At 65.5% G+C, this 56,497-nt stretch carries 55 protein-coding genes and 1 tRNA gene (1 of these 56 cut by a window edge); 45 read left to right on the forward strand and 11 right to left on the reverse strand.

The window, feature by feature from the left end; translation table 11 throughout:
- Positions 1–29: 29 nt before the first annotated feature.
- Complete coding sequence (locus tag WKW79_RS14410) at positions 30–1,349, reverse strand: NAD(P)/FAD-dependent oxidoreductase (protein ID WP_340335850.1); 1,320 nt, start codon at positions 1,347–1,349, stop codon at positions 30–32.
- A gap of 212 nt (positions 1,350–1,561) precedes the next feature.
- On the opposite strand from WKW79_RS14410, the gene WKW79_RS14415 reads away from it, so the two are divergent.
- The gene (locus tag WKW79_RS14415; protein ID WP_340335851.1) at positions 1,562–4,177 is read left to right on the forward strand and encodes a flavin-containing monooxygenase; all 2,616 of its coding nucleotides are present in this window, start codon (positions 1,562–1,564) and stop codon (positions 4,175–4,177) included.
- Positions 4,178–4,332: 155 nt separating this feature from the next.
- Positions 4,333–4,728 (forward strand): nuclear transport factor 2 family protein, encoded by a 396-nt coding sequence (locus WKW79_RS14420; protein ID WP_340335852.1) that lies wholly within the window; start codon positions 4,333–4,335, stop codon positions 4,726–4,728.
- Positions 4,729–4,827: 99 nt separating this feature from the next.
- On the opposite strand, the gene WKW79_RS14425 is transcribed toward WKW79_RS14420, so the two are convergent.
- Complete coding sequence (locus WKW79_RS14425; RefSeq protein ID WP_340335853.1) at positions 4,828–5,844, reverse strand: LysR substrate-binding domain-containing protein; 1,017 nt, start codon at positions 5,842–5,844, stop codon at positions 4,828–4,830.
- 103 nt (positions 5,845–5,947) lie between these two features.
- Between WKW79_RS14425 and pcaH the strand changes: the two genes are divergently transcribed.
- Entirely contained in the window at positions 5,948–6,673 is a 726-nt protein-coding gene (gene pcaH / locus WKW79_RS14430; RefSeq protein WP_340335854.1) for a protocatechuate 3,4-dioxygenase subunit beta, read from the forward strand.
- 24 nt (positions 6,674–6,697) lie between these two features.
- Positions 6,698–7,303 carry a protocatechuate 3,4-dioxygenase subunit alpha gene (gene pcaG / locus WKW79_RS14435; protein ID WP_340335855.1) on the forward strand — a complete coding sequence of 202 codons (606 nt, stop codon included), beginning with the start codon at positions 6,698–6,700 and terminating at the stop codon, positions 7,301–7,303.
- Positions 7,304–7,485: 182 nt separating this feature from the next.
- On the opposite strand, the gene WKW79_RS14440 is transcribed toward pcaG, so the two are convergent.
- On the reverse strand, positions 7,486–8,163 hold the full coding sequence (locus WKW79_RS14440; protein WP_340335856.1) for a c-type cytochrome: 678 nt from the start codon (positions 8,161–8,163) through the stop codon (positions 7,486–7,488).
- A 147-nt stretch (positions 8,164–8,310) separates the two neighbouring features.
- Between WKW79_RS14440 and WKW79_RS14445 the strand changes: the two genes are divergently transcribed.
- The 9 genes from WKW79_RS14445 to WKW79_RS14485 all read left to right on the forward strand — a co-directional run bounded on the left by WKW79_RS14445 (position 8,311) and on the right by WKW79_RS14485 (position 21,377).
- Complete coding sequence (locus WKW79_RS14445; RefSeq protein ID WP_340336055.1) at positions 8,311–9,153, forward strand: AAA family ATPase; 843 nt, start codon at positions 8,311–8,313, stop codon at positions 9,151–9,153.
- Positions 9,154–9,193: 40 nt separating this feature from the next.
- Positions 9,194–9,403, forward strand: coding sequence for a hypothetical protein (locus WKW79_RS14450; RefSeq protein WP_340335857.1), 210 nt, complete (start codon positions 9,194–9,196; stop codon positions 9,401–9,403).
- A 13-nt stretch (positions 9,404–9,416) separates the two neighbouring features.
- Positions 9,417–10,016 carry a GNAT family N-acetyltransferase gene (locus WKW79_RS14455; protein ID WP_340335858.1) on the forward strand — a complete coding sequence of 200 codons (600 nt, stop codon included), beginning with the start codon at positions 9,417–9,419 and terminating at the stop codon, positions 10,014–10,016.
- Between the two features lie 6 nt (positions 10,017–10,022).
- Positions 10,023–11,210, forward strand: coding sequence for a vWA domain-containing protein (locus WKW79_RS14460; protein ID WP_340335859.1), 1,188 nt, complete (start codon positions 10,023–10,025; stop codon positions 11,208–11,210).
- A 158-nt stretch (positions 11,211–11,368) separates the two neighbouring features.
- Positions 11,369–12,280 (forward strand): 2OG-Fe(II) oxygenase, encoded by a 912-nt coding sequence (locus WKW79_RS14465; RefSeq protein WP_340335860.1) that lies wholly within the window; start codon positions 11,369–11,371, stop codon positions 12,278–12,280.
- Between the two features lie 60 nt (positions 12,281–12,340).
- Positions 12,341–14,245 carry an autotransporter assembly complex protein TamA gene (locus tag WKW79_RS14470; protein WP_340335861.1) on the forward strand — a complete coding sequence of 635 codons (1,905 nt, stop codon included), beginning with the start codon at positions 12,341–12,343 and terminating at the stop codon, positions 14,243–14,245.
- A 7-nt stretch (positions 14,246–14,252) separates the two neighbouring features.
- Positions 14,253–18,482 carry a translocation/assembly module TamB domain-containing protein gene (locus WKW79_RS14475; RefSeq protein WP_340335862.1) on the forward strand — a complete coding sequence of 1,410 codons (4,230 nt, stop codon included), beginning with the start codon at positions 14,253–14,255 and terminating at the stop codon, positions 18,480–18,482.
- 198 nt (positions 18,483–18,680) lie between these two features.
- A complete protein-coding gene (locus tag WKW79_RS14480) occupies positions 18,681–19,661 on the forward strand; it encodes a Bug family tripartite tricarboxylate transporter substrate binding protein (protein ID WP_340335863.1) in 981 nt (326 codons plus the stop codon).
- Positions 19,662–19,781: 120 nt separating this feature from the next.
- On the forward strand, positions 19,782–21,377 hold the full coding sequence (locus tag WKW79_RS14485) for an arylsulfatase (RefSeq protein WP_340335864.1): 1,596 nt from the start codon (positions 19,782–19,784) through the stop codon (positions 21,375–21,377).
- Positions 21,378–21,395: 18 nt separating this feature from the next.
- On the opposite strand, the gene WKW79_RS14490 is transcribed toward WKW79_RS14485, so the two are convergent.
- The 7 genes from WKW79_RS14490 to WKW79_RS14520 form a co-directional block, all read right to left on the reverse strand.
- Positions 21,396–22,310, reverse strand: a complete 915-nt coding sequence (locus WKW79_RS14490; protein WP_340335865.1) for a LysR family transcriptional regulator — start codon at positions 22,308–22,310, stop codon at positions 21,396–21,398.
- 42 nt (positions 22,311–22,352) lie between these two features.
- Positions 22,353–23,300, reverse strand: a complete 948-nt coding sequence (locus WKW79_RS14495) for a tripartite tricarboxylate transporter substrate binding protein (protein WP_340335866.1) — start codon at positions 23,298–23,300, stop codon at positions 22,353–22,355.
- Positions 23,301–23,339: 39 nt separating this feature from the next.
- Positions 23,340–24,854: a sulfatase-like hydrolase/transferase gene (locus WKW79_RS14500; protein ID WP_340335867.1), complete on the reverse strand. Its 1,515-nt coding sequence runs from the start codon at positions 24,852–24,854 to the stop codon at positions 23,340–23,342.
- 345 nt (positions 24,855–25,199) lie between these two features.
- On the reverse strand, positions 25,200–26,864 hold the full coding sequence (locus tag WKW79_RS14505; protein WP_340335868.1) for an arylsulfatase: 1,665 nt from the start codon (positions 26,862–26,864) through the stop codon (positions 25,200–25,202).
- An 18-nt stretch (positions 26,865–26,882) separates the two neighbouring features.
- On the reverse strand, positions 26,883–27,824 hold the full coding sequence (locus WKW79_RS14510) for a Bug family tripartite tricarboxylate transporter substrate binding protein (RefSeq protein WP_340335869.1): 942 nt from the start codon (positions 27,822–27,824) through the stop codon (positions 26,883–26,885).
- Between the two features lie 187 nt (positions 27,825–28,011).
- Positions 28,012–29,154, reverse strand: a complete 1,143-nt coding sequence (locus WKW79_RS14515; RefSeq protein WP_340335870.1) for a BMP family ABC transporter substrate-binding protein — start codon at positions 29,152–29,154, stop codon at positions 28,012–28,014.
- Positions 29,155–29,221: 67 nt separating this feature from the next.
- The gene (locus tag WKW79_RS14520; RefSeq protein ID WP_340335871.1) at positions 29,222–29,941 is read right to left on the reverse strand and encodes a GntR family transcriptional regulator; all 720 of its coding nucleotides are present in this window, start codon (positions 29,939–29,941) and stop codon (positions 29,222–29,224) included.
- Between the two features lie 218 nt (positions 29,942–30,159).
- On the opposite strand from WKW79_RS14520, the gene WKW79_RS14525 reads away from it, so the two are divergent.
- The 25 genes from WKW79_RS14525 (at position 30,160) to WKW79_RS14650 (ending at position 48,597) form a co-directional block, all read left to right on the forward strand.
- A complete protein-coding gene (locus WKW79_RS14525) occupies positions 30,160–31,242 on the forward strand; it encodes a DUF1989 domain-containing protein (RefSeq protein ID WP_340335872.1) in 1,083 nt (360 codons plus the stop codon).
- 48 nt (positions 31,243–31,290) lie between these two features.
- Positions 31,291–32,031, forward strand: coding sequence for a dienelactone hydrolase family protein (locus tag WKW79_RS14530; protein ID WP_340335873.1), 741 nt, complete (start codon positions 31,291–31,293; stop codon positions 32,029–32,031).
- A gap of 132 nt (positions 32,032–32,163) precedes the next feature.
- Positions 32,164–32,238 (forward strand) — tRNA-Arg (locus WKW79_RS14535).
- A gap of 174 nt (positions 32,239–32,412) precedes the next feature.
- The gene (locus WKW79_RS14540; protein ID WP_340335874.1) at positions 32,413–33,636 is read left to right on the forward strand and encodes a tyrosine-type recombinase/integrase; all 1,224 of its coding nucleotides are present in this window, start codon (positions 32,413–32,415) and stop codon (positions 33,634–33,636) included.
- A 29-nt stretch (positions 33,637–33,665) separates the two neighbouring features.
- Positions 33,666–33,935, forward strand: a complete 270-nt coding sequence (locus WKW79_RS14545; protein WP_340335875.1) for a hypothetical protein — start codon at positions 33,666–33,668, stop codon at positions 33,933–33,935.
- 299 nt (positions 33,936–34,234) lie between these two features.
- A complete protein-coding gene (locus tag WKW79_RS14550) occupies positions 34,235–34,453 on the forward strand; it encodes a hypothetical protein (RefSeq protein WP_340335876.1) in 219 nt (72 codons plus the stop codon).
- 108 nt (positions 34,454–34,561) lie between these two features.
- Positions 34,562–35,113 carry a hypothetical protein gene (locus tag WKW79_RS14555; protein ID WP_340335877.1) on the forward strand — a complete coding sequence of 184 codons (552 nt, stop codon included), beginning with the start codon at positions 34,562–34,564 and terminating at the stop codon, positions 35,111–35,113.
- A complete protein-coding gene (locus WKW79_RS14560) occupies positions 35,106–35,363 on the forward strand; it encodes a hypothetical protein (protein ID WP_340335878.1) in 258 nt (85 codons plus the stop codon). Before WKW79_RS14555 ends, WKW79_RS14560 begins: the two co-directional genes overlap by 8 nt.
- A 92-nt stretch (positions 35,364–35,455) precedes the next feature.
- Complete coding sequence (locus WKW79_RS14565) at positions 35,456–36,094, forward strand: hypothetical protein (protein WP_340335879.1); 639 nt, start codon at positions 35,456–35,458, stop codon at positions 36,092–36,094.
- A 3-nt stretch (positions 36,095–36,097) separates the two neighbouring features.
- The gene (locus tag WKW79_RS14570; protein WP_340335880.1) at positions 36,098–36,916 is read left to right on the forward strand and encodes a hypothetical protein; all 819 of its coding nucleotides are present in this window, start codon (positions 36,098–36,100) and stop codon (positions 36,914–36,916) included.
- A 139-nt stretch (positions 36,917–37,055) separates the two neighbouring features.
- Complete coding sequence (locus tag WKW79_RS14575; protein WP_340335881.1) at positions 37,056–37,229, forward strand: helix-turn-helix transcriptional regulator; 174 nt, start codon at positions 37,056–37,058, stop codon at positions 37,227–37,229.
- Positions 37,226–37,549 carry a helix-turn-helix domain-containing protein gene (locus WKW79_RS14580; RefSeq protein WP_340335882.1) on the forward strand — a complete coding sequence of 108 codons (324 nt, stop codon included), beginning with the start codon at positions 37,226–37,228 and terminating at the stop codon, positions 37,547–37,549. The genes WKW79_RS14575 and WKW79_RS14580 overlap by 4 nt, the downstream gene beginning before the upstream one ends.
- Positions 37,546–37,737 carry a hypothetical protein gene (locus WKW79_RS14585; protein ID WP_340335883.1) on the forward strand — a complete coding sequence of 64 codons (192 nt, stop codon included), beginning with the start codon at positions 37,546–37,548 and terminating at the stop codon, positions 37,735–37,737. Before WKW79_RS14580 ends, WKW79_RS14585 begins: the two co-directional genes overlap by 4 nt.
- Positions 37,734–38,621, forward strand: a complete 888-nt coding sequence (locus WKW79_RS14590; RefSeq protein ID WP_340335884.1) for a toprim domain-containing protein — start codon at positions 37,734–37,736, stop codon at positions 38,619–38,621. Before WKW79_RS14585 ends, WKW79_RS14590 begins: the two co-directional genes overlap by 4 nt.
- The gene (locus tag WKW79_RS14595) at positions 38,618–40,153 is read left to right on the forward strand and encodes a YfjI family protein (RefSeq protein WP_340335885.1); all 1,536 of its coding nucleotides are present in this window, start codon (positions 38,618–38,620) and stop codon (positions 40,151–40,153) included. The genes WKW79_RS14590 and WKW79_RS14595 overlap by 4 nt, the downstream gene beginning before the upstream one ends.
- The gene (locus WKW79_RS14600) at positions 40,150–40,647 is read left to right on the forward strand and encodes a hypothetical protein (protein WP_340335886.1); all 498 of its coding nucleotides are present in this window, start codon (positions 40,150–40,152) and stop codon (positions 40,645–40,647) included. The genes WKW79_RS14595 and WKW79_RS14600 overlap by 4 nt, the downstream gene beginning before the upstream one ends.
- A complete protein-coding gene (locus WKW79_RS14605; RefSeq protein WP_340335887.1) occupies positions 40,644–41,240 on the forward strand; it encodes an SET domain-containing protein in 597 nt (198 codons plus the stop codon). The genes WKW79_RS14600 and WKW79_RS14605 overlap by 4 nt, the downstream gene beginning before the upstream one ends.
- A 12-nt stretch (positions 41,241–41,252) precedes the next feature.
- Complete coding sequence (locus WKW79_RS14610) at positions 41,253–41,897, forward strand: aspartyl/asparaginyl beta-hydroxylase domain-containing protein (RefSeq protein WP_340335888.1); 645 nt, start codon at positions 41,253–41,255, stop codon at positions 41,895–41,897.
- A gap of 13 nt (positions 41,898–41,910) precedes the next feature.
- Entirely contained in the window at positions 41,911–42,591 is a 681-nt protein-coding gene (locus tag WKW79_RS14615; protein WP_340335889.1) for a hypothetical protein, read from the forward strand.
- A gap of 183 nt (positions 42,592–42,774) precedes the next feature.
- Positions 42,775–43,095: a hypothetical protein gene (locus WKW79_RS14620; protein ID WP_340335890.1), complete on the forward strand. Its 321-nt coding sequence runs from the start codon at positions 42,775–42,777 to the stop codon at positions 43,093–43,095.
- Positions 43,086–43,349 carry a hypothetical protein gene (locus WKW79_RS14625; RefSeq protein ID WP_340335891.1) on the forward strand — a complete coding sequence of 88 codons (264 nt, stop codon included), beginning with the start codon at positions 43,086–43,088 and terminating at the stop codon, positions 43,347–43,349. Before WKW79_RS14620 ends, WKW79_RS14625 begins: the two co-directional genes overlap by 10 nt.
- Positions 43,346–43,756 carry a hypothetical protein gene (locus WKW79_RS14630; protein WP_340335892.1) on the forward strand — a complete coding sequence of 137 codons (411 nt, stop codon included), beginning with the start codon at positions 43,346–43,348 and terminating at the stop codon, positions 43,754–43,756. Before WKW79_RS14625 ends, WKW79_RS14630 begins: the two co-directional genes overlap by 4 nt.
- 928 nt (positions 43,757–44,684) lie before the next feature.
- Complete coding sequence (locus WKW79_RS14640; protein ID WP_340335894.1) at positions 44,685–45,476, forward strand: SDR family NAD(P)-dependent oxidoreductase; 792 nt, start codon at positions 44,685–44,687, stop codon at positions 45,474–45,476.
- Between the two features lie 366 nt (positions 45,477–45,842).
- Positions 45,843–47,969, forward strand: a complete 2,127-nt coding sequence (locus tag WKW79_RS14645; protein ID WP_340335895.1) for a sensor histidine kinase — start codon at positions 45,843–45,845, stop codon at positions 47,967–47,969.
- 10 nt (positions 47,970–47,979) lie between these two features.
- A complete protein-coding gene (locus tag WKW79_RS14650) occupies positions 47,980–48,597 on the forward strand; it encodes a response regulator transcription factor (RefSeq protein ID WP_340335896.1) in 618 nt (205 codons plus the stop codon).
- Between the two features lie 6 nt (positions 48,598–48,603).
- On the opposite strand, the gene WKW79_RS14655 is transcribed toward WKW79_RS14650, so the two are convergent.
- Positions 48,604–49,668, reverse strand: a complete 1,065-nt coding sequence (locus WKW79_RS14655) for an AraC family transcriptional regulator (protein ID WP_340335897.1) — start codon at positions 49,666–49,668, stop codon at positions 48,604–48,606.
- Positions 49,669–49,902: 234 nt separating this feature from the next.
- Between WKW79_RS14655 and WKW79_RS14660 the strand changes: the two genes are divergently transcribed.
- The 7 genes from WKW79_RS14660 to WKW79_RS14690 form a co-directional block, all read left to right on the forward strand.
- Positions 49,903–51,567 carry a GMC family oxidoreductase gene (locus WKW79_RS14660; RefSeq protein WP_340335898.1) on the forward strand — a complete coding sequence of 555 codons (1,665 nt, stop codon included), beginning with the start codon at positions 49,903–49,905 and terminating at the stop codon, positions 51,565–51,567.
- 220 nt (positions 51,568–51,787) lie between these two features.
- A complete protein-coding gene (locus tag WKW79_RS14665) occupies positions 51,788–52,759 on the forward strand; it encodes a formylglycine-generating enzyme family protein (RefSeq protein WP_340335899.1) in 972 nt (323 codons plus the stop codon).
- A gap of 10 nt (positions 52,760–52,769) precedes the next feature.
- Positions 52,770–53,252, forward strand: a complete 483-nt coding sequence (locus tag WKW79_RS14670) for a YidH family protein (protein ID WP_340335900.1) — start codon at positions 52,770–52,772, stop codon at positions 53,250–53,252.
- 27 nt (positions 53,253–53,279) lie between these two features.
- A complete protein-coding gene (locus tag WKW79_RS14675; RefSeq protein WP_340335901.1) occupies positions 53,280–53,663 on the forward strand; it encodes a DUF1622 domain-containing protein in 384 nt (127 codons plus the stop codon).
- Between the two features lie 319 nt (positions 53,664–53,982).
- Entirely contained in the window at positions 53,983–55,446 is a 1,464-nt protein-coding gene (locus WKW79_RS14680) for a TolC family protein (protein WP_340335902.1), read from the forward strand.
- Positions 55,447–55,457: 11 nt separating this feature from the next.
- Complete coding sequence (locus WKW79_RS14685) at positions 55,458–56,297, forward strand: efflux RND transporter periplasmic adaptor subunit (protein ID WP_340335903.1); 840 nt, start codon at positions 55,458–55,460, stop codon at positions 56,295–56,297.
- 7 nt (positions 56,298–56,304) lie between these two features.
- A protein-coding gene (locus WKW79_RS14690) for an efflux RND transporter periplasmic adaptor subunit (protein ID WP_340335904.1) crosses the window boundary here: on the forward strand, positions 56,305–56,497 show its start. The gene runs 1,307 nt beyond the window's last position; 193 of the gene's 1,500 nt are visible here — the first part of the coding sequence; its start codon is at positions 56,305–56,307; the stop codon falls past the right edge of the window.

A 56,497-nucleotide genomic window follows, 5' to 3' on the forward strand; every position in this document is an offset into this window, starting at 1 on the left:
CGGGCGCCGAAGACGTTGCGGCGGTGCGCCTACTTCTGTATGGTCTCGCCCCGCAACATCCCCATGTCCCGGATGTTGAAGCGATGCCGCTTCCACCCCTCATAGGTACGGCGCCAGTTGAGCATCGAGACGAAGTAGTACACCACCTTGAACATCCACAGCGAGCGGCGGTAGTACCAGCCCTGGTGGATGTCCGCCGCCAGCAGCGACATCAGCCCCTGCTTCACGTTGAAGATGTTCTGCGGGTGCATGAACATGTCGCGGATCGTCGGGTTCGTGACGCGGTAGATGAACCATGAATAGTCGCGCGGCCCCACGCGCATGCGCGTCTCCAGGGCCTCGCGTGCCGCCGGCAGTTCGGCCGGCCGGTCCAGCGCGGTCTGCACCAGCTTCGCGCCATCGAAGGCGCTCTGCATCGCCAGGAACACGCCGGACGAGAACATCGGGTCGATGAAGGTGTACGCATCGCCCAGCATCAGGTAGCGCTCGCCGGTGGCATGCGTGCTGGAGTAGGCGAAGTTGCCGGTGGCATGGACCTTGTCGTCGACCAGCGTCGCATCCTTCAGGCGGTCGTGGAGTTCCGGGCACATCGCGATGGTGTCGAAGAAGTACTCCTTCAACGGCTTGTCGCGCGCCTTCAGGTAGTAGGCCCAGCACACGGCGCCGACGCTGGTCGTGCCGTCCGCCAGCGGGATGAACCAGAACCAACCGTGCTCGAACCAGCAGATGCTGATGTTGCCTTCGCGCTTGCCCTCCAGCCGCCGCGCGTTGCGGAAGTGCCCGAACAAGGCGGTGCTGTTGTGCTTCGGGTTCTTCTGCTTGCACTTGAACTTGTTGGCCAGCACCGTGTCGCGGCCGCTGGCATCGACGACGAAGCGAGCGCGCCAGGTGCGGCGCGCACCGTCATCGAGGTCCGCCTGCACGGTGGCGCCGGTGCTGTCGAAATCAATCTCGCGCACCCGCGCGCCTTCCATGGCCACCGCACCGACCTTTGCGGCATTGCGGAACAGCAACTCGTCCAGCTCGGAGCGGCGCACCTGCCAGGCCGAGTCCTTGGTCGGGTCCCAGCCCTCGGAGAAATCGACGTAGCTGCAGTAGTCGAGGTCCGGCGGTACGAACTCGATGCCGAACTTCGGCATGCCGATCTTCTCGACCTGGTCGCGCACGCCCAGCTTGTCGAACAGTTCCACGTTGCCGGGCAGCAGCGATTCACCGATGTGGAAGCGGGGGTGGTGTTCCTTCTCGAGCAGGACCACGCTGCGCCCTTCGCGCGCGAGAAGTGCGGCAATCGTCGAACCGGCAGGGCCTCCGCCGACAACGAGCACATCGCATTCCTGAACTGCATCCATGGGCTGACTTCTCCTGGGATTGAGCAAATTTGTATTGATTGTGCCGCCGAGGGACCGGCCATTCCAACCGGGTGCTTCCCGCGCAGGTCCTGACCCGCAACCCCAATGGCGCTGGAAAGCAAGTGACGAACGCACATGGCGCGCGGCGCCCGCAGGCTGTAAGCTGAAAAATTCACCCCTGACCGCAAGCACCCCAATCTGGAGGTATCGCCATGGTGGAGACAAGGACCTACGACACGACGACCGGCGCCGGCAGCGCCCGCCTCGATGTCGACGTGGTGGTGGTGGGTGCCGGATTCTCCGGCCTCTACATGCTGCACAAGTTGCGGCAAATGGGCTTCTCCGCGCGCGTGCTCGAGGCGGCCGGCGACGTCGGCGGCACCTGGTACTGGAACCGCTACCCCGGCGCACGCTGCGACATCCCGACCACCGACTACACCTACAGCTTCGACCCCGAACTGGAAAAGGCCTGGACCTGGTCGGAGAAGTACGCCACCCAGCCTGAGATCCTGCGCTATGCCCAGTTCGTGGCCGAGCGCTACGACCTGCGGCGCGACATCGACTTCAACACCCGCGTGGTCGCCGCCCGCTGGGACGAGGCCGCCGCCCGCTGGCGCCTGCGCGTCGACACCGGCCAGGACATCAGCTGCCAGTTCTATGTGATGGCGAGCGGCTGCCTGTCCTCGCCCAAGACGCCCGACATCCCGGGCGCAGGACGGTTCAAGGGACCGGCCTACTTCACCGGCCGCTGGCCACACGAAGGCGTGGACTTCACAGGCCAGCGGGTCGCCGTGATCGGCACAGGCTCCTCGGGCATCCAGTCGATCCCGCACATCGCCAAGCAGGCGAGCCAGTTGACCGTGTTCCAGCGCACGCCCAACTTCTCGATCCCGGCCGGCAACGGCCCCGTTCGGCCCGAGCGGCTCGCACCGCTGCAGGCCGACCGCGAGGCCTATCGCCATGAAGCCAAGTGGTCGCGCGCCGGCGTGCCCAACGAGCCCACCCAGATCTACGGCCGCTACAGCCCGCCCGAGGTGCACCGCGAACGCTTCGAGGCCGCCTGGCAATCGGGCGAGTTGATCCCGATCCTGAGCGTGTTCGCCGACCAGATCCTGTTCCGCGATGCCAATGCCATCGTGGCCGGCCTGGTGCACGAGAAGATCCGCGCCGTCGTCGAGGACCCGAAGATCGCCGACCTGCTGTGCCCCAGCGACCATCCCTTCGGCACCAAGCGCCCGTGCCTCGACACCGGCTATTACGCCACCTTCAACCTGCCCCATGTACGGTTGGTCGACCTGCGCCGCAACCCCATCCAGTCCATCACCGAGACCGGCATCGACCTCGCCGACGAATCGATGAAATTCGACGCGATCGTCTATGCCACCGGCTTCGACGCCATGACCGGTGCCATCGTCTCGGTGGACATCGAGGGCCGCGACGGCCTCACGCTCAAGCGCAAATGGGCGAACGGCCCGCGGACCTACCTCGGCCTGATGACCGCGGGCTTTCCCAACCTGTTCACCATCACCGGGCCGGGCAGCCCGTCGGTGCTGTCGAACATGATGGTCTCGATCGAGCAGCACGTCGACTGGATCGGCGACTGCCTGGCCCGCCTGCGCGCGGACGGCATGACCACCATCGAGCCCACCGAGGCCGCCGAGGCCGGCTGGGTCCAGCACGTCGAAGACTGCGCCAACATCACGCTCTACCCGACCGCCGATTCCTGGTACATGGGTGCCAACGTGCCGGGCAAGCCGCGCGGCTTCCTGCCCTATGTGGGCGGCGTCGATGCGTACCGCGGAGCCTGCGACGAGGCGGTGGCGCGCGATTACCTGGGCTTCAAGCGCAGTGGCCCGCAGGTCACGCGCTGCACGGACGGCGTGGTCCGACGCCTGCAACCCGACGTGGCGATGGTGCTGCAGATGATGGCGGACCTGAAGCTGCCCACTTTCGACTCCATGCCTGCCGAGCACGCGCGCGCCTTGCTGGAGCAGTTGTCGGCGGCGCGCCCGCCCGGCCCTTCGATCGGCGAGATCGCCGATGGCACCTTGCCAGGAGCGGCCGGCCCGCTGCAGTACCGCCTGTACCGTCCGAACACGCCGGGCCCGCATCCGGTGGTCGTCTACTTCCATGGCGGCGGCTGGGTGCTCGGCACCCACGATTCCGACGACCCCTTGTGCCGCGACCTGTGCCAGCGCTCCGACACGCTGATCGTCTCGGTGAACTACCGCCATGCGCCAGAGGCGCGCTTCCCCGCCGCGGCCGACGATGGCTTGGCCGCCGTGCGCTGGGTTGCCGAGCACGCCGCCGAGTTGGGCGGCATCCCCGGCCCGTTGGCGATCGCAGGATGGAGCGCCGGCGCCAACGTCGCGGCGGTGACCTGCCAGCAGGTGCGCGACCACGGTGGCCCGGAGATCCTGGGCCAACTGCTGCTGACGCCGGTGACCGACTGCGACATGACCACGCCGTCCTACGTCGAGAACGCGGAAGGCTACGTGCTGACCGCTTCCGTGATGAAGTGGTTCTGGGACTATTACGCCGACCCAGCCGATCGCCCGAACCCCAAGGCATCGCCGCTGCGTGCCACCGACCTGTCGAACCTGCCGCCCGCGCTGGTCGTCGCCTGCGAGTTCGATCCGCTGCGCGACGAGGGCATTGCCTATGCCAAGGCGCTGGCCGCCGCCGGCACGCCAGCCCGCTGGATCACTGCGCGCGGCCATACCCACACTTCGCTGACGATGGTCGACGTGGTGGTCTCGGGCGAGCAGGTGCGCGGGGAGATGGCGCAGGCGCTGCGAGGCTTCTTCAAGGTCGCGGTGCCGGCCTGAGGCCTGCGCTGCGCGCCACGGTGTTCGCGCGGCCGGCCTGCCGCGCCGGGCGCCAGCGCCGTGTAGGCGCGGTTCTACCGAGCGTAAGCACTTCGTCCGATCGCCAGTCGCCCATGCGGCGGAATCATTGGGCATTTGCGAATGGAGCATCTGCAATGCCGACACTCGACAAGACCCTCATCGACCTGGAGACGAAGTTCTGGCAGTCGATGGTTGACAAGGACACCGACGCCGCGCTGGCGCTGCTCGACGACCACGCACTCATGGTCAGTCCGCACGGCACCATCCAGTTCGACCATGCCGGCTATCGGAAGATGGCGGAGCAAGGCACGATGGTGGTGACCGCCTTCGAACTCACCGATGTCGAAGTCTTCCATCCGAACGACACGACCGCCATCCTGAGCTACCGGGTGAAGCAGGCCGTCTCCAGCCGCGACAAGCCGGCAAAGAGCACCACGACGGACATGATCGACACGTCGACCTGGGTCAAGGCCAAGGACGGCTGGCGCTGCGTGGCGCACACGGAAGCGCCCCCCGCGACCAAGCATTGATCGGCGACGGCGCGCTCGGCGGTTGATCGCCAACGACTCACTGCCGCTCGAGATCGCCTTGCCGAGGTGAGGGCCCGCGGACGTGCACGTCGCGCAGAATCAGCTTGCTGATTGCTTGCGTGCAGCACCCGCCTTCACGGGGCGGGCTGGCCGAGCGGTCTTCGGCTGGCCTTGCCGCGCGGCCTCGCGCAGCAGGCCCACCATGGCGGAACAGGCCGCCGAACTCGATGCCTCGCTGCGCATCAGCAGCCCGACCGGCTCCTCCGTTCCCGGCGTGTCGATGCGAAGCTTCATCAGCGTGCCGGCCTGGAAGTCATCCCGCGCCGCGCCCAGCGGCGTGACCCATACGGCATCGGAAGCCGCGACCAATGCGCGGGCCACCATCAGGTCCAAGGTCTGCAGCGCATCGGGCGGCACGGCGAGGCCGCGTGAACTGAAGAAACTCTCCGTGTTGTGGCGCGGAATCGTGCCCTGGCCGTAGATCACGAGCGGAAAACCCAGCACCGCCTGCACCGAACCCACCCGCCGCGCCAGCGGGTGGCCCTTGCGCACCGCGAACACCAGCGGCTCCGTGTAAAGCAACTCGAAGCTCAACCCCGTCATGAGATGCGGATCGCTGATGCGCCCCGCAACGAGGTCGAGTTCACCCGCACGCAGTTCGTCGAGCAGCACCGCATTGGTCGCGCTCTTGACCATCACCTGCAATGCGGGCCAGTGCGCGCGTAGCTTTGCCAGCGCCTGCGGCAGCAGTGCCGGGGCGACGCTTGGCAGCGCACCAATGCGCAGGCGTTCCAACCGCGCGCCCGCCGCTGGCGCGATGGCCTGGGCGCCGGCATCCACGGCCTCCAGCACCCGGAGCGCATGCGCCAGAAGTTGCTCGCCGATGGGCGTCAGGCCTTGCACGCCACGCCGACCCGCGCTGCTGCGCTCGACCAGTCGTGCGCCAGCCAGTTCTTCCAGTTCGGTCAGCGTCTTGGAAATGGCCGGCTGGCTCACGGCCAGGCGTTCCGCCGCCCGCGCCAGGTGCCGCTCCTGCGCGATCGCGACGAAGCAGCGCAGGTGCCGCAACTGCACGTTGCGCGAAAACGCCAGGGCGGGCAGTGCCTTCTGTTTCATAACCAATGCTTATTGAAAAACCTCGATTGTTCAATTTACATCAACCATACCGCCCTCTAAAGTCAGGGCTCCTCACGAGACCCTTCCCCCGGAGACACACCCCATGCTGGACCGCACCAAGACGCCCGCCAAGACCATCGCACCGCGCGACTTCGAAAGCCATCCCTCCTACATCTACCCCGGCTACAAGTCGACCGTGAAGCGCGGCCCGACGCAGCCGCTGATCCCGCTCAAGGCCTCCATCGGCGAATTGCAGCAACCGGTCTACGGCCACAGCAGCATCGGCGAATTCGACAACGACCTCACCCGCAACGCCCGCCGCAACGGCGAGCCGCTCGGTGAACGCATGATCCTCACCGGCCAGGTGATGGACGAGCGCAAGCGCCCCATCCGCAACACGCTGGTCGAGATCTGGCAGGCCAATGCCGCCGGCCGCTACGTGCACAAGGTCGACCAGCACGACGCGCCGCTGGACCCCAACTTCCTCGGCGCCGGCCGCTGCATGACCGATGACGAAGGCCGCTACCGCTTCCTCACCATCAAGCCCGGCGCCTATCCCTGGGGCAACCATCCCAACGCCTGGCGCCCGCAGCACATCCACCTGTCGCTGTTCGGCGAGCACTTCGCGAGCCGCCTGGTCACGCAGATGTACTTCCCCGGTGATCCGCTGATGCAGTACGACCCGATGGTCACCGGCACACCGGCCAAGTACCGCAACCGCCTCGTGGCCGACTTCAGCCTCGACATCACCGAACCCGACTACGCCCTCGGCTACATCTTCGACATCGTGCTGCGCGGCGCCGACGAGACGCCCTTCGAGAACCGTTGAACTGAATACAAGGAGACCCACGCCATGATGAGCGCACTCGAAACCAACTTCGGCCAGACCCCTTCGCAGACCGTCGGCCCCTACTTCGCCTACGGCCTCACCGCCACCCAGTACGGCTACGACTTCGACCAGCCCTTCGATGCCACGGTGGCACTCGACAACGCGAGCGGGGAGCGCATCCGCCTGGAAGGCCGCGTGATCGACGGCGACGGCATCCCGATCTTCGACGCGCTGGTCGAGATCAGCCAACCCGATGGCGAAGGCCGCTATCCGCAGACCGTGGAGGAAGCGAACGAGATCGGCTTCCGGGCCTTCGGCCGTTGCGGCACCGGCACCGATGCGCACAAGCGCTTCGTGTTCCACACCGTGAAGCCGGGCCCTGAAGCGCCTGGCGAAGCGCCGCACATCAACGCCATCATCACGATGCGCGGCATGCTGCTGCACGCCTTCACGCGCATCTACTTCAGCGACGAGGCCGAGGCCAATGCGAAGGATGCCGTGCTGCAAAGCGTGCCCGAGGCGCGCCGCAACACGCTCGTCGCGCAGCGGCACGAGCAAGGCGGCGCCGTTGTGTATCGCTTCGACATCCACATGCAGGGCGCCAAAGAGACGGTTTTCTTCGACGTTTGAAGGCGCGAATCTTTCTACTGCGGCCACCGATCTCGGGCCTGCGGTGCTCACCGCACGAGAGTGCGGTTCCGCTCCTCGACCCGACCTCGGCGCCCTCGCTACGAAATCTTCACACCTTCAAGCCGGTCGCCCACATTCAGACAGCAAAAAGCCCGCATTCGTAAAGCAAACGCCTGGAGGACTTACTTCGCCTTGTGAATCATCGACTCAGGCACCGTCTTGAGCTCACCCGGCACCGCGCTGATGTAGCTGGCCAGTTGCTTCAGTTCGGCATTCGTGAAGTTCTTCGCCTGCCCGCCCATGATCGCGTTGGAGCGGCCGATCATCGGCGTGTGCGCCTTGTACGACTTGAGCGCCACCAGCAGGTAGTCGGCATGCTGGCCGGCCAGCTTGGGCACGGTGCCGTCGTTCGGCGTGTTGAAGTTGGCGCCGTGGCACTTGGTGCAGTTGTTGTCCTTGTCGCGCGAGATCAGGGCCGCGACCGTGTCATTGGGCGGCGGGGCGGTGGGCGGCGCCGCATCGCCCTGGGCCATGCCGAGCGTCGAGTAGTAGGCACCGAGGTCCGCCATGTCCTGGTCGGTCAGCGTGTCCGCGATGGCGCGCATGGTCGGATGCTTGCGGTCGCCGGCCTTGTAGGCATTGAGGGCCGCCACGATGTAGGTGGCGCTCTGGCCCGCGATCTTGGGCACCTTGTAGATCTCGGGGAAGCTGGCCTGATAGCCGATGATGCCGTGGCAACCCACACACATGGCCGTCTTCTTGCCCCCGTTTTCGGCATTGCCCGTCACCTTCTGGGCATTGGCCGAGACCGTCACGCAAGCGACAGCGAGGGCAAACATCGTGGTCAACAACTTGTTCATTTTGCGCGCACAATCTCGTGGAGAAATCAGATTTCAGATCAACATTTGATTATATGCAGGGCGCATTGCAGCCCCGGCGCCAGGCACCGAATGCAGCGCATCGCAGATCGAATGTGTTCCCTTTTCACCCACAGCTCCACCGATCCAATGAAATTCCAGGGCTCTGACAACTACGTCGCCACGCAAGACCTGATGCTTGCGGTCAATGCCTCCATCACGCTCAAGCGCCCGCTGCTGGTCAAGGGCGAACCCGGCACCGGCAAGACCATGCTGGCCGAGGAAGTGGCCGCCGCACTCGAGCTGCCGCTCTTGCAGTGGCACATCAAGTCGACCACCAAGGCCCAGCAGGGCCTCTACGAATACGACGCGGTGAGCCGCCTGCGCGATTCGCAACTGGGCGACGAGCGCGTGAAGGACATCCACAACTACATCGTCAAGGGCGTGCTGTGGCAGGCCTTCACGGCCGATGCGCCTGTCGCGCTTCTGATCGACGAAATCGACAAGGCCGACATCGAGTTCCCGAACGACCTGCTGCGCGAACTCGACCGCATGGAGTTCTATTGCTACGAGACGCATGAACTCATCCGCGCGAAGCATCGCCCGGTCGTCTTCATCACGTCCAACAACGAGAAGGAACTGCCCGACGCCTTCCTGCGCCGCTGCTTCTTCCACTACATCAAGTTCCCCGACGCCGCGACGATGAAGCAGATCATCGACGTGCACTTCCCCAACCTGAAGCAGGAACTGCTGACGGCCGCGATGAAGACCTTCTACGACGTGCGCAACCTGCCCGGCCTGAAGAAGAAGCCCTCGACCTCCGAATTGCTCGACTGGCTCAAGCTGCTGGTCGCGGAAGACATCCCGGTCGAGGCGCTGCAAAGCAAGGACGACAAGGTCGCCGTGCCGCCGCTGGTCGGCGCGCTGTTGAAGAACGAGCAGGACGTGACCCTGTTCGAAAAGCTCGTCTTCATGCAACGCCACAACCGCTGAGCCCGCAGTGCCAGGGCAACCGCACCCCACCAGCCAATTGATGATCCTCGGCGTGGCGCAGGCCGCGCTGTTCCTGGCGGGCGCCCTGCTCGGCCGCTGGCTCGGCCTGACGCTGGGCTTCGATGCGCTGGGCGAAGGCTACGGCAACAGCACGCTGGTCGGCATCCTGCTGATCGGCCTGGGCGGTGGCGGCGGCGCGCAACTTGCGCGCGCCTGGTACCGCCGCAAGTATGGCGATCCCCGCGTCTGAATTCTTGAAAAGCATGGCCTTCGTAGAACCCGTCACCCTGTCCAGCCGCGGCATCGCACTCGTGCCGCTCGCCCTGTCCCATGAGGAAGGCCTGAAGGCCGCCGCCGCCGATGGCGAGCTGTGGAAGCTGCGCATCACATCGGTGCCCGAGCCGCAGGACACGCGCGCCTACATCGAGACCGCGCTCAAGACCGCCGACCGCTTCGCCTTCGCCGTGACCGACGAAGCCACCGGCACCGTGCTCGGCAGCACCAGCTTCCACGACATCCTGCCCGCCGTGAAGCGCGTGGAGATCGGCTACACGTGGTACGCCAAACGCTGCCAGCGCACGCACGTCAACAGCACCTGCAAGCTGCTGATGATGTCGCATGCCTTCGATACCCTCGGCTGCAACGTGGTGGGCTGGCGCACCGACAATTTCAACCATGCATCGCAGGCCGCCATCGAGCGCCTGGGCGCGCGCAAGGATGGCGTGATCCGCGGCCATGCCATGCGGCGCGACGGCACGATCCGCGATACCGTGATGTACAGCCTGCGCTCGGGCGAGTGGCCCGAGGTGAAGGCGCAATTGCTTTACCTGCTGGACAAGCCCCGTTCGGCACACAAGGAGTGACGCAGCATGCTGATCGACTTCTTCTACACCTTGCGCTCGGCCAAGCTGCCGGTGTCCGTCAAGGAATACATGATGCTGCTGGAGGCCCTGCAGGCCGACGTGGTCGGGCCGAACTCCGACGGCGCCCACAGCCTCGATGACTTCTACTACCTGAGCCGCACCACGCTGGTGAAGGACGAGAAGCACTACGACAAGTTCGACCGCGCTTTCGCCGCCTACTTCAAGGGCGTCGAGATGCTGGCCGACTTCACCAAGGAAGTGCCGCTCGACTGGCTGCGCAAGACGCTGGAGCGCGAGTTCACCGCCGAGGAAAAGGCCAAGATCGAGAAGATGGGCTGGGATGAGCTCATGGAGACGCTCAAGAAGCGCTTCGAGGAGCAGAAGGAACGCCACGAAGGCGGCAACAAGTGGATCGGCACGGGCGGCACCTCGCCCTTCGGCCACGGCGGCTACAACCCGCAGGGCATCCGCATCGGCGGCGCCGGCAAGAACAAGAGCGCGGTCAAGGTGTGGGACCAGCGCGCCTACAAGGACTACGACGACTCGCAGGAACTGGGCACGCGCAACATCAAGATGGCCTTGCGCAAGCTGCGCAAGTTCGCCCGCGAGGGCCACGAGGACGAACTGGACCTCGACGAAACCATCAGCAAGACGGCCGCCAACGCCGGCTACCTCGACATCAAGATGCGGCCGGAGCGCCACAACAACGTCAAGGTGCTGCTGCTGATGGACGTGGGCGGCACCATGGACGAGCACGTGCAGCGCGTCGAGGAACTGTTCTCGGCGGTCAAGACCGAGTTCAAGCACCTGGAGTTCTATTACTTCCACAACTGCGTCTACGACTTCATGTGGAAGAACAACAAGCGCCGCTTTTCCGAGAAGTTCGCGACCTGGGACATCCTGCGCAAGTACAACAAGGACTACAAGCTCATCTTCGTCGGCGACGCGACGATGAGCCCTTACGAGATCCTGCAACCTGGCGGCAGCGTGGAGTACAACAACGAGGAAGCGGGCGCCGAATGGATCCAGCGCCTGACGCACGCCTTTCCGAAATTTGCCTGGATCAACCCCGAGCCGCAGGGCGTCTGGCAATACCGCCAGAGCATCGCGGTGATGCAGCAACTTGTATCGAATCGTATGTTCCCGCTTACGCTGAAAGGGCTGGACGAGGCCATGCGCCTACTTTCAAAGTAGGCGCATTCCTACACAAATCAGGCGTTTTTGACGAGCGGCATAGGCCAATTACCCGCTGGCTGGCACGTACACTTCCCGTTACATTAATACTTTCTGGTTCACACTTTCGCAAGAATTGAGCTGAGAAAGGGCCGCGCCTCCGGGCGTGTCTGGAATTCATGACGGGTCCCCCCGCTACTGCCGTGTACATCTCATCGCTTGAATCTGCCGCCGTTGGTCTGGTCCCCCACGCCCGCATGCCGGCATGGGAGCCCGACACGATCAGCATCCGCGGTGTGCAACTGCCCATTCCCGAACTGGTCGACCGCGCGTACTTCGAGCCCGCCCGCATCGAGGCCCTGCGCGCGCGATTGCAGGCCGGCCAGCCCTTTCCCCACCTGGTCGTCGAGAACCTCTTCAACCCGCGGTTGCTGGAACTGGTGACCGAGGAGTTCGACCAGAGCCAGTGGATCGACGTCAAGAGCAATTACGAATCGACGCGCCGCACGGCCCTGGGGGCGCACCTGGGCCCGGCGTCGCAGCTGTACTTCGACGTGGTCAATTCGGGCTGGTTCACCGAGTGGCTGTCGGCGGTGACCGGCGTGCCCTACCTGCTGTCGGACCCCAAGCTGTTCGGCGGTGGCCTGCATGAAAGCAAGCCGGGCGCGACCTTCGCGGTGCATCGCGACTTCAACCTGCACCGCCACCTCGGCCTGAAGAACGAGATGGTGTTCATCACCTACCTCAACAAGGGCTGGCAGCCGGAATGGGGCGCGTCCCTGGAACTGTGGAACGCCACCAAGGACAAGTGCGTGACCAAGGTGCTGCCGGAGTTCGGCCACACCCTGCTGATGCCGCACGGCCCAGCCAGCTACCACGGCCACCCGGACCCGATGAATCCGCCCGACGGACGCCCGCGCCGCTCGATCGCCGCGTACTTCTACACCAGCCCCAACGCCGGCAAGACGCGCGAGGACCAGGTCTCATCGATCTTCATCAAGATGGGCAAGGTCGACAAGCTCAAGCGCGTCGCGCAGATGGTCACGCCGCCCCTGCTCTGGTCGGTGGCGCGCAAGTTCGCCAAGGGATAGCCCCAACAATCGCCCCCCGCATGCCTCGCGCGGGCGAAGCATGCTGTCAGAATCGGGCGGATGCACAGGGTGGCCCCCTTCAAAACGCCGGCTTTCTGGCCGGCGTTGCTTTTTTCGATCACCCTTCTTTTTTTGCAAGGGTGTAGCCTGCTGTCGAAGCAAAAGGAAGAGGAGTCGGCCTCGACGCCCCGGCCGGTCGCGGGTGCGGACAAGGAGGATGCCGGCAAGGAAAAGAAGGAATCGCACGATGCGTTCAGCCTCGAGGTCGAGGCGCCCGACCGGGTGCGCGACTACCTGATCCGCCATCTCGAACTCCAGCGCTACCGCCAGATCGATGACCTCGGCGCCGCCGAACTGTCGCGCCTGATGGTCGCGGCCGAGGCGAATGCCCGCGAATTGCTGGGCACCTTGGGTTACTTCACGCCCACCATCACCCTCGAGCTCAAGGAAACGCCCGATGCGCCGGCGCCGCGCGAGGTGAAGGTGACCGTGGTGCCGGGCGAGCCGACGCTGGTGTCGCTGGTGGAGGTGAACTTCAGCGGCGCGGTGGCCGAAGACGCGGCCGGCGAGGCGCAGCGCAATGCGGTGCGCGCGGGATGGTCGCTGCGGCCCAGCGTGCCTTTCAGCCAGGAGGGCTGGGACAACGCCAAGACCGGCGGCCTGCGCACGCTGACGGCCAAGCGCTACCCCACCGCCAGCGTGAAGAGCAGCCGGGCCGACATCGACGCCGACACCGCCCGCGCCCAATTGCGCGTGGCCTATGAATCCGGGCCGGCCTTTCGCTTCGGGCAAATGCTGGTGCGCGGCAGCGATCGCTACAGCCCCGTCAACGCCTTGCGCATCGCGCGGCTGCCCACGGGCGAGGACTATGACCAGCAACAGTTGCTCGATGCGCAGCAGCGCCTGGCCAGCAGCGGCTACTACGATTCGGTCTTCCTGACGCTGGACACCGAAGGCACCGATCCGCAAGCCGTGCCGGTGATCGCACAGGTGCGCGACGCGCCGCTGCAAAAGGTGGTGCTGGGCGTGGGCTTCACAACCGACAACGGCGCGCGCGTGAGCCTCGACCACACCCACAACCAGATGCCGCTGCTGGGCTGGCGCGCGGTGTCCAGGCTGCAATTCGACCAGAAGACGCAACTCGTCAACACGCAGTGGACCGACGTGCCCGGCGAACGCGCCTGGCGCTGGTTCACCGGCGCGCAGCTCAAGCGCGACACCTCCGGCGACTATGAGGTCGACAGCGCCCGCCTGCGCGGCGGCATGAGCACCAGCACCGACCACATCGACCGCAGCTATTTCCTGCAGTACGACAACGCGCAGAACAAGGGTGTCGGCGCGCCGCCGTCGGCCTCGGCGCTGACGCTCAATTGGGGCTGGACCGGCCGCTACTTCAACAACAACGCGCAACCGACCAGCGGCTACGGCGTGGCGGTCGAACTGGGCGCAGGCTACACGTTGACCGGCGAACGCCTGCCCTTCCTGCGCAGCTACGGACGCTGGCTCGGCATCTTCCCGCTGGAGTTCACCGCAGACAGCGCGGCCCGGCGCAGCCGCATCGCGCTGCGCGCCGAGGCCGGCGCCGTCACGGCGAGCGAGCGGGCCCTGATCCCCACCACGCTGGAATTCCTGACCGGCGGCGACAACACCGTGCGCGGCTACAGCTACCAGCAGATCGGCGTGACCAATGCCATCGGCCAGACCGTGCAGGGCCGCTACCTGGGCGTGGGCAGCATCGAATGGCAGCGCCCCTTCGTCTACAAGGGGCAGCTCACCGACTGGGAGAGCGTGGTCTTCGTCGATGCCGGCTCGGTGGCGGACAAGGCCCGGTCGCTGCGGCCCAAGGTGGGCGTGGGCGCGGGTGCGCGCTGGAAGAGCCCGGTGGGGCCGGTGCAGATCGACCTGGCCTATGGCGTCGACGTCCACAAGCTCCGGATCCACCTGCGGCTGGGGTTCAACTTCTGATCGCGTGATGGAAGACGAGACGCCTCCCCCGCCGCCGCCGGCCCCGCCCGCGAAGCGCTCGCGCACGCGGCGCGCATTGCGCGGGCTTGCCTGGCTCACGGGCGGCACGGTGGCGCTGCTGCTGGCGCTGGCCATCGGCGCCTGGTGGTGGATCGGCTCCGACCAGTCGCTCGCCTTCACGCTGTCGAGGGCCGCGCGCTACCTGCCGCCGGGGCAGACGCTGGAATCGCGCGAGGTGAGCGGGTCGCTGCGCACGGGCGGGCACATCGGCTTCCTGCGATGGCAAAGCGAGTCGCTTGCCGTCGAGGTGCACGAAGCAACGATCGGCTGGAGCCTGCAGCCCTTGCTGAAGCGCCAGGTCAAGCTCGGAGAGGTGCATGCGGAACGCGTCACCGTCGAGCGCCTCGGCCCGCCGGACGACAAGCCGGTGGAGCCGCTCGAACAACTGGCCCTGCCGGTAGAGATCGACCTGCCCTTCCGCATCGACGCGCTGCACTGGGGTGGGCCGCCAGCGCTGGACATCGGCCAGCTCGCCGGCCACTACCAGTACAAGGCCGAGCATCACGAACTGCAGCTCGACGGGGTCGACATTGCGGACGGGCACTACAGCGGCAAGCTCCGGCTACAGGGTCCGGCGCCGATGGCGATCGAGGCGGAGCTCGAAGGCAAGGTGCGCGCGCCGCTGGACAAGGAACGCAACATCGACGTCCTCGCGAGTGCGAGCGTGAAAGGCACGCTGGCCGGACGCGATGCGCGCCTGGCGGTCGAGGCCCGCTTGAAGCCGGCCGAGGCGGATGCGGACATGCCGATGAATGCCCAGGTCACGGCCCATCTCGCGCCCTGGCAGCCGCAGCCCGTGCTCGATGCCCAGGCCGACCTGGAGAACGTCGACCTTGCACAACTGTGGCCGCAGGCGCCGGCGACGTTGCTCAGCGGCCAGGTGGAGGCCGGCCCCGATGCGTCCGCCGGGCCCACCGGCTGGCAGAGCAAGGTCGACATTCGCAATGCCCGGCCCGGCCCGTGGGACGAGGGCAAGCTGCCGGTGGAGCGGGTCGAGGCCAGTGCGCGCTTCGACGGCACGAACTGGGACATCCAGGAGGCCGCGGTCCATGCCGGCGGTGGCCGCATCCGCGCGGAAGGCCGCTGGAGCCCCGCGCCCGCGCCCTGGACCGTCAAGGCCACGGTGCAAGACGTGCAGCCGGGCCTGCTGCACAGCCAGTTGGCCGGCGCGCCGGTGGATGGCCGCGCCACCGTCGAGCAAAAGGGCGAGGCCCTGCTGTTCGACCTGGCCCTGAATGCCAAGGGTGGCGCCGGAGCGGCCGGCCTCGAAGGCCTGCGCCTCGACCATGCCGCTGCGCAAGGCCAATGGCAGGACCAGGTGCTGGACCTGCGCTCGCTGCATCTGGAGGCCTTGCGCGCGCAGCTTGACGGCAAGCTGCAGGTGCGCATCGCCGAGCAGGCGGCCAGCGGCAACCTCAACCTGGTCATGCCGGGTGGCCGCGCGCAGGTCGAGGGCCGCGTGGCGCCGGCGCAGGGCGCGGCCCAGCTCAAGGCCACGGTGGAAGACGCGACCGCGCTGCAGCGGTGGGTCGAGCAATTGCCGGGGCTTGCCAACGCGTTCGCTGGCCACGTGCTGGTCGGCGGTGCGCAACTCGACGCCCGCTGGCAAGGCGGCTGGCAGGCGATCCAGCGTCGGCTGCAGGACGTGCGGCAGCCGGCGGCACGCGGCGCGGAACCCACGCTGCAGGCCACCCTCTCGGCGCCGCGACTGGACATCAAGCTGCCGGCGGCAGGGGCGACCGCTACCACCACCAACGCCGCCGCGACAGGCACAGGCACAGGCACAGGCACAGGCACAGGCACAGGCACAGGCACAGGCACAGGCACTGCCACTGGCAAGCGCACAGCCGCAACCACAACTGCAAGCGCGCGCCAAGTGCCGGCCGCGCAGGCCATCGAGGCCGCGCAGACCCTGCGCTTGCGCAACCTGCGCGCCGAGGTCGACGGCAGCATCGCGCAGGCGAAATTGACGCTGCGCGGCGAAGGCGCCCTCGGCACGCGCCGGCTCACGCTCGACACCCAGGCCAGCGGCGGACTGCAGCGCGCGGACCAGTGGCAGGCCGCGCTCGACAGCCTCAAGCTGCAGGTGCAGGACAGCACCCGGCCGGGCCCCTGGACGCTGGAACTCGCCCGTGCCGTCAATGCCACGCTGCGCACCGGCAAGGGCGGCAAGCTGGACGTGGAGGCCTCGGCCGCCGGCGTGACCGTGCGCGGCCCGGTGCCGGGCACGGTGCGCATCGACTGGCAGCCGGTGCGCTGGAGCCAGATGGGCGAGCCGCCCAAGCGCGTCTACCGCCTGCAATCCAAGGGCACGCTCAAGGGGTTTCCGATGGCCTGGGCGCAGGCATTCGGGCCCGGCACGCTGGCCGATATGGGCGTCAGCGGCGACCTGGTGTTCGACGGCGACTGGGACATCGACGCGGGCGACACGCTGCGTGCCCATGTCCGCATCGCACGCGAGAGCGGCGACATCCGCGTGCAGGCCGGCGAGGCCGCGCTGGTGCGCCGCATCCACAGCACCGGCACCGGCACGCCCAGCGAGATCACCACCGACGCCGCATCCGCCGGCGCGGGCACGCCGGCCGGCCTGCGCAAGGCCGAGATGAACCTCGATGCGCAAGGCGAGGTGATCAAGGCCGACCTGGCCTGGGAAAGCGAGCGCGGCGGCCAGATCAGCGCCGAGGCCAGCACGCGTGTGCAGCAGCGCGATGGCGGCTGGCTCTGGGCCGAGGACGCGCCACTGGCCGGCAAGGTCAAGGCGCGCATGCCGCAGCTCGGCGTGTGGTCGATGCTGGCGCCGCCGGGCTGGCGCATCGCGGGCACGCTGGATGCCGATGCCACGCTGTCCGGCAACCGCGCCGCGCCGCGCTGGAACGGCACGCTCGCCGCCGACCAACTCGCCCTGCGCGCACAGGTCGAGGGCCTGGACCTGCGCGACGGGCAGTTGCGCGCCGTGCTGAATGGCGATCGGCTGGAACTGACCGAGTTCACCCTGCGCGGCGGCGCGGCCAGCAGCACGCGCATCACCGGCCAGAGCGGAAACCTCAGCACCGCGAAAAGCGAGGCCGCCAAGAGCGGCGGCACGCTGTCGGTCAAGGGCACGGCCAGTTGGGGCGGTGCCACGACCGCTGGCACAGGCAGCGGCATCCGCATGAACATGGAAGGCCAGTTGCGCGAGCTGCGCCTGCTGGTGCGCAGCGACCGGCAGGTGAGCTTGTCGGGCGATGTGCAGGCCCGCCTCGATGCGGGCCAGATCACCGTGCGCGGCGACCTGAAGACCGACCGCGCCGTGATCATCCTGCCCGACGAGACGGCGCCGAGCCTCGGCAGCGACGTGTTCGTGCGTTCGGCCGCGCGGGATCGGGAGATGGCGAAGGCTTCGGCCGCCTCATCGGGTACTTCCTCGGAAACGCAATCCGCCGGCGACGACACGCTACCGGTCGCCGCGCAAACCAAAAAGCCGCCCGACATCGAGATCGGCTTCGACTTGGGCAAGGACTTCGCGGTGCAGGGCCGCGGCATCACCACGCGCCTGGAAGGCAAGCTCGACATCAAGAGCGCCGGCATGGGCACGCCGCCGCGCATCACCGGCGAGGTGCGCACGGTGCAGGGCCGGTACCGCGCCTATGGCCAGCAGCTCGATGTGGAAAGCGGCGTGGCGCGCTTCAGCGGACCCTTCGACAACCCCGGGCTGGACATCCTGGCGATCCGGCCGAACATCTCTCAGCGCGCCGGCGTGCAGATCACGGGCACGGCACAGTCGCCGCGCGTGAAGCTGTACTCCGAGCCCGCGTTGACCGATGCCGAGACGCTGTCATGGGTCATGCTGGGACGCGCCTCCGCGTCGAATGGCGGCGAGGCGGTGGTGATGCAGCAGGCGGCATTGGCGTTGCTCGGCAAACTGGGCGGCAACTCCGGCGGTGGCAACTTCGCGAGCCGCTTCGGCCTCGACGAGATCGGCTTCAAGGGACCGAGCAGCGGCGGCGACCTGAACGAGTCGGCGATCACGCTGGGCAAGCGGCTGTCGAAGGACTTCTACGTGACCTATGAGCGCAGCCTGTCGGGGACGGTGGGCACGCTTTACATCTTCTACGACCTGACGCAGCGGTTGACGCTTCGCGGGCAGGCAGGAGAGCACAACGGGGGCGACCTGATCTACACGATCAAGTTCAACTGAGCCAAGGCTGCAGGAAGCAGACTTGGCCGGGCGCCCCGGCGCGCAACGCCACCGCTCAAGCAAAGGGAATAGCCCTCTCACTATTTCTCGATTGCCGCTGCGCGCGACGGCGGATTCAATGGCGGCACCTGATCAAAGTCACCTGGGGCAAGTTCAAGTCAGCGGTGACGACGAATCAACATCCACAAGGAGACAAACATGCCCATCGCCCGTCGTCAATTCCTCCAGCTGGCCGCCGCAGGCCTTCCTGTATTCCATGCGGCCAGTGCCCGTGCGGCACTTTCGCTGCCCACGAACATGCGCATCATCTGCCCCTACCCGGCGGGCGATGCCAGCGACCTGATCTGCCGCTCCGTGAGCGAGTCGCTTCGTGCCGACCACGGCCGCACGGTACTCGTCGACAACAAGCCGGGCGGCCTGGGCCTGATCGGGCTGACCGACCTGGCGCGCTCGCCGAAGGACGGCTCCACGATTGCCTTCATCGGCTCGCAGCACGTCACCTTGCAGACGCTGCAGAAGAAGTTCGACCTGTTGAAGAACATGTCGCCGATCACGCGCATCAACTACGGGCCGATGTGCATCTGCGTGCCCGCCAACTCTCCTTACAAGACGATCGAGCAACTGCTCAAGGCGATGGTCGACAAGCCGGGAACGATCACCTTCGGGTCCGGTGGCATCGGTACTCCGGCACACCTGGGCCTCGAAGTCCTCAAGGGCAAGGTGCCGGGGCTGAGCGCGGTGCACGTGCCGTTCAAGGCGGCGAGCGAGTCCTTGCAGGCCGTCATGGCCGGGCAGCTCGACTGTGCGATGGCCATCACCGCATCGGCTTTCCCGCTCGTCGCGGACAAGCGCATCCGTTGCCTGGCCGTCACCGGCAGCAAGCGCACGACGGCGCAGCCGGATATCCCGACGATGACCGAGAAGGCGGTGCCCGGATTCGTCTGGACCTGGTGGGGTGGCTTCGCCGCGCCTCCCGGTACGCCCGCGCCTGTGCTCGAAGAATTGCGCGTGGCCCTCGTGGCGGCCATCGAGAAGCCCGAGATGCGCAAGCTGCTGGACCTGTCCTCCAGTGAAGTGGCGCCCAGCAAGACCTCCGCGCAGTTCGTGCAGGAACTGCAGCAGGAGATCGATGCCCAGACGCTCCTGATCAAGCAGAACAACATCACGATGGATTCGTGATCGCCAGGGCCGGGCAGCGTCCGGCCCGCCCTGCGCGGGGGATCAAGTCGATGCCGCAAGCCGCATCAACCTGGGAGGCCGCCGCGCTGAAGTCATTCCTGAATTCGTTCAAAGCCTTCCATGAAACAACCGAACATCATCCTGATCCTTGTCGACGACATGGGTTTTTCCGACATGGGCTTCATGGGCTCGGAGATCCGCACGCCGAACATCGACAAGCTGGCCTCCAACGGCATCACGCTCACCTCGATGTACAACTGCGCGCGTTGCTGCCCGACCCGCGCCTCCCTGCTCACTGGCCTGTACCCGCACAAGGCCGGCATCGGCTGGATGGCGGTGGACTTCGGCCTGCCGGGCTACCAGGGCAAGCTGCGCAACGACAGCGTCACCATCGCGGAAGCGCTGAAGTCTGCCGGCTACCGCACGCTGATGTCGGGCAAGTGGCATGTGGGCGGTGACTTCGATCCGCGCCAGACCGATACGTGGACCTTTGGCGACGTCGAGCACCCGACGCCGCGCCAGCGCGGCTTCGATCGCTTCTACGGCATGCTCGACGGTGCCACGAGCTTCTTCGCGCCACACCACCTGATGGAGGACGACGAGCGCGTGATGGTGGAGATGGACGACTTCTACCTGACCGACGCCATCAGCGACAAGGCCTCGGACATGATCGAAGCCTCGGTCGGCGAGGACAAGCCCTTCTTCCTCTACCTGGCCTACAACGCGCCGCATTGGCCGTTGCAGGCGCCGGCCGAAGACGTGGCTCGCTACGAGAACGCCTACCGCGGCGGATGGGATGCGTTGCGCGGCTCGCGGCACGAATCGATGATCGCCACCGGCGCGCTGCAGAACCCCTGGTCGCTGAGTCCGCGCGACCGCGAGGCGCCGGCCTGGAACGACGCACCGCATCACGACTGGGAAGCGCAACGCATGGCCGTCTATGCGGCGATGGTCGATCGCATGGACCAGGGCGTGGGCAAGATCATGCGCACGCTGGAGCGGCTCAACGTCAAGGACGACACACTGGTGCTGTTCCTGTCCGACAACGGCGGCTGCGCCGAACCCCTGTGCGAAGACGGCTGGTGCAAGGCCTTCCCTTCGACGCTGCCGGATGGCCGCGCGATCGAGTCCGGCAACCGGGTCGACCTGCGGCCGGGCGGGGCGACCACTTTCATGAGCTACGACCTGCCGTGGTCCAACGTGTCGAACGCGCCCTTCCGACAGCACAAGCACTACGTCCACGAAGGCGGCATCTCCACACCGCTGGTGGCGCACTGGCCGGCGGGCATCAAGGCGCGCGGCTTCGTGCACCAGCCCTTCCATGTGGTCGACGTGCTGCCCACCTTGCTGGAGGCGGCCGGCGTGGCCTACCCCACGGAATACGCGGGCCAGGCGATCCAGAAGGTCGATGGCGAGAGCTTCGCGCCGCTGTTCACGCAGTCAACGCACCAGCGCAGCGCGCCCATCTTCTGGGAGCACGAGGGCAACGACGCGGTGCGCATGGGCGACTGGAAACTGGTGCGCCACTACGGCCAGGACTGGGAGCTCTACAACATGGTGGACGACCGCACCGAGCTCAACGACCTGTCGGGCAAGGCGCAGTCGAAGCGCGAGCAGATGGCGAAGATGCATGCGCACTGGGCCGGCGAAGTCGGCGCGCGGCCATGGGATGAACTGATTGCGCGGGCGCGCAGCCGGTACGCGGAGCAGAAGTGAAGGCTTGGCGCGGGTGCCTCAGGCAGGCGCTCGCGGCGATACGACACGCTGGCAGACATCGCGAAACTCGCGTGCCGGCGCGAATTCCAACAGGCTGCCACGGCACACCATGCCGGTGCTGTAGCGCGAGAACACGTCCTGCAGCGGCACCCTCACAACCCCCTTGGCCGCCAGCACTGGCGCCATGGCGTCGCTGACCACGGCCAGGTGGTCGCCATGGACCACCACCTCGCCCAGCGCGCTGGCGGTCGGCACGCTCAGCTCAAGGCCCGGCGCATGCTCACCGTTCAACCCCATGTCGTGATCGATGAGCTGCACCAGACGGTCGTTCAGTGAGAAGCCGATCCACGGGTATTCGCGCATGTCCTGCAGCGTCAGCGCGCGCTTGCGCAGCACCGGATGCGATTCCCTGGCGAAGAAGCCGAGCGACATGTCGAGCATCGGCAGTGCCTGCAGAAGCTCGTCGTCCATCGTCGTCGGCAGGACGCCGAGGTAGATGTCGAGGCTGCCCTCCCGGATCTGGTTCAACGCATCGGCGCAGGAGCCCACCGACACGTTGACGCGGATGCCCGGCTGCAGGCGCAGGAAGGCGGGCAGGATTTCGGGCAGGAAGGCTTCGTTCCAGACCGGCCCCACGCAGACCTTCAGGTGGCCCTTCAGGCGGTGCGTGACCGCATCGAGCTCCCACTGCGTGATGTCCAGTTCCCGGGCCAGCACCCGCGCGCGTTGCCGCAACACATGGGCCCATGCCGTCGGCATCAGGCCCTTGGTGGTTCGATCGAACAGTTGCAGGCCGGCGAGGTGCTCGAACTGCTGCAGGGACTTGGACAGGGCGGCCTGCGACAGCCCGACCTCGCTGGCGGCCGCGCGCAGGCTTCCCGCGTCATAGACGGCGTTGAAGTGCGCCAGGTGGCGGGACAGGATGAATCGCATCGGCGCGATTATTCAGCGATCACGGCCTTTCCATCGGCGATTTCACTCCTGCTGGATGCCGCTGGCCTGGATCAGGCGCCGCTTGATCTCCGCGTCGGCGCGCAGGATGGATTCGAACTTCTCCGAATCCAGGTAGTTCACCGTCTGGTTCATCTGCTTCATGCCGTCGCGGAAGTCGCGGCTGCTGGTCGCGGCAGCGCAAGCCGTCTCCATCTTGCTCACCACGGCCGCCGGGGTGCGCGCGGGCGCGAACAGGCCGTTCGTCGTGCTGGCGACGACATCGATGCCTTGCTCGCGCGCGGTGGGCACCTGCGGCAGGGTCGACAGGCGCTGGTCCGCGAACACGGCCAGCGGCTTGAAGCCCTGCTGCCGCACGACTTCGACGGTCAGCACCGCCGACTCGATGTCACCGCCCTTGAGCGCCAATGCCACCGGCGGGTCGCCGCGAAAGGCCACGCCAAGCACCTTGACCTTGCTGGCCTGCGAAGTCTCCAGCAGGGCGAAATGGGCTGCCGTGCCGAAGCCGCCATAGCCGGAGGTCAGTTCCTTCGAAGGCGCGGCGGCACGCGCTGCCTTCAGGAAGTCCTGCAGGCTCTTGTACGGACTGTCCGCGCGCACCGCCAGCACGAAGGGGAAGCTGAACACCTGGCAGACCGGCTTCAGGCTGCCGATGGCATAGTTGAGCTTGGGGTTCAGCGTCGGCTGCACGGTCAGCGGTCCGTTGGGGATGAAGCCGACCGTGTTGCCGTCGGCCTGACTGTTCACGACGGCGGTGGTGCCGATGGTGCCGGAGGCGCCGTCACGGTTCATCACCGGCACCGGTTGCTTGATCTGTTCACTGAAGGCCTGCGCGAACCTGCGGGCGACCACGTCGATGGTGCCGCCCGCGGGAAAGGGCACGATCATCTGCACGGCGTGGTCGGGCCACTCGGCCTGCGCTGCGGAGGAGAGGCCCGCCAGTGCGGCGGCGATGAGGAGGACGGGTTTCATGGTGCTTGTCTCTGGTTGTAGTTTGGATGCGCCGCGCGATCAATCCGCCGCGTCGGTCGACGTGTATTCGGCGTGGACGCCGCGGGTTCGCGAACCGGTGTCGTAGTCCCGGTATTCCGCCTTGTGCGTGTCGGCCGGATGCGGACGGCACTTGCCGCCCCAAGGGCTGAGGCGCAGCTTGCTCGAGCGCCAGGGACGGCGCTCCCAGGCCCAGCCGCGCCATGCATCCCGAACCTCGTTCATCCTGTCGAGCAGGCGGTCGTGCAGGCGGTCGCGGGTCTCGACGTGCTCTGCGCTGTCGATCAGGTTCTTCAACTCGCCCGGATCGTCCCGCAGGTTGTAGAGCTCGTCGCTGGTGAGAAGGTTGATGACCAGTTTCCAGTGGCCTTGCACCAGGCAGCGAATGGGCTGGAAGCCGCCGAAGCCATCGTGGTTGACCTCGAAGCGGTTGAACTCGAGCATGGCCTCGCCGGGTTCCGCGCCGGCGGTTCCCCGGAAGTGAGCCGACAAGTCGTTGCCGACCAGGCTTTCCGGCACCTCGGCGCCGACCAGTCGCAGCAGGGTCGGCATCACGTCCATGTGCTGAACCACCGTGGGGTCGACCTTGCCGGCCGCGCAGCCAGGGCCACGCACGATCAGCGGAACACGCGTGATCTCGTCATACATCGCCGGGCCCTTGCCTTGCAGTCCCCGCGCACCCATGAAGTCACCGTGGTCGCTGGTGTAGATGATCCAGGTGTTGGGGTATCTGCTTTCGATCTCTTCGACCAGGCGTCCGACTTGCGAGTCGACATACTCGTTGCAGCCCAGGTACTGGGCCCGGTGTGCCGCCCCCATCGGTGTCGACAGCGGTCCGCCCGACCAGAGCTTGTGATGCAAGGGCTTGTTGTCCAGCGTGTCGTTGAATCCGGGTCCGTAGTCGAAGTCACGGTCGATGTATTTCTCCACGTACTCCGGTGGGCAGGTGAAGGGCGCATGGGGTTCGTCGAATGAGGCGACCATCAGGAAGGGCTTGTCCTGATGAGTCGGGAGCCATTCGATGCAGCGGTCCACGACGCAGTGGGCCCAGCAGAACTCGGAGGTCACGTTGTGCTTGCGCAGCGCTTCCACGCCCCAGAGGCCTTGCCGCCACAACTTGGTGGCCTCGGGGCCGATGCTGTCCAGGTAGTCGCGTCCGTCGAACCAGAGCTCGGGGTCCCAGCCTTCCGGGCAGACGCCGGTGCCGAAGTAGTCGTGACCGTCGAGGTGCCACTTGCCTGCATAACCTGTGGCGTAACCGAGGTCGCGAAATCGATGGCCAAGATGCTGCACGCCTTCACCCAGCGGCAGGCAGTTGGTGTAGGGGCCCGCCAGCGTGGGCGGCAGACCAGTGAACAGGCCCGCACGCGCTGGCGTGCAGACCGGGCTGGTCGTGTAGCAGCGCTCGAAGCGCACGCCCGTTGCGGCGAGGCGGTCCAGGCAGGGCGTGTCGGCGCCGCGGGCGCCGTAGGCGGACACGAGCCGGATGTCCTGCGTGTCGGTCATGATCACGACGATGTTGGGTGGCGTTGTCATGGAGGTCTCCTTGTTGAGCGGTCTGGCTGTGGCGTCCGGCGCATCCAACGTTCCTGCCGTCGGACGATTGCCGCGGGCGTTTCCTGTGGTCACTATTAAGTATCTATCTAGATAGATAGTAGGCCGGAAACTGTCAGGATCACTTGGTGTTTGCACCTAGCAAATAACTGAGCGGTTAATTAATTCATGCGGCGCCGAGCGCAGGTGCGACCGGGACGGCCTCTGATGAACAACAAAGCCTGCGGTCACCCCCACTCACTGGCGGCCGACCGCAGGCTTTCTGCGTCGTTGAAGGGCGATGCACAGGCGCCCCCGCGATGCGCCGGCATGGGGCGCATCGAGCAACTATTTCCTGGCAGAGGCAGACGTCTCGGGCCGCCCACCCACTTCCCCGAAGGAGTTCTTCTTCGCGAGCGGCGAGTCGATCGGCCATTCCTTCACGCCGGTGACCGCTGCCCATTCCTGGTACGAGGCCACCAATTCCTTCAGCTTGTCGGCATGCTGCTGCGACACGTCGTGGACCTCGGTGCGATCCTTGACCATGTCGTACAGCTCCCAATCCCCCGGGTACTTGCGCACGGCCTTCCATCGGCCGATGCGGACGGCGCAGTTGCCTTCGTGCTCCAGGCACAGCGGCTTGTCGCGCTCGAAGTGTTCGCCCTTGAGGGCCGCGCCGAAGCTCTCCCCCTCGACGGATTGAATGCCCTGGTCGCCGCGCGACAGCGACGCCGTCGCGCCCGCCAGGTCCGCGAAGGTCGGCATCAGGTCCTGCACGTGCACCACACTGTCGTCGATGCGCGCGGACTTGACGACCGCCGGCCACGAGACGACCAGCGGCGTCGCGATGCCGCCTTCATGGACGTAGTGCTTGTAGAGGCGGAATGGCGTGTTCGATGCGTTGGCCCAGGGAAGGCCGTAGCTCATGAAGGTGGTTTCCGGTCCGGGCGTGATGTCCATGCTGTTGCCCACGCGTGTCGGGCGGCCATCGCGAGTCGGCACGCTGTAGCGGACGAAAAAGCCGTCTTCCTTCAGGTACTCCGCGCAGCCGCCGTTGTCGCTGAGGAACATGACGATGGTGTTGTCGCGCACGCCGAGCCGGTCCAGCGCGTCGAGCATGCTGCCAATGCCGCGGTCCATGCAGGTGATCTGTGCGGCATAGACGGCCATGCGCTGCGCTTCCCATTGGCGGGTCGCTTCGTCCAGCGATTCCCACGGCGGCGCGTATTCATCGCGCTCGGTGAGGGTCCATTCGCGCGGGACGATGCCGAGGTCCTGCATCTTCTGGTGCCGTTGCGCGCGGATCGCATCCCAGCCGCACAGGTAGCGATCCTTGTAGCGCTCGATGTCGGCGGGATGCGCATGCAGCGGCCAGTGGGGCGCGGTGTAGCAGACGTGCGTGAAGAAGGGCTTCCCATCCGCCACGGCCTCTTCCATCATGCCGATCGCCTTGGCACTGATGGCGTCGGTGTAGTAGTAGTTGTCGCCCTCGGGTTCGACGAAGCGGTCCTGCTCCATCAGGTTGAAGGGATTGAAGAAGCTGCCCGCGCCGGCCATGGTGCCGTAGAAGCGATCGAAGCCCCGCTGCAGGGGATGCGGATAGCCGGGCTTGCCGACCTTGGCCTCCTTCTCCGCCAAGGGCGTGCTCGGCCCGCCGACGGCCCAGTTCACATGCCATTTGCCGGACAGGCCGGTGTGGTAGCCGGCCTGCCTCAGCAACTCGCCGATGGTCTGCGTGTCCTCGCGCAGATAGCCCTGATAGGCGGGGCCTACACCAAAGTCCTCGACCATGTGGCCGACGCCCGCGCGATGCGGGCTCAGGCCGGTGAGGAGCGAGGCCCGCGTCGGACAGCAGCGCGAGGTGTTGTACATCTGCGTGAAGCGCAGGCCACTGGCGGCAAGCTGGTCCAGGTGCGGTGTCTCGATCTCCGAGCCATAGCAACCGATGTCCGAGAAGCCGAGGTCATCGGCCAGCACGAGCAGGATGTTGGGGCGCTGGTGGGGGGTACTCATGTGTTGGCTCTTGTGTGCTCAATCAAGTCGGATGTTGTTGCTGGCGATGAACTTCGCATTGCGCTCGTGTTCGGTGGCGATCCATTTCTTCGCGTCGGCCGCGGACATCCAGCGCGGGTTCAGGCCCAGTTCCTTCAGCCTGTCCTGCACCGCGGTGTCGCCCAGTGCCTGCTTCATGCGTTCGCTCGCCTTGTCCTTGTCAGCGGCCGGCGCCTTGGCCGACATCATCAGGAAGTAGGCGCCTTCGCCACGGAAGCCTTTGAGGCCCGCCTCGGCGATGGTCGGGACGCCGGGCGCGAGCGGCAGCCGCGTGTCGCTCGCGACGGCCAATGCGCGCAGCTTGCCCGACTTGACCAGGCTGGCGACGCCGGAGACGAGCACGAAGGCGGCGTCGACTCGACCGCCGATCAGGTCGGTGAGCGCGGGCGCGATCCCCTTGTACGGCACGTGCATCGGCTTGAAGCCCTCCGCCTCGGCAAACAGCCCCATCGTCAGGTGGCCGCTGGAGCCGATGCCGCCGGAGGCGAAGCTCACATTGCCGGCCTTGGCCGCATCGACCAGATCCTTCATGGTCTTCCAGGGTGCATCGGCGCGCACCACCAGCACCGTCGGCTGCAGCAGCAATCCGGCCACGGGCTCGACGTCGCGTTCGATGTCGAAGGCCTTGTCCTTCGGATACAGCAAGGGATTGACCGTGAGCAGCGTGCCATCCGCGACCATCCAGGCCTTGGGATCGGAGGCCACGCCGCGCGCGGCGATCATGCCGTTCGCCCCGGCCCGGTTGTCGATGACGAAGGTCTCGCCTTGCGCCTGGAACTTGCCGATCACGATGCGCGCAATGAGATCGGAAGGCCCGCCGGGCGGCGCCGGGACGACCACTTGCGTGACGGCGGGAGTCTGTGCGCCGCAAAGGACGGACGACATGGAGAGGGCGGCAATCGCCAACAGTTTCTTGAGCATGTTGAAAGCATCCTTTGGGCCGCCTTGCTGGGGCCTTGGGGAAATTCTAATAACTAACTAGATACTTACAACAGGGTTTGACCCTAGCCCGAAAGGAATGCGGGCTTGGCCGGACGCAGAGGACGCGTCCAGCCAAGCCCGATACCGCATTCACCCGGCCCAACGAAGCCGGATCATTCGTTCGCGATCAGCCCAGCGTGCCCGCCACGCCTTCAACCAGGTAGTCCATCTTCTCCAGCACCGGGTCGTAGTTGCCATAGCCCTTGTCGAGCACGACCTTGCCGGTGTTGCTCTTCACCGGCCCGGTGTAGATCGGCTTGCCGGCCTTCAGGTCCGCGATCGCCTGCGTCGCCGCATTGCGCGCCTTGTCGCTGGCGCCGGCGCCGAAGGGCGTGCTCAGCACCATGTCCTTGTCGTAGCCGCCAAAGAACTGGTTGGGCAGCTTCTTGCCCTCGGAGATGGCAACGGCGAAGGTCTTGTAGACCGTCTCCCACTTGTTCTCCGCGCCGGTGATGAAACCCTTGGGCGCGAGCTGCGCCTGCGATGCGTTGTGGCCCAGCGTCTTCACGCCCGCCTTCTCGGCCGTCTCGATGATGACCTTGGGGCTGTCCACATGGCAGGCGATAACGTCGTTGCCGGCGGAGATCAGCGCATTGCAGGCTTCGGCCTCGCGCACCGGCATCGACCAGTCGCCGGTGAACACCAGTTGCACCACCGCATTCGGGTTGACCTTGCGCACGCCCATGGTGAAGGTGTTGATGTTGCGCAGCACGATGGCGATCGGCTTGGCGGCGATGAAGCCGATCTTGTTGGACTTGGTCGACAGGCCGGCCGCGATGCCGTTCACGTAGTGGGCCTGGTCGAGATAGCAGAAGTAGCCGCCGAGGTTCATCGGGTGCTTGTCGGCCGACCACAGCGAGGTGGGATGGCGGAACTCGACCTTGGGATACTTCTTCGACATGTCGACCATGAAGGGGTCGAAGTAGCCGAAGGAGGTCGGGAAGATCAGCGACGCGCCGTCGCTCTGGATCATGCCCTCCATGGTCTTCCGCACGGCCACGGTCTCGGGCACGTTCTCTTCCTCGACGACCTTCACGCCGGGCACCGACTTCAGCGCCTTGGCCGCGACGGCATGGGCCTGGTTCCAGCCGTAGTCGTCGCGCGGGCCGACGTAGATGAGGCCGACCGTCACACCTTTGGATTGGGCTTGCGCGGCCGTTGCACCCAGGATGGCGGGCGCGATCGCCGTGCCGGCGAGCGTGCTGCCGACGGCGGAGCTCAGGGTGGTGCCCAGGAAGCGGCGGCGGTTCCAGTTGGTGGTGTTCGACATTTGCAGAGTCCTTTGGTGGTCGAGTTGGGAGAGCAGGGGGAAATCGTTGTGTGCGTGGCGCGATGCGTCAGGCCTTGCGGCGACGCATTGCTGTTGTCGTGGTGGTGGCGCTGTAGCGGCCAAGGATGCTGCCGAGGTCTTCGTCGACCAGCTTCTTCTCGGGCATCAGCGCACGCTCCTGCACCCCATCGAGGTGCGCGACCATGAGGCGCACAGCAGTTCTCTCGTCGCCGCGGCGGAAGGATTCGATCAGCGCGCGGTGTTCGTCGATGCCGCACTGCGACGAATGCGGGTTGCCGTAGATGGCCAGGATCAGCGAGCAGCGCGAGACCAGTTCGGAGAGATAACGCTCGATGACCGGATTGCCGCTCAGTTGCGCCAGCTTGATGTGGAACTCGCCAGCCAGCCGCGCACAGACGTTGGGCGGCAGGTCGCGCGCCGCCTCTTCCTCGCTGCGTACGTGACCTTCGAGCACCGCGCCCATCGCCGGCGTCCAGTGCTTGATGACGAGGCGCACCACCTCGCGCTCCAGGCAGGCGCGCGCCTCGAACACGCTCTGCGCCTCGGCCCGCGAGGGCTGCGCCACGGTCGCCGTGCGCTTGCGACCGGCCTCGACCAGGCCCTCGGCCGCGAGGCGTGCGAGCGCCTCGCGGATCAAGGTGCGGCTCACATTCAGATGCGTGCCCAACAGGTCTTCCGGCAGCTTCGTGCCGGGCGTGAGAGCCTGTTCGATCACCGCATGCTTGATCGCCAGGTAGGCGGCGTCGGCCTTGCTCGGTTCGGTCATGGTGTACAGCGCAGGTATTCCTGAAGTTGCAGCCATGTATGCGAAAAGCGGGCCAGCCCCAATGCGTGCCGAAACGGCCTTCGCGCACCGAGATGGCGCATTCAACCCACGCGCCAACCACTCACCTGCACCGACTTGTGCATGCCGTTGCTCGAACCAATTGGCCGAGATCTTGCATACCTGATCACATCCATCCGGTACACCAAACAGGAGTTGAAATGACCTCGCAGATGCTCAGGCTGAGCCTTAACCAGCAGCAATACGAACTGATCGACCGCTGCATCGCGCTTGGCGATGCGGCAGACATCCAGTCACTGGCACAGCGCGCGATCCGCGAATGGAAGGACGGCGTGCCCTCGGCCAAGGCCGCGCCCGCCGGCAAGCCCGACGTCTCCATGTTCTCGACGAAGCGCACGCTGGTGACCTCGCATGTGCTCCAGCCCGGCACCGGCAAGGCCTTCGAAGTGCGCAAGGGCCAGGTCATCCGCATCGAACAGGTCGAGGGTGGCCAGTGCGCCGACTTCAACTGCTTCAACCTGCACGACTACAAGGAGTTCATGCATGTCGGCCGCACGCGCACCGTGCATGGGCTCAACCCCGGCCCCGGCGACTTCCTGTGGTCGGCGCCGCCGCGCGAGCGCGCCATGATGTACGTGCTGGCCGACACGGTACGCGCCAACGACGTGATGTTCCCGCGCTGCAGCGCCAACCTCTACGAGTCGGCCTACGGCTTTCGCAAGCACACCAACTGCCACGACATCCAGTCCGAGGCGCAGCGCGAATACGGCCTCACGCCGGACGACGTGCATGACTCCTTCAACCTCTTCATGGTCACCGAGATCGTGGGCGACCGCGGCCGCATCGAACGCCAGACTTCCAAGGCCGGCGACTACGTCGAGTTCCTCGCGCTGATGGACGTGCTGGCCGTGCCGAACGTCTGCGGCGCCGACATCATGCGCACCAGCAACTTCTCGCTGAAGCCGCTGAAGGTCGAGATCCACGAGGCCTCGGAGGCCGACCTGGCCGCCGCGCCCGCCGTCGCCGAGTACGACACGCAACGCACACCGGCACAGTTTCGGCAGCCGACCATCAAGGCCGACCGGCCGTTGCAGCGCGACGAAAGCTATGTGCCGCAATTCACCAACACGCCAATCGTCGAGCGCGACATCGAGGTGCGCTTGAGCGATGCCGAAGTGGAGACGCTCCGCTCCTTCGGGCTGCACCAGTACTACGGCAGCAACCAGGGCGCGATGTTGCGGGATGTGGTGTTCAGTTGGTGGGAGAAGCGCTACCTGGGTTGATCGGCCCACAATCGGGCGGGCGAGATTTCACCCGCACAAAGGAAGCGCATGCCCACGGAACAAGTGACCCTCCGAACCCACGATGGCGATTGCCCCGCGCATGTCATGACGCCTGGCGGCGATGGGCCATGGCCAGCGGTGATCTTCTACGGTGACGCCGGCGGCATCCGGCCAGGGATGACGGAGATGGCCGAGCGACTTGCGGACGCCGGCCATGTCGTGTCGTTACCGGACCTCTTCTATCGCTTTGGACCGTACGGACCGCTGGTGCCGAAGGAGGTGTTCAAGGGAGACGTGATGGCGGTGCTCGGCCCGCTCATGGCCACCACGGGAACCGACAAGGCTGCCGAGGACACCGGCGCCTTCCTGGCGTATCTCGATACCCGCAAGGATGTCGCGGGCTCGAAGATCGGCGCCGTCGGCTTCTGCATGGGTGGGGGCATCGCGATTGCCGCGGCGGGAACCTGGCCGCAGCGCTTTGCAGCGGTCGCCAGCTTTCACGGTGGCCGGCTTGCGACGGACGCTCCGACCAGCCCTCACCTGCGCGTGCCCGACCTGGCTGCGGAGCTCTACATCGGGGTTGCCGACAACGATGCCAGCTACCCGCCGGAAATGGCCGCTCGTTTCGAGGAGGCATTGACCAAGGCTGGCGTGCGCTACCGCGCCGAGCTCTACCAAGGCGCACTGCACGGCTGGATGATGCCGGACTTCCCTGTCCATGACGCGGAAGCGGCCGAGCGCGGGTGGAGGGCGATGCTGGCGCTTTTCGAACGGACGCTGCGCGTGTGAGCAACTGCCTTTGAATCAGACCGCATTCGCCTTGCCCTGTACGCGAAGAAACTGGGGCCGTACCATCCGAAACGTCAGGACAGTACCGCGGATCGCGGCCACGATCAAACTGTTAAAGTCCCGGGCGCCCAAGTCCTCGTAGTTCAATGGATAGAACGGGGTCCTCCTAAGACTCAGATACAGGTTCGATTCCTGTCGAGGGCACCACGGTACCGGATCACGGCGTCTCACCAAGCATCAGAAACCCGCACGTTCTCCAGCGTAGCGGGTTTTTCTTTGCCTCAAGCCGTCTCACCGCGTAGCATCCCATCGCAGAGAAATACCGTTACTTTTGCCGGTATCTCAAAAAGTACCGGCAGCGAGATACCGTCAAGGATGGCAATGGCACTGACAGACACCTTTGTGCGGCAGGTGAAGCCGACCGAAAAGGCGATCGGCGACAAGTACGCAGACGGCGGAGGCATGTACCTGCTGGTGAAGGCTGCCGGGAAGTACTGGCGCATGGACTACTCCTTCGGCGGCAAGCGCAAGACGCTGGCGCTGGGCACGTACCCGGAGGTCTCGCTGGCCAAGGCCCGCGATCGACGCGCGGCAGCCCGTGAACTGCTGGCCGACGGCACCGACCCCAGCGCCGCCAAGCGCGAGGAAAAGCAGGCCCGCGCCAGCGCGGCAGCGAGCACTTTCGAAGTTGTTGCGCGTGAATGGCTGTCCAAGACGGCGGCCAAGCGCCAGCCCATCACCCAACAGAAGGTCAAGACCTGGCTGGAGAAGGACGTTTTCCCTTTCATCGGCAACCTCCCGATTTCCGCCATCGGCCCCCGCGATGTGCTGGAACGGGTAGTGCGCAAGCTGGAAGCGCGCGGGGCGATCGACACCGCACACCGGGTCAAGCAGCTTTGCGGGCAGGTGTTTCGGTTCGCGGTGGTGTCGGGGCTGGCCGAGCGGGACGTAACCTCCGATCTGCGCGAGGCGTTGGCAGTCAAGGCGGGCAAGCACTTTGCAGCGATTACCGAGCCCAAGCAGGCCGGCGACCTCATGCGCTCGATTCACGCCTATACCGGGCATCCTTGCACGGTGGCGGCGCTGAAGCTGTCCCCGTTGCTGTTCGTGCGGCCTGGCGAACTGCGCACGGCGGAGTGGGCAGAGATCGACCTGGAAGCTGCCGAATGGCGCGTCCCCGGCTCGAAGATGAAGATGAAGGTCGATCACATCGTCCCGCTGTCGGTGCAGGCGGTGGAGATTCTGCGCGGCTTGCAGCCGGTTTCCGGGCACGGGCGCTATGTCTTCCCCAGCATCCGAACTGGCGAACGCCCTATGAGCGAAAACACGATCAACGCCGCCTTGCGCGCCATGGGCTACAGCGCAGACGTGCATACAGCGCACGGCTTCCGCGCCACGGCTCGCACGATCATGGACGAGGTCTTGGGCGAGCGAGTGGACTTCATCGAGCACCAGCTCTCGCACATGGTGAAGGATGCGAACGGCCGGGCCTACAACCGCACCGCGCACCTCCCTGCTCGGCGGGAAATGATGCAACGGTGGGCAGACTACCTGGACAAACTTCGCATCGGCGCGGACGTGATCCCGATCAACCGGGCCGCATGATGTTGCTCGCACACCGAGCACCAATCGCCATGCTGGCCGCTGCGGTGATCCTGGCCGGCTGCGCTGCGCACTTCACGCCGGAGGCCGTCTCCGAGCCGTACGGCCTTTTCTCGGGCATCTGGCACGGCCTGATCTTTCCCTTCGCGCTGCTGGCAAATCTGCTGTCGTGGGCGCTCAGCCTGATAGGGGTCTCTTTCCTCCAGGCGATCGAGATTATCGGCCGCCCGAACACTGGGCTTTGGTACTACGTCGGTTTCGCGCTCGGCCTCTGCTTTTGGGGCGGCGCTGGATCGAGTTGACGCCCAAGATTGGCCGCCACCGGCTACTTGCGCGACAAGACGCCGATGGCAGCGACGCTTGACGTTGCGCCTGAGCTTTTGTGGATAACTTCGGCGGTGTTCCCTGCTCAATTGTTGAGCACCAAGCAGCGGGCACCTTCCCCATTGGAGAAACGCCGCGAACATTCAAAAGTTGTGCACATAGCCGAGCATGTACAACGAGCGTTATGTTAAACATATTGCTGCTGAAAACCATGATTGTTGCAGCATTGAGTTGATTTACTCTATGATGCGTCAACTGCAAAATCAGAGGCAATCAAGTGACTGCGGAAGAATTTACTGAAGCCCTCGCGGCGATCGGCTGGAAGCAATCCGACCTGTGCCGCAAGACTGGGCTCGAACGCAATACGCCAAGCCGCTGGGCAACTGGCGCGGTGCCGGTGCCCGGCTGGGTGCCCGCTTACCTCGGCGTGCTTCTCGAACTGAAGCGCATGCACGCGAAGTACTTGGATCCGAAAGAAGGCAAAGCGTCCGATTGAATTTGCCGCGCCTCAGGGCGACATCTGAGGCAACAAGTCGCCGGCCAAGGTGGTGGAACACCGAGACCGGCTAACCACAACGTGCATGACCTGAAAGGACCGCACATCATGGCTAACACTATTGTCGCTACTAAGGCGAAGAAGCCATCGCATTCCATGGCTGAAAAATCTACCTATCGAGCGTTCGAGGACCCCCTAATCATCCTTGTTCATGCTGGGGACACTTGCCACAGTGTCGGCTACTGGGACGAGGAACGGATCGGCGCCTACCAGTCGGATTACGGCCCCACTCACCTCGTGATCGGTCGACTGGCGGGGGATGATCAGATTCAACGCGCTGCGGCGCGTTATGGCCTCAACATGGCCGATCTGCGCGCTTTCCGAAATGGCATCACTTCCGCGCCCACCGACATCGTGGCGCGATTCCTTCCACAAGAAGGCGCAGTGTTTGAGGTGATCCGTTCTGCGGGCCGCTGTCGGCTGTGGAAGTCAACAACCGAGCCCCATCGTCTAGCGGACGGGGCCCTTTGCTCTGGGCGCGTGCACTATCACATCACGGTGGATGACGAGGCGGTCGTTGTCTTGATGCCTGACCTCGATCGTCACGCCCTTCCCAACTTCGAGCACATCGCCCGGCAGCAGGAGGCGAATCATGGCTAAGCCCACCGCCAGCGAAATCCAGCGCTCCCTGGCCAGCATCGAAGCACTGTGCAACTACGCTCGCGCCGCCGTGCGCCTCAAGATGGGCGACAGCGCCAAGCTGTATCGCGCAGAGGACGATCTGTCGGCAGCAATTCTCGCGTTGTGCAACCTCAGATCGGCCGTCGCCGGCCCGCGCAAGGACGGGCAAGCCGAGGCCATATCCGCAATGGGGCGAGTCGCCGCCGACAAGTACATGCGCACTGCATAGCATTCCAGTTTTGCCAGCCCTAGGCTGATCCCCGAAAACCCGTTCCCCTGGCGGGCTGGGCTGGCATCTTTCATCAGGGGCGCGAGGGGCGCATGGCAGATTTAACGCACTGGGACTTCCAGGAGACCTTTTCACCGATTGAAGTTTGCTGCCTCATCCTCGGCACTGACCCAGCCGCCACCCGTCGATACGACGAGCGTGAAGCGGTCATATTCAGTCGAATGGAAGCTGATTTCGAGCGTGCCCGTAGCGCGCTTTGGATCAGTGTGAGTGGCTTTCCCTTCGAAGGCGAAAGGTGGCCCGCGCGCGGCGGGCTGGTGTCGGTTGAAATGGAGCGCAAGTCCCGGCTAGGCGAAGACAAATGGAGCGCCGCAGAGGACTGGGCCAACAGGGCGGAGGGAAATTTCGAGCACGAATCGCTTTCACGCGCAGCGATTCACGAATGGCTTGAAGCGAACGGGTTACCGTCCGAATACACATTTGCACCGAAACAGAAATCCTCCGCGCCCCCCGCGATTGAAGGGAGGCCGCTCGCGAAGCGCGAACGCGAAACGCTGCTCACCATCATTGCGGCGCTGGCCAAAGAGGCGAAGATTCCTCTAGCTGCCCCAAGCAAGGCGGCGACGCTCATCCAAGATTTGACGGATCAGCTCGGAGCGCCCGTCTCGAAAAGGGCAATTGAAGACCACCTGAAGAACATACCTGCCGCCATCGCGGCTCGGTCGAGGTAGTGCGTGAGCAAGCTATTCAAACTGAAGCGTTGGCTCACGATTGCAGAGAGTGCGAAGCACCTCACAACGATCTTTGGCGAGGAAGTTACGGAGGCGGACATCCTGCGTTTTGCGCTGGATCACCGCCTCACTTTGTCAGTTGTTTTCTTGTCGGGTGCATTGGCATCGTTGTGCGTCCCCATCAAGGATGAGGATGTGCAATACAACGAAGTTCCATCGCTTGACGGCACCGAGATCCTCAAGCTTCCAATCGGCGGCCAAGTTGTCGTGACCCCAAGCGGGTCGTTGGCGCAGGTTCAGGATCAAGTGTTCAGGCTCGATGACGACTGCCCCTATTCGTTGTCCATGCTGGGCGGCGAAGCGGAGGACATTCAGCATAGATACTGGAATCTTGTCGGCGCTGAGCACGAAGAGACCTCGAATCTCTACGGCACGTTTGTCATGGATGCGGGACGGATGTTTCAGTTGAAGGCGGCACTCGCACCGAGCGCGACGGGCAAGGCGCGCGGGTTCTATCCGATCGGAGCTTTGCCGCCCGACGCAGCGCTCGTGGTGCAAACCGGCGACTTGCTCAACCTTGAGAAGTCCATCGCCGACGCTCCTTCTATCGAGGAAAAGCCGATCGGAACCAAGGAGCGGAACACTCTGCTGGCGATCATTGCGGTGCTTTGCAAGGATGCCGGTTACGACCTTGGAAAAGCGGCGAAGACTGCAGCGTCGATTCAAGCGTCGGCCGATCTGATGAAGATCTCGATAGGCGAAACCACCATCGAAGGGCATCTGAAGAAAGCTCGCGATGCGGCTGCAGCCCGCATGAAATAAGGCTTTCTCAGGCAATTGCCTATTTGGTTTGGCAGTTGCCCCCACTGCCTGACCAGAGGTTCCACAGTTCCACCCCATCGCGCTACGGCGCATTTTCAAGGGGTGTGCAGTGTCACAGCGGGTTATCCGGGTTGCAGAGTTGGCAACCACCAAGAGCAAGGCCGGGCTGCTGCCCGTCAGTCCCGCCACCGTATGGCGTTGGGTGCGCGAGGGCAAGTTTCCGAAGCCCTTCAAGCTCGGCGAATCGGTCACGGTGTGGGATGCAGCAGCCGTTGAAGATTTCATCGCCAAGCGCTCGGGCGGTACTCAGTGAGCGGCCAAAAGAAAACCCCGTCGGCGGCAACCGGCGGGGCCCAGAAGAATAAGCAGTCGAGCCGGAAGTCTATCGACAAAGCCACCGACGCGGAAGCGCAGCAGCGCCGCATCATCGTGGCCCTGCGCCTCGGCCCGAAGACGACGGACGATCTCCGCGCGCTCGGGTGCTACCAAGTCAGCGCCCGCATCTGGGGGCTGCGCGCCAAGGGCTTCAACATCGCCACCGATCTTTTCGACGGCTACGCTGCGGACGGCTATTCGCACTCCCGCATGGCTCGATACACCTTGATCGGCGAGCCTGAAGGCGGTGCAGCATGAACGCGGCGGACGAGAAGCGCTTCGCAACGCTTGCCGCGCAGTTTGCTCTCTGCGGCCATGCCTTGATCAAGGCCAAGCCCGACGATCAACAAGCGCCGTTCTACGCAGTTCGGTGGGGCTGGATCAAGCCGCTGGCGAGCCTCGACGCGGCGGAGCGCCTTCTGCGCAAGATCGGAGGTGGACATTGAACCCGGTCGATCAGTTCCTGACCGCGATCGAGGCGGCGGGCCTGACCGCTCCATCCGCAATCAACGGCGACGGCAAGCTGCACCGCTTCAGCCCGACCGGCAAGCGCGGTGACGATGCTGGCTGGTACGTGCTCCATCTCGACGGCGTGCCGGCCGGATCGTTCGGCGACTGGCGTTCCGGCGAGTCGCAGAACTGGTGCGCCAAGGCCGATCACAATCTGACCGAAGCGGAGCGCCAGGCGCAGCGCGATCGCGTGAAGGCCGCCCAGCGCATGCGCGATGCTGAGACGGTGCTTCGGCATGCCGAAGCTGCGGCGACCGCGCTCGCGCTCTGGGAGGCCGCAGCGCCAGCAGTTGCCCATCCCTACCTCGCGTCCAAGGGCGTGAAGCCATTCGGTATCCGCTCGGACGGGAAGCAACTCCTTATCCCGATGCGAGATGCGGCCGGCAAGCTCCACAGCCTGCAGACCATCGGTGCGGACGGTATGAAGCGCTTCCTGCCGGGCGGGCGCGTGCGCGGCTGCTACCTCGCCATCGGACGCCCCAGCGGGCGCCTGATCGTCTGCGAGGGCTATGCGACCGGCGCAACCTTGCACGAGGCAACGCACGATGCGGTGGCCGTGGCCTTCAACGCCGGCAATCTCCAGGCGGTCGCTGTGGCACTCCGCGCAAAGTATCCATGCCTGTCGATCGTGATCGCGGCGGACGACGATTGGAAGACGCCGGGCAATCCGGGCGTGACGGCGGCGAACCAAGCCGCGCAGGCGGTGGGCGGCAAGGTGGCTGTGCCGGTGTTTGCCGGCTTGCAACGCGCCGACAAGGACACCGACTACAACGATCTGCATCGGCTCGCTGGCGCTGTTCGGATCGGAGGTGATGCTTGAACGCCGGCCTCGCAGCGGTGCGGGCCGGCATTGAAACCGCCGAAGCCCCGGTCATCGACTGGCCGGAAGTCCAGCCTCTGATCTCGAAGATCGATCCGGCGCCGTATCCGATCGATGCCCTTCCCACAGCCGTCCGGCTGGCCGTCCAAGAGGTCGCGGGTTTCGTGAAAGCCCCGACGCCCATGATCGTCGTGTCGGCGCTTGCTGCCTTGTCCTTGGCGATCCAGGCTCATCATGACGCCGAGCGCGCGGAGCGGCTATCGGGACCGTGCTCGCTGTTCCTCCTCGCGATCGCCGATTCAGGCGAGCGGAAATCGACCTGTGACGGCTTTTTCACGCGGAGCATCCGCGACTATGAAGCCACGCAGCAGGAGGCCGCCAAGCCGCTCCTGACGGCCTACAAGTCCGATCACGAGATCTGGGAGGCGCAACGTTCGGGCTTGAAGGAAAAGATCAAGTCACAGGCCAAGGCCGGCAAGCCCAGCGACGCCGAAGAGCGCGAACTGCGCAATCTGGACAAGTCCGAGCCGAGGGCTCCTCGCGTTCCTCGCCTGATCTACGGCGATGCAACGCCGGAGGCTTTGACCTACTCGCTCGCCAAGCAGTGGCCGTCCGGCGGCGTTGTGAGCAGCGAGGCCGGCAGCGTCTTCGGCAGTCATGGCATGGGCAAGGATTCGGTCATGCGCAATCTGGCCGCGTTGAACCAACTCTGGGACGGTGCCGCGCTGCCGGTCGAACGTCGCAGTTCGGAGAGTTTCACGGTCCGAGGTGCCCGGCTGACGATGGCATTGCAGGTCCAGGAAGCCACCTTGCAGGCGTTTTTCGACAGCACCAAGGGGTTGGCCAGGGGAACGGGATTTCTCGCCCGCTTTCTGGTCGCTTGGCCCGAATCGACGCAGGGCACCCGCGCCTTCACGGAAGCCCCGGCGAACTGGCCAGCGCTCGCAACGTTCAATTCGCGGCTGACCGCGATTCTGAGCCGTCCGGCTCCGATCGACGAAGACGGCGCCTTGTCGCCTGCGATGCTGAAACTGTCGCCGGATGCGAAGGCTGCTTGGGTCGCCTTCCACGATCAGATCGAGGCAATGCTTTCGACCGGTGGCGAGTTGTACGACGTGCGCGACGTGGCCAGCAAGATCGCGGACAACGCGGCGCGACTGGCAGCGTTGTTCCATGTCTTCGAAGGCAGCGTCGGCCCGATCAGTATCGACGCCATGGACTCAGGGGCTTGCATCGCGGCGTGGCACTTGAACGAGGCGCGGCGGTTCTTGGGCGAACTGGCGATGCCGGCTGAGCTGGCGAACCCGACGCGGCTCGAAGCGTGGATGCTGGACTACTGTCGGCGCGAGAAAACGGACAAGGTTCCCACGCGCGAGGTCCAGCGATGCGGCCCCGGCGGCCTGCGTGACAAGGCGGTCTTCATGGAGGCGGTCAAGGAACTGGAGGAACTGGGCCGGGCTCGGGTCGTGCAGGAAGGCAAGAAAAAGCTCGTACAGATCAACCCGCTGGTGTTGTCGGGGGTGTCGCCATGAGCCTCGCCGACCTGATGCGCAAAGGCAGTTTGAGGGCACTTGCGACAGTGACAGTTGCGACAGTTGCGACAGAAGAGCAGGAAATGGCCTCAACTGTCGCAGAAGTCGCAACTGTCGCAGTCGCAAAGTCTCCGGACGCAAAAGCCGCGAACGATCCCGCGCCCGATCTTGACCGTTGGTGCTGGCCAAACAGCGACGCCATGAACACGGTGGAAATCGACACGTTCACGTTGCGCGTGGTGCTGTTCACCGAGCGCGGGCTGATGCCGGCAGGTGCGGAAGCGCTGGCCGAAAAGCTCATGAAGCGCGACCGCGAAGGCGACGATCGTCGTACTTGCATCGAATGCGTGAATCTCGGCGGCCGGGCTGGATCAAGTCGATGCAGTGCTTGGCGGTCTGCTGGCCTGGGCGTTCAAGCCATTCCTTCGGAGTGGGTGACGTTGCCACAGCGATGCGCAGCGTTTGTCGATCGCAGGAAGGGCGGTGCAGCATGACTAAGCATTCGCGACAACGTATGCGCCAAAGCGTCGAAAACGGGGCGGGGAAACGCGGACCAAGGCGGGCGAAAGCCGAGTTTTTGCCCCTCCTCTCGCGGGCGGGCGAAGTCGCATCAGACCGCATCGATTTCCTTCTGATGCTGGCCGAGGCCGGCTTGACCGAGGAATGGATGCAGTCGATCACCAATCAGACCGCTGACCTCATTCCGATGCCGGCAGGCTTCGAGCATGTGTCGGTGCGGAAGTCGCCCGTCGCCGGTGTGGGGCTCTTCACGAACCGCTCGATCGGTGCCGGCGAACTGATCGCTCCGGCACGGAGGGATCGCATGCGCGCCCCACCCGGGCGCTATACGAATCACGCCAGGCATCCCAACGCCAGGATGGTCTTGCTCAACCAGAGCGACAACACCAGCGATATGGATCTGGTTGCGACGCGCCAGATCGAGGCAGGAGACGAGGTCTTCATTGACTACCGACAGATCGGCGCGATTCAGGGCTTCGCGTTCGACAGGGAAAAGGGCCTGGCCTACCTGCGAGCAAGGCTACGGCGCGACGACGGCTACCGACACCTTGAATCAACCATTTTTTAAAGAGGAACCTGTATGAAGAACTTTCAAAAGATCGCCGAGGGCTGCAACGTCTTGCCGCTGATGTGCGCCGTTCAACAAAGGCCCGAGTTGTGGAACCAGAACACGCTCCGCACCACGCACCCGGGCACGCCCCATACCGAGGTATCGGACATCTGGCTGCGGTTCAATGACATGCAGAAGGCCGCCGCGACCGGAGATGCTGCGTACGTCATGGACGAGCACGAGTCGATCGACTATCCGGCCTTTGGCCAGTTGCCGCAGGCGCGGCCGCTCATTCTTGGCCTGATGGCCACGGTATCGGGCGAGCGTCTCGGCCGTTGCCTGATCACGAAGCTCGCACCCGGCGGGAAGATTGCCCCGCACGTCGATGGAGGTTCGCACGCTGCCTACTACGAGCGCTTCCACATCGTCCTTCATGGCAAGACCGGCTCTCTATTCCGTGCGGGGGACGAGGTGGTCGAGATGAAGACCGGCGACATCTGGTGGTTCGACAACAGCCAAGAGCATGAAGTCGCCAACGGAAGCGACGACGACCGGGTGCATCTGATCGTCGATGTGCGTTGTCCAAAGATCCCCATGGAGAGCCGGGCTTCAACGCCAGGCGTGATCAGTCCCGACGGCTATGGCTGGGTAGACGCAGGCGGCTCGAATGGCTGAGAAGAGGAAGGGGATGACAGCCCCGGCTGCGGCTGCCGATCCGAAAACTCTGCAGATCGTCACGAACCCTGAAGAGACGATGGCGCAGTCGCTCGGCCGGGCGTCGATCAAGCCGGCCGTGAACGCTGCAGTCGCCATGCAGCCCTATCAAGGCTTCCTCGGCGAGGATGTCAACTTGATGGCGACGATCGAGGCAATCCGCAGCAGCACGGATCGGATCAAGGGCGGCGACCTGTCGGACCTTGAAGCCATGCTGACCGGGCAAGCGGTGGCTCTGCAAACCATCTTCACCAGCTTGGCGCGACGCGCGCAGGCGCAGACATATCAGCGCAACCTCGAAGCGTTCTTAGGGCTGGCGCTCAAGGCGCAAGCACAGAGTCGGGCGACGATCTCGGCGCTGGTAGATCTGAAATACCCGCGCCAGGTGGCTTTCGTGAAGCAGGCCAACATCAGCAATGGGCCGCAGCAGGTGAACAACGGCGCGACCGCTGCCGTCTTCGACCAATCCGCGCAGGCGCGCGCACACGGGAGAGAAAGCCAACTCCCGGAAATCAAAGAATTGGAGGTGAGCGATGGCCAATGGTTGGACACCGGAACGAAGGGCACGACAGGCAGAACTGATCCGCACCTGGAAGCCGTGGGAAAAGGCGACCGGGCCAACAAGCCCCGAAGGAAAAGCCAAGGTCTCGCGTAACGCCTACACCGGCGGGCACTGGTTGATCCTGCGCAAGCTCGGTAGGCTGATGGACGAGATGCAGCGCCGGAAGCGCGACGGACTGCCGTAGTCCACGCGCGCCCCACGATGCGTGAATAGTTGACAGTGACACTCGCTAACCCTTAGCAGAACGTTACATGGCGGCCTGCAAACTCCCCCGCCATGCAAAAGAATCTGACTTTTCACCGATTGCCTGGGCCAATCCGTCTCGTGGCTCTGTCTGGCGTTTTGCTTTGCATGTTGGCGGGCTGTGCGTCCAACTCCGGCGTGATCCCAACCGGGAGCGGCGGCTTCTTGATCGCCAAACAAGCGGCAACAGGTTTTCCGGGCATGGGCAATCTGAAGGCGGAGGTGTATCAAGCCGCCGTAGCCCACTGTGGAAAGGACAAGAAAGAGATGGAAGTGACGACCTACACAGAATCACAACCGCCATTCATCTTCGGAAATTACCCGCGCGCAGAGGTCGCATTCAAATGCGTTTGATCTTGCTTGCGGGTGTCGTCGCCGTTTCGGCGTGCACGACCGCGACTCCTGTTCAGCCAGTTGGCAAGGACCGCTTCATGCTGGCGTCGACGGTACGCGGCGGCCTGACTACTGACGGGCAGATCAAGGCTGAATTGCTCGACCGCGCCCGCGCCTTCTGCGGGAAGAAGGAAATGGTGCTGGAGTCATCCAGCTCTGGCGGCTCGCAAGGGTGGACACCACAGACCGCTGAGGTACTTTTCAAGTGCGAATGATCATCCTCGCATCTGCCGTGATGCTGGCCGGTTGCGCGCAGACAAACTATCAGGTCTACGCGGTGAAGTACGCGAGCAGCCAGATCAAGAAGACCAAGGAGGTGCTTGGGCTGCCGGATGCCAAGGGCTTGGTCATAGTCGTCAACCTTGGCGAGCGGACGCTAAGAGATCCTGACATTGCCGTCGGTCGCTTGGGCAACGCCCTGAGGCGTCACACGAACACCCTGCATTCCTACTTCTATTTCGCGCCCTTCGCCGATCCAAAAATCGTCGGCCCCTCGGTCTGCTTGTTTGGCGGTATAGGCAACGCGGCCGGCGGAATCGAACACGCGCTACTTGAGAGCTTGGGCACTGGCTGGGTCAATTTCAACGACGACGGGCAACCGTTCAAGATCGTGCGGCGCTGAAGCCGTGGCAAGCAGACCACGCTCGCGAATTTGCCGGTACTTTTGTCGGTATGTTTGCGGTTTCACTTAGCCAAACTTAACATCCATGCGGGTTACAGCCCGATTTTCGATTCCTGTCGAGGCACCACGGCACCACATCACGGTGTCTTACCAAGCATCAAAAACCCGCACGCTCCCCAGCGTGGCGGGTTTTTTCTTTGCATCAGGCCGTCAGTCCATGAGGCGAAGACGCTCAGGCTGAGGCTGCGACGCTCGCCACCCAGGTCGTCCGGCTCAGTCTCCATCGCGCCAGCCGCGGCGCTCGCCATGACGCTCGTATTCGCGCCGTTCCCATTCACGGTGATGCCAGCGGCGGCCGCCATCCCATTCGCGTCGATATTCTTCCCGATACCTGGGTTCGTAGCCGACGGCAGGAGCGTAGGCGACAGGGGGCGCGGGGCGATAGTAGACAGGTGCGGGTTGATACACGGGCGCGGCCTGGTACACCGGCGCAGGACGGGAATACACCGGTGCTGGCGGGTAATAGACCGGCGCGGGCTCTGCGACTCCAACCTCCAGGCCAGGCAAGGAAACGCCGACGGACCAGGTCGTGTGTGCGCTTGCCGAAGCGGCCCACCCGAGCGCCGCGAAGGCGACAGCTCCGCCAATTGCCAACCTGACCAACACCGAGCGACTTGCTTGCATCACGAATCTCCTGTTCGAGGCACCTGCCCCGTGTCCATCAAACGCTGTTGCCAGGGCCCGGGTGGACGGCGGGTTTGCAAAGCTGACGTAAACGCGGACCGGACCGATCGGACCCGCAGTGAAGAGAGCATGAGCACCCGTGCGCCATCCCCGCGATTCATGTCCCGGCATCTCAGCGCAGAATCCACGGCGCCGGCCTCGCCAGGCATCCACCCTCCCCCACTTCAACGACCCCAGAACAACCATGACAGAACGCAAGGCAGCCATCGTCACAGGCTCCGCAACCGGCGTCGGCGCCGCAACGGCCCTCGCATTGGCGCGTCGCGGCTACGACGTGTTGATCAACTATTCCCGCAGCGAGCGAGAAGCCAAGGAATCCGAAGCGGCCTGCCGCGAGGCCGGGGCCGACACCCTGCTGGTGTGCGGCGACATCTCCGACGATGCCGCATGCCGCGCGATGGCCGAGGCGGCGATGGCACGCTGGAAGCGCATCGACGCGCTGGTCAACAACGCGGGCATCACCTCCTTTGCCGGCTCGACCAACTGGGATGCGCTGGACACGGCAACCTTCCATCGCATCCTGGACGTGAACGTGATCGGCGCGTTCCAGATGGTGCGTGCCTGCATGGCGCACCTGAAGAAGTCGTCCAACGGCTCGATCGTCAACGTGTCCTCGATCGCGGGGGCGCTGGGCATCGGTTCCTCGATCGCCTACATCGCCTCCAAGGGCGCGGTCAACGCCATGACGCTGAACATGGCCCGCTCGCTGGCGCCGGAGATCCGGGTGAATGCGGTGTGCCCCGGGATGATCACGACGCGGTGGTTCGTCGATGGCATCGGCGAGGAGAACTTCCAGAAGCTGAAGGCGCAGTACGAGCAGTCGACGCCGCTCGGCCGGGCCTGCTCGGCGGAGGACGTGGCCGAGGCAGTGCTGTGGCTGACCGAAGGCGCCCGCACGGTCACGGGCGAGCTGGTGCTGCTGGATTCGGGCACGCACCTGGGTCGTCCGCCGACGGTGGTGCAGGCCGCGAAGTAGTGCGGAAGGACCGGCAGAAGGCAAGGCCTTCGGGCCGCGCCAGACAGACGAGCGGTGCTTGCGTGGCTACCGGATTTCGTCGATTCTCGCGAATGAAATAACTATTTTTTACATTCATGGAAATGCAGTTGACGCTTACGTCAAACGGCTACATTACGGGCCTCCCACCGACCCCGATGTCCGATTTCCAGCGCGACGACATCCCGTGAATTGACGGCATCCATGACCCCTTCGATCCAGTGCCGGGCCCTTCCCGTGCCCGGTTCGCCCCATGGTGTCATGGTGCACCTCGTCTTCCTCCTGCTTGCCTGTTGCCTGTTGCCGAGCGCGGCGGCGGCCGCTGAGCCCACGGGTCGAAACGTGCTCGTGCTTTTTTCCGGCGACCGGCAGTCGGCGGCCAACGCCGAGATCGAGCGCGGCCTGCGCGAGAGCTTCGGCGACCCGATCGACCGCGAGGTCGACTTCTTCACCGAATTCCTCGACGAGAGCGCCTTCGCCGGCGAGGCCTACGAGCAGACCGTCACCACCTACCTGCGCGACAAGTACGTGCAGCGCAAGCCCGAAGTCATCGTCGCCGGCGGCTGGCCCGCGCTGGATTACCTGCTGCGGCAGCGCGCCGTCTTGTTCCCTGATGTGCCGCTGGTGCATGTCGCCGTCTCCCGCGGCGCCATCGCCACGGCGCAGCCGCTGCCGGCCCATGTCGTTGGCGTGCCGGTGGACGACGACTTCGGCGGCACCATCCGGCAGGCACTGCAGTGGCATCCCGCGGCACGGCGACTGGTGGTGGTGACCGGCGCTGGCACGGGCGATCGGCGGCAGGCGGCCGACACACGCGCGACCATCGCCAGGCTCGACCTGCACCTGCCGGTCGAATACCTCTCCGGCCTGCCGGGCGATGACCTGGCCAGGCGCCTGCGACAGCTCGGCGCCGACACCGTGGTCTTCACGCCCGGCTACGAGCAGGACGGCGATGGCCGCACCTTCCGCATCCGCGAATCGGCCACGCTCATCGCCGAAGCTTCGCGGGCGCCGGTCTACGCCCCCTACAGCGCACTCATCGGCACGGGCATCGTGGGCGGGCTGATGCCGTCCTGGTTGGAAATGGGGCGACAGGCGGCCCGCGCCGTCGACGGCCTGCTGGACGGCATGCTGCCCGAGGCGCTCGACCTGCCGGCCAGCGTGCCGGTGCACCTGCAAGTCGACTGGCGGCAGGCGCGCAAATGGGGCCTGCCCGCCGACACCCTGCCGGCCGATGCCATCGTCCATTTCAGGGCGCCGACCTTCTGGGAGCGGTACCGCGACCAGGCGCTGTTCCTGTCGGGCGTGGGGGTGCTGCTGGCCATGCTGATCACCGCCCTGCTGCTCGAATGGCGCCTGCGCCGGCGTACCGTCACGGCGCTGGCCGAAAGCGAGCGGCGCATGAACCTCGCGGCGCGCGCGGCGAGGCTGTCGATGTGGATCTGGGATGTGGGGCGCGAGAGGATCTGGCCGCTCGCCGACCTGCGCCAATACGTCGGCCAGTCGAAGGAAACGCCGGTCCGCTTCGACCGCGTGCTGGACACGGTGCATCCGGCCGACCGCGAAGGCGTCGACCAGGCCGTGCGGCGCGCGGTGGCGCAGGACGTGGAAGTCGACGTCGAATACCGCGTGCTGGAGCCCGGCGGCGGCGTGCGCTGGATCGCCGCGCGCGGCCGTGCCGAAGCCGGCTCCGACCATCGCATGACAGGCGTGGCGCTCGACATCACCGCCCGCAAGGAGGCCGAGCTGCAGGCCGAGAAGGACCGCGCGGCGCTGACGCACATGACCCGCGTGTCGATGATGGGCCAGATGTCGGCCTCGATCGCGCACCAGCTGAACCAGCCGCTGGCGGCCATCCTCGGCAACGCGGAAGCCGCGCGCAAGATCCTGCGGCACGCGCAGCCCGACCTGGCGGAGGTGCGCGCGATCTGCGAGGACATCATCAGCGAGGACCGGCGCGCGGCCGAGATCATCCGGCGCCTGGGCGCGCTGTTCAAGCACGGCGAGATGCACTTCGCGCCGCTCGGCCTGAACGAACTGGTGACCGAGACACTGGAACTGGTGCGCACCGAACTGACCCGCCGCCATGTCAGCACCGCGACAGAACTGGCGCCCTGGCTGCCGCTGGTCGAAGGCGGCCGGGTGCAACTGCAGCAGGTGCTGCTGAACCTCATCCTCAACGCCGCGGACGCCATGAACGAGGTCGACGTGTGCCGGCGCAGGCTGACGATCCGAACCGAATGCGACGACACCCACGTGCGAGTCCATGTGATCGACCGCGGCACGGGCATCGACGCCCGGGACATCCGCCACGTGTTCGATCCGTTCTGGAGCACCAAGACCGGCGGTACCGGCATGGGCCTGGCCATCTGCAAGTCGATCATCACGGCCCACCGTGGCACGCTCAGCGCCGGCAACAACATCGAAGGCGGCGCCACCTTCGTTGTCACATGGCCGTTGCGGCAGTCGGGTTGAATGCAGATCCATGGAAGCACTGCCTGAAATGGAAACCGTGTTCCTCGTCGACGACGACCCGGCCGTGTGCAAGTCGCTCGCGCGCGTGTTGCGCGGGGAGGGATGGCGGGTCGACAGCTTCGCCTCCGCGGAGGCCTTCCTCACGCGGCCCGACCCGCACTCGCGCGGCTGCATCGTGCTGGACGTGACGATGCCGGGGCTCGACGGTCTCGAACTTCAGCGCCGGCTCGTGGAGACCGGGCACCCGCTGCCCATCGTCTTCCTCAGCGGACACGGCGACATTCCCATGACCGTGCAGGCCATCAAGGCCGGCGCCGCCGACTTCCTCACCAAGCCGGTCAATGCGCAGGACTTGATCGATGCCGTGCGCAACGCCATGGCACAGGACACGACGACACGCCAGGCCCATGCCGACGCCGCCGCCTGCGAGGCCCGGCTGGCCACGCTGACCACCCGCGAGCGCGAGGTGCTCGCCGCCGTGGTCAAGGGTCGCCTCAACAAGCAGATCGCCGACGACCTCGGCATCGTCGAGCAGACCGTCAAGTTCCATCGGGCGCGGATCATGGAGCGCATGCAGACGCGGACGGTGGCGGAACTGATGCACGTGGCAGCCAAACTCGGCTGGTGAGGGGGTTCAGCCGGGCCGGCGGTAGTACGTCGTCGGCTGGTTCGTCCACTTCCGGAACGCCTTGCGGAAGTTCGACACGTCCGAGAAGCCGGTTCGCTCGGCGATCTCGCCGACCGACAGTTCGGTGCGCTCCAGGAACTCGATGGCCAGGCGCTTGCGCACGCCGTCGATGATGTTCTGGTAGCTGGTGCCGGCCTCGAACAGGCGGCGGTGCAAGGTCCGGGTCGACAGGTGCAGCCGCTCGGCCATCTGTTCCGCGCGGGGCAGGCCGCCCACCGCGTTGAGGCAGATTTCCTTGATGGTCAGCACCAGCGGGCTTTCGTCGACATAGGCCTCCAGCATGCGGCTGCAGAAGGTCGACGACACCTCGGCCGTGATCGGGTTGGCATTGGGCAGCGGCAGGTCGAGCAGGCGGGCGTCGAACTGCCACTGCATCGCCGGCGCATCGAAGCTGACCGGGCAGCGGAGGATGGCCTCGTAGTGCGCTGCGCTGGCTGGCGCCGGATAGGGCAACTGAAGGCGCAGCGCCTCGAAGGGCCGCTCCAGCACGCGGCTGATCAGCATCTGCATCGAGCTGAACCAGAACTCCGTGACCAGCGGCAGCAAGGGCCCCAGGTCGGTGTAGCCGTGGCCCTCGAAGATGGCGACCTTGCCCTCGACCCGGAAGCTCTTCTCGATGACCGGGCCGGCCAGGCGCACGTGCTTGATGCCGAAGTCGATGGCCTCGCCGAAGGTCGCGCTGCTGAGGAGCGCATAGCCATAGACACCGAAGTCGGACAGGCGCTGGCGCTGGCCCGCCAGCAGGCCCACCGCCGGGTCGTTCGAAAGCTGCTGCACGTTGCCGAAGAGCGCGATCTTCTGCCGGTGCGAGATGCGGGCCTCGGGGTCGGAGATGGCCTGGGAAGCAATGCCGGTCCCCGCGAAAAGCGCCTCGGCGCCGACGCCCTGCCCAGCCATGGCGTCGACCACTGCATTGAGGCCGAGCATGCTGTGCAGGGGACGGTCCAGGTCGCTGGTCTCGCGGATGGTGATTCGCCGCGCGGGAGCCAGATAGGCGAAGGATTTGCGCACGATCGGATCAGATTGTGTTGAGTCTTGGCGGATTTTCACCCGAATGTGGCCGAGATGAACCTAGGCGCGACCCCCGGTGCCACCCTAAATTCGCCAAGGCTCGTGCCATCGGTAGTTTCCGCAGCGATGGTTTCCCGCGTCAGCGCTTGTTTCCGACCGGCCCGGCCTTATTCTCCGCACCGCTTTTCCAAGGCACCCGAGCACCGATTCCCCAAAGAGAAATGAGAGACAACCATGAGCATTGAAGAGTTTGACTATGTCGTCGTTGGCGGCGGTTCGGGCGGATGCGTGGTCGCATCGCGATTGAGCGAGGACTCCGCGACCACGGTCTGCATGCTGGAAGCCGGCGGCCCGGATTCGAGCGTGATGATCCACGCGCCACTGGGCGTGGTGACGATGCTCCCGCGCGCCTTCAACAACTGGGCCTATGAAACCGTCCCGCAGAAGGGCCTGAACGGCCGCAAGGGCTACCAGCCGCGCGGCAAGACGCTGGGCGGCTCCAGCTCGATCAACGCCATGGTCTACATCCGGGGCAACCGCTGGGACTACGACCACTGGTCGTCGCTGGGCAACGCCGGCTGGTCCCACGAGGAAGTCCTGCCTTACTTCGTCCGCGCCGAGAACAACGAGACGCAACGCAACGATCCGCTGCACGGCACCAGCGGCCCGCTCAACGTGGCCGAACTGCGCAGCCCGAGCCCCATCAACCGGGCCTTCCTGGAGGCCTGCCAGCAGCAGGGCATCCCGCTCAACAAGGACCTCAACGGCGCCGAGCAGTTCGGCGCGGGGATGTACCAGGTGACGCAGAAGAACGGCGAACGCCACAGCGTGGCCAAGGGCTACATCACGCCCAACCTGTTCCGCCCCAACCTCTCGGTGCGCACGAACGCGCTGACCTCGTGCATCCTGTTCGAAGGCAAGCGCGCCGTCGGTGTCGCCTACACCCAGGACGGCGTGGAGAAGCAGGTGCGCGCACGGCGCGAGGTCATCCTTTCGTCCGGTGCCTTCGGCTCGCCGCAGATCCTGCTGATGTCGGGCGTGGGCCCGGCAGCGGACTTGCAGAAGCTCGGCATCCCGGTGGTGCAGGACCTGCCCGGTGTCGGCGAGAACCTGCAGGACCACATCGACCACGTGCAGAGCTACAAGACGAAGTCGCCGAACGAGACCTTCGGCCTCTCGCTGCGCGGCGGCATGCGCGTCATCTCGGCCATCTCCGAATGGCGGAAGCAGCGCACCGGCATCGTGACCTCCAACTTCGCCGAGTCCGGCGGCTTCGTCCGCTCCTCGCCCGAGGTGAAGGTGCCCGACCTGCAACTGGTGTTCGTGGTCGCGGTGGTGGACGACCACAGCCGCAAGATGCACATGGGCCACGGCTATTCATGCCACGTCGACCTGCTGCGCCCCCACAGCCGCGGCACCGTGAAACTGGCCAGCCGCGATGCCACCGTCGCACCGGTGATCGACCCCAAGTTCCTGGACGACGAGCGCGACCTCGACATCCTGGTCAAGGGCGTGCAGTTGCAGATGGGCATCCTGGAGGCGCGCCCCTTCGACAGCTACCGCGGCAAGATGCTCTACAAGGTGGACCGCAACGACGTGGCCGCGATCAAGGAAGACATCCGCAACCGCGCCGACACGCAATACCACCCGGTAGGAACCTGCAAGATGGGCCCGGCCAGCGATCGCATGGCGGTGGTGGACGAGCAATTGCGCGTGCGCGGCCTGCAGGGCCTGCGCGTGGTCGACGCCTCGATCATGCCGACGGTCGTCGGCGGCAACACCAATGCGCCGACCGTGATGATCGCGGAGAAGGCGGTGGACATGATCCGCGGCGTGCCGGCGCAGGCCAGCGCAGGCGCCAGCGTGCAGCCCGCCGCAGAGGAAGCCGTGGCCGCCTGACGCTTCGCGCCTCGGCGCCAGCCTCACGAAGCAGCCCCCGTTGCCTCGCAGCGGGGGCTGCTTCACATGGGCCGGACCTGCACCAAAGGCCAGTAGCCGCGGCCACCTCTTGAGGTACAACATCCGCTTTGCCATTGACGATGCGATGAGCGGGCGGCAACCTACGCCCATCGATTGCATGACGCATCAGCTACCAGGGACTTTTGAATTGAACGATCTCGTGAAAGCAGCCCCCCCGAAGGCGACGGCGCATGCGGCGCCCGGCGACAACATGGTGTGGATTCCGGGCGGTACCTTCCGCATGGGGTCGGACGATCACTACCCGGAAGAAGCACCCGCGCATCGCGTGGCCGTGGACGGCTTCTGGATCGACCGGCACACGGTCACCAACGCCGAGTTCAAGCGCTTCGTCGATGCCACCGGCCACGTCACGCTGGCCGAGCGGCCGGCCAATGCGGCAGACTATCCGGGCGCCGACCCTGCCTTGCTCGTGCCGTCCTCGGTGATGTTCCAGAAGGCCGCGCAACGCGTGGACCTCGGCAACCACCACAACTGGTGGACCTATGTGGCCGGCGCCAACTGGAAGCATCCGCGCGGGCCCAAGAGCGGACTGCAGGGGCTGTGGAAGCACCCGGTGGTGCACGTGGCCTTCGAGGACGCGCAGGCCTATGCGACATGGGCCGGCAAGGAACTGCCGACCGAGGCCGAATGGGAGTTCGCCGCGCGCGGCGGACTCGACGGCGCCGAGTACGCATGGGGCGACGAACTGACGCCCGGACGCCGCCACATGGCCAACACCTGGCAAGGCGAATTCCCGTGGCAGAACCACCTGGAAGACGGCTATGAATGGACGGCCCCGGTGGGTTCGTTCCCGCCCAACGGCTATGGCCTCCACGACATGACCGGCAACGTCTGGGAATGGACCACCGACTGGTACCAGGACCACGGCAAGATCGCGCACCCCTGCTGCACGCTGACCAACCCGCGCGGCGGCACGGCGGAGGACAGCCCCAACCCCAGCGCGTCGGCCGGCCTGCGCATTCCGCGCAAGGTCATGAAGGGAGGCTCGTACCTCTGCGCACCCAACTATTGCAAGCGCTACCGGCCCGCTGCGCGCATGCCGCAGGACATCGACACTTCGACCTGTCACCTCGGCTTCCGCTGCATCTCGCGCGCCCCGGGTCCCGCATAGAGGCTGACGCATGGACGGACAGCGCGACGCCACCCCGACCCGCCCGGCATCCGGCGGGTCCGCAGAAGACAAATCCACCGAGCTGTCGTCGCGCCGCACCGGCATGTCCTTCCAGCGCACGCGCATGAGCGCGGACCGCACGCTGATGTCGGTGATCCGCACCTCGCTGTCGCTGATCGGGTTCGGCTTCACGATCTTCCAGGTGTTCCAGAAGGCGCACCAGGCGGACCTGCTCAAGAGCAGCACGGCGCCCCGCAATTTCGGAGAGACGCTGGTGTGGCTTGGCCTGGCGATGCTGGTGCTGGGCATCCTCTATCACATCGGCTTCATGCGCGGCCTGCGCAAGGAGCGCGCGCTGCTGCATGCACAGGGGCTGGTCCATGCGGAGAGCCATTTCCCGGTCTCGATGACCTTCATCATCGCGATCCTGTTGCTGGCCCTCGGACTCGTGGCCGTCCTGGGCATGAGCTTCAACATCGGTCCGTTTCACTAGCAACATTGGCAAGACGAGGACGCGCAGATGGAACTGGAACACCTGGAAATCTCGCTGCGCGAGATTGCACACCTCATTTCGCTCGTGATCGAAACGTTCGCGGTGCTGTTCATCGCGATCGGCGCGGTCGCGGCCCTGGTGCAGATCGTGCGCGTGGGGATCTGGAAGCACGCCGACAACGCCGGCTACCAGCGGCGTGCGGTCTGGCTTGGCTTTGCACGATGGCTGATGGCGGCGCTCACCTTCCAGCTGGCGGCGGACATCGTCAACACATCCTTCTCACCCACCTGGGAACAGGTGGGACACCTGGCCGCGGTCGCGGTCATCCGAACCTTCCTGAACTATTTCCTCGAGCGCGAAGTGGAGGAAAAGAACGAAATGCAGGAAGGCTTCAAGAAGCGTTCCGATTGATACATCGGTAACCCCCGCTCGCGTCAATCGACTCATCCCGAACCTCTTCGGCGGGCCCGCGCGCACGGCCCTGCGCTCCCTTAAAAACACCTGACCGTATCAGTAGGAATTTGTCACTCAATTGTTTCATTGTCTATTTTCTTCGCAGGAAGTGGGCGTTAACCTCCGCGCACAACAATCCGACGAGGTGGCAATGTCAACAACTGGGAAGTTGGAGACCGGACGCACGGAGTCATCCGGTCTATCGCCCCAAGTACGTCGAACGCCGACTCGCAGCCTGACTGCCCTGTCGGCCAGCATCGTGGTGATATGCGGAGCCTTGAATGGTTGCGCGATCACACCCGCGGCGCTTGACGAACAGAAGAACAAGGACCGTGCCGCGGCGCTGATTGCTCGAATGGCGGCGGACCAGGAACCGGTCACGGCGCCGGTGGACCTGTACAACGCGATGGCGCGCGCCATCAAGTACAACCTCGACTATCGCGTCGAGGTGATGGACCAGGCCTTGCGTACCCGGGACCTGGACCTCAAGCGCTTCGACATGCTGCCCAAGCTCCTGGTCGACCTCGACTACTCCGGTCGCAACAACGAGTCGGGTGGCTTCAGCCGGTCCCTGCTGACCGGACGCATCAGCCTGGAGCCGTCGACCTCGAGCGACCGCGAGGTGCTCGCCACGGACCTCACGATGAGCTGGGATGTGCTCGACTTCGGACTGTCCTATGTGCGCGCGCAGCAGGCCGCCGACGAAGTGATGCTGTCGGAGGAACGCAAGCGCAAGGTGATCAACCGCATCGTCGAGGACGTGCGCTCGGCCTACTGGCGCGCGGTGAGCGCGCAGCGCCTGCTGACCAAGATCACCGACCTGGAAAAAGTAACGCAGGAGGCGCTGGAACAGGCCGAGCAGCAGCAGAGCACCGGCCTGACCGCGCCGCTCTCCGCATTGAGCTACCAGCGTGAACTGCTCAGCATCCGGCGCGAGGCGCAGACGCTGGCGCGTGAACTCAGCGTGGCCAAGCAACAGCTCGCGGCCCTGATGAACGTGCCGCCGGAGACGCAGTTCCAGGTCGTGCTGCCACCGCGCAATACACCGTGGCAGCCGGTGCGCATGCAGAACGCCGAGATGCTGCGCATGGCCATCGAGAACCGGCCGGAGCTGCGCGAGGTGGCCTACCAGATCCGCAGCAACGACCGCGAAGGCGTGGCCGCCATCCTGCGCACGCTGCCCAGCCTGCGCCTGTTCGTCGGCGCCGACTGGAGCAGCAACAGCTACCTCTACAACAACAACTGGATGGGCTATGGCGCGCGCGCCAGCTGGAACGTGCTGAACGTGTTCCGCCTGCCGGCCGACAAGGCGCGCGTGCAGGCCCAGAACGACCTGCTCGACGAACGCGCCAAGGCACTGACCATGGCCGTGGCCACGCAGGTGCAGGTGAGCCGCGCGCGCTACGAGTTCCGCCTGCGCGAACTCGACACGGCACAGCGCTACCTCGCGGTGCAGAGCAAGATCGAGAACCAGTTCGATGCCGGCTTCAAGGCCGAGAAGCTGAGCCGGCAGACGCTGATCCGCGAACAGATGAACACGGTCGTGTCGGAGGTGCGGCTGGACGTGGCGCTGGCCGACCTGCAGAACGCCTACGCCAACATCTATGCGTCCATCGGGATCGATCCGATCGACAACAGCATGAGCAGCAGCGACTCGGTCGAGGTGCTGTCGAACAAGCTGCGCACACTCTGGGCGCAGCGCGACGACGCGCTGGCCGCAACCACCACCAGGCGGCAATGAAGCGGCATTGCATGGCACGGGCCGTCGGCGCGTCAAGCCTGTTGCTCGCATGCACACTGACCGTCGCGCAGAGTGGCGGCAGCGGCGGCGCCGACGCCAGCATCGCGCGCGGCGTGCTGCGCGCACAGAACGAGGCCACGCTGTCGAGCACGGTGTCGGAGGTCATCGTCAGCATGCCGTACCGCGAAGGCGATCGCTTTCCCAAGGGCGCCGCGCTGGTCACCTTCGATTGCAACCGCCTGGCCGCCGACCTGCGCGCGGCCCGCGCGGGCGAAGCGGCGGAGGCGCGCAACGCCACGGTGCAGAAGGAGTTGCTGAGCATGGGCGCGACCGGCCGTGCCGATGCCGACATCGCGGTGCTCAAGGAGAAGGAGCGGGGCGCGCAGGCGCAGACGATCCAGGCGCGCATGGCGGGCTGCCGTGTCGTCGCGCCCTTCGCGGGCCGCGTGGTCGAGACGATGGCGCGCACGCACGAGGCGCCGCCAGCGAACGAGAAGCTGATGCGCATCGTCAGCGATGGGCCGCTGGAGCTGTACATGGTGGTGCCGTCGAAGTGGCTGAGCTGGCTCAAGGTGGGCTCCAGCTTCGACTTCAAGGTGGACGAGACCGGCGCGACGGTGAAGGCCGTGGTCGACCGCATCTCCGGCGCTGTCGACGCAGTGAGCCAGACCGTGAAGATCGTCTGCAAGGTGCCCAACGTGCCGGCCGGCGTACTGCCCGGCATGAGCGGACAAGCGCGGCTGGAACAGGTGGCAGGCGCAACGGCGGCGCCCGCGCCTGCCGCCGCGACACCAGCGTCGGCACCCACGCCCGCCACGCCACCCAAAGGGAGCAGCGGCACGAGTCGCTGAACACACCGTGAGCCAGCCAAGCGAAGTCCAGGGCACTGAGGCGATCGATGCTGGCAAGCCCGCAGGCAAGCCGCGGCTGGTCGTGCGTGAAGGCAAGCCCGCTGCCGGTGATGGCGGCGCACCCGCGCCAACGAAGGCCGCCAGCGCGCCCGGCGGCGGACTGGTGCATCTCATCAGCGTCGAGGGCAGCCTGCGCCAAT

Origin of the sequence: Variovorax robiniae, from assembly GCF_037889955.1 — a bacterium.
GTDB classification, from domain to species: Bacteria; Pseudomonadota; Gammaproteobacteria; order Burkholderiales; family Burkholderiaceae_C; genus Variovorax; species Variovorax robiniae.

What these genes read in the sequence shown, in the direction of transcription:
- WKW79_RS14475 (WP_340335862.1), top strand. Translation starts at nt 14,253, where the DNA reads ATGGAAGACGAGACGCCTCCCCCGCCGCCGCCGGCCCCGCCCGCGAAG.
- WKW79_RS14605 (WP_340335887.1), top strand. Translation starts at nt 40,644, where the DNA reads ATGACTAAGCATTCGCGACAACGTATGCGCCAAAGCGTCGAAAACGGG.
- WKW79_RS14460 (WP_340335859.1), top strand. Translation starts at nt 10,023, where the DNA reads ATGCTGATCGACTTCTTCTACACCTTGCGCTCGGCCAAGCTGCCGGTG.
- WKW79_RS14610 (WP_340335888.1), top strand. Translation starts at nt 41,253, where the DNA reads ATGAAGAACTTTCAAAAGATCGCCGAGGGCTGCAACGTCTTGCCGCTG.
- WKW79_RS14455 (WP_340335858.1), top strand. Translation starts at nt 9,417, where the DNA reads ATGGCCTTCGTAGAACCCGTCACCCTGTCCAGCCGCGGCATCGCACTC.
- WKW79_RS14480 (WP_340335863.1), top strand. Translation starts at nt 18,681, where the DNA reads ATGCCCATCGCCCGTCGTCAATTCCTCCAGCTGGCCGCCGCAGGCCTT.
- WKW79_RS14415 (WP_340335851.1), top strand. Translation starts at nt 1,562, where the DNA reads ATGGTGGAGACAAGGACCTACGACACGACGACCGGCGCCGGCAGCGCC.
- WKW79_RS14565 (WP_340335879.1), top strand. Translation starts at nt 35,456, where the DNA reads ATGGCAGATTTAACGCACTGGGACTTCCAGGAGACCTTTTCACCGATT.
- WKW79_RS14660 (WP_340335898.1), top strand. Translation starts at nt 49,903, where the DNA reads ATGAGCATTGAAGAGTTTGACTATGTCGTCGTTGGCGGCGGTTCGGGC.
- pcaG (WP_340335855.1), top strand. Translation starts at nt 6,698, where the DNA reads ATGATGAGCGCACTCGAAACCAACTTCGGCCAGACCCCTTCGCAGACC.
- WKW79_RS14495 (WP_340335866.1), bottom strand. Translation starts at nt 23,300, where the DNA reads ATGAAACCCGTCCTCCTCATCGCCGCCGCACTGGCGGGCCTCTCCTCC.
- WKW79_RS14485 (WP_340335864.1), top strand. Translation starts at nt 19,782, where the DNA reads ATGAAACAACCGAACATCATCCTGATCCTTGTCGACGACATGGGTTTT.
- WKW79_RS14465 (WP_340335860.1), top strand. Translation starts at nt 11,369, where the DNA reads ATGACGGGTCCCCCCGCTACTGCCGTGTACATCTCATCGCTTGAATCT.
- WKW79_RS14585 (WP_340335883.1), top strand. Translation starts at nt 37,546, where the DNA reads ATGAACGCGGCGGACGAGAAGCGCTTCGCAACGCTTGCCGCGCAGTTT.
- WKW79_RS14445 (WP_340336055.1), top strand. Translation starts at nt 8,311, where the DNA reads ATGAAATTCCAGGGCTCTGACAACTACGTCGCCACGCAAGACCTGATG.
- WKW79_RS14630 (WP_340335892.1), top strand. Translation starts at nt 43,346, where the DNA reads ATGATCATCCTCGCATCTGCCGTGATGCTGGCCGGTTGCGCGCAGACA.
- WKW79_RS14530 (WP_340335873.1), top strand. Translation starts at nt 31,291, where the DNA reads ATGCCCACGGAACAAGTGACCCTCCGAACCCACGATGGCGATTGCCCC.
- WKW79_RS14490 (WP_340335865.1), bottom strand. Translation starts at nt 22,310, where the DNA reads ATGCGATTCATCCTGTCCCGCCACCTGGCGCACTTCAACGCCGTCTAT.
- WKW79_RS14670 (WP_340335900.1), top strand. Translation starts at nt 52,770, where the DNA reads ATGGACGGACAGCGCGACGCCACCCCGACCCGCCCGGCATCCGGCGGG.
- WKW79_RS14540 (WP_340335874.1), top strand. Translation starts at nt 32,413, where the DNA reads ATGGCACTGACAGACACCTTTGTGCGGCAGGTGAAGCCGACCGAAAAG.
- WKW79_RS14450 (WP_340335857.1), top strand. Translation starts at nt 9,194, where the DNA reads ATGATCCTCGGCGTGGCGCAGGCCGCGCTGTTCCTGGCGGGCGCCCTG.
- WKW79_RS14675 (WP_340335901.1), top strand. Translation starts at nt 53,280, where the DNA reads ATGGAACTGGAACACCTGGAAATCTCGCTGCGCGAGATTGCACACCTC.
- WKW79_RS14640 (WP_340335894.1), top strand. Translation starts at nt 44,685, where the DNA reads ATGACAGAACGCAAGGCAGCCATCGTCACAGGCTCCGCAACCGGCGTC.
- WKW79_RS14625 (WP_340335891.1), top strand. Translation starts at nt 43,086, where the DNA reads ATGCGTTTGATCTTGCTTGCGGGTGTCGTCGCCGTTTCGGCGTGCACG.
- WKW79_RS14520 (WP_340335871.1), bottom strand. Translation starts at nt 29,941, where the DNA reads ATGACCGAACCGAGCAAGGCCGACGCCGCCTACCTGGCGATCAAGCAT.
- WKW79_RS14470 (WP_340335861.1), top strand. Translation starts at nt 12,341, where the DNA reads ATGCACAGGGTGGCCCCCTTCAAAACGCCGGCTTTCTGGCCGGCGTTG.
- WKW79_RS14615 (WP_340335889.1), top strand. Translation starts at nt 41,911, where the DNA reads ATGACAGCCCCGGCTGCGGCTGCCGATCCGAAAACTCTGCAGATCGTC.
- WKW79_RS14500 (WP_340335867.1), bottom strand. Translation starts at nt 24,854, where the DNA reads ATGACAACGCCACCCAACATCGTCGTGATCATGACCGACACGCAGGAC.
- WKW79_RS14685 (WP_340335903.1), top strand. Translation starts at nt 55,458, where the DNA reads ATGGCACGGGCCGTCGGCGCGTCAAGCCTGTTGCTCGCATGCACACTG.
- WKW79_RS14650 (WP_340335896.1), top strand. Translation starts at nt 47,980, where the DNA reads ATGGAAGCACTGCCTGAAATGGAAACCGTGTTCCTCGTCGACGACGAC.
- WKW79_RS14510 (WP_340335869.1), bottom strand. Translation starts at nt 27,824, where the DNA reads ATGCTCAAGAAACTGTTGGCGATTGCCGCCCTCTCCATGTCGTCCGTC.
- WKW79_RS14555 (WP_340335877.1), top strand. Translation starts at nt 34,562, where the DNA reads ATGGCTAACACTATTGTCGCTACTAAGGCGAAGAAGCCATCGCATTCC.
- WKW79_RS14560 (WP_340335878.1), top strand. Translation starts at nt 35,106, where the DNA reads ATGGCTAAGCCCACCGCCAGCGAAATCCAGCGCTCCCTGGCCAGCATC.
- WKW79_RS14440 (WP_340335856.1), bottom strand. Translation starts at nt 8,163, where the DNA reads ATGAACAAGTTGTTGACCACGATGTTTGCCCTCGCTGTCGCTTGCGTG.
- WKW79_RS14600 (WP_340335886.1), top strand. Translation starts at nt 40,150, where the DNA reads ATGAGCCTCGCCGACCTGATGCGCAAAGGCAGTTTGAGGGCACTTGCG.
- WKW79_RS14410 (WP_340335850.1), bottom strand. Translation starts at nt 1,349, where the DNA reads ATGGATGCAGTTCAGGAATGCGATGTGCTCGTTGTCGGCGGAGGCCCT.
- WKW79_RS14525 (WP_340335872.1), top strand. Translation starts at nt 30,160, where the DNA reads ATGACCTCGCAGATGCTCAGGCTGAGCCTTAACCAGCAGCAATACGAA.
- pcaH (WP_340335854.1), top strand. Translation starts at nt 5,948, where the DNA reads ATGCTGGACCGCACCAAGACGCCCGCCAAGACCATCGCACCGCGCGAC.
- WKW79_RS14425 (WP_340335853.1), bottom strand. Translation starts at nt 5,844, where the DNA reads ATGAAACAGAAGGCACTGCCCGCCCTGGCGTTTTCGCGCAACGTGCAG.
- WKW79_RS14420 (WP_340335852.1), top strand. Translation starts at nt 4,333, where the DNA reads ATGCCGACACTCGACAAGACCCTCATCGACCTGGAGACGAAGTTCTGG.
- WKW79_RS14515 (WP_340335870.1), bottom strand. Translation starts at nt 29,154, where the DNA reads ATGTCGAACACCACCAACTGGAACCGCCGCCGCTTCCTGGGCACCACC.
- WKW79_RS14505 (WP_340335868.1), bottom strand. Translation starts at nt 26,864, where the DNA reads ATGAGTACCCCCCACCAGCGCCCCAACATCCTGCTCGTGCTGGCCGAT.
- WKW79_RS14620 (WP_340335890.1), top strand. Translation starts at nt 42,775, where the DNA reads ATGCAAAAGAATCTGACTTTTCACCGATTGCCTGGGCCAATCCGTCTC.
- WKW79_RS14545 (WP_340335875.1), top strand. Translation starts at nt 33,666, where the DNA reads ATGCTGGCCGCTGCGGTGATCCTGGCCGGCTGCGCTGCGCACTTCACG.